Here is a 57671-nt window from a genome sequence, read left to right as displayed (position 1 = left end):
GTCGTCGGACATTCCCGGGTGGGTGTCGCCGGAACTGCCCGGCCATCAGGTCGTGGAACCGCTGCTGACCAATGTGCCGGGCTATTCGTTCGGCAATCTGCTGTTCGTCATACTCGGCTGCGCGGTGATGCGCAGAGCCAAGACCCGCTGGCCCGGTCTGCGCAATGCTCAGTTGATCGGCCTGGTCTTCGTTTTCAATTTCCTCCTCGATTTCGTGCTCGAGGGCCTGATCTATCTGCCGACCGGCTTCTACGTCTATCCCGGCGCCATTCGCGCGCTGTCGATCAGCGCCGGCACCTATCACCAATGGCCCGTCTACGAGGGCGTGATGTGGGGTGGTGTCCTGACGGCGCTGTGCTGCCTGCGCTATTTCACCGACGACCGGGGTCGCAGTATCGCCGAACGCGGCCTGGACCGCCTCCACGGCGGATTCGCCCGGGTGCAGGCGACGCGCTTCCTGGCGGTCTTCGCCGCCGTGAGCGCCTGCTTCTTCTGCTGTTACAACCTGCCCGCGCAATGGTTCGCCATGCATTCCGATCCCTGGCCGGCCGACGTCCGGCACCGGTCCTATCTCACCGGCGGCAACTGCGGCGACGGCACCGATGTACCGTGCCCCGATCCGATTCTGCCGATGCCGACGAAGCGTTCGGGCTATATCGACACCGACGGCCGGCTGATCCTGCCGGACGGCGTGGCACTGCCGAACCAGGGGGAATGACCGCCGCAGTGCTTTCGGCTGCCCGGACTCAGGGCCGTATGCCGCACACGACGGTCGCGCCGAGGTCCTCGGATTCGCGGACGCTCGGCGTAAGTCCATGGGCGGCAAGGATTTTCACTGCCACGGCAGCCTGCTCCGCGCCGGTTTCGACGAAGACGCCGCCACCGGGTGCCAGCCAGTGGCCGGCCGCCGCGGCCACCCGCCGGATCAGGTCGAGCCCGTCGGCGCCGCCGTCCAGCGCGGTGCGGGGTTCGTGATCGCGGGCCTCGGGCGGCATGTGCGCGATCGCCTCGGTCGGTACGTAGGGGGTGTTCGCCAGGAGCAGTTCGACTCGCCCGGCCAACCGCGGCGGCAGCGGCGCGAACAGGTCGCCGCAGTACACACTCGCGCCGAGCGGCGTGAGGTTGGTGCGCGCGCACGCGGCCGCGGCGGGCTCCAGATCGGCGGCGGTGAGCTCGACGCCGATGCCTGCGGCGTGCAGCTCGGTGGCCGCGGCGAGCCCGAGAGCCCCACAGCCGCAACACATGTCGAGCACGACACAGTCGCGCGGCGGCCCCGAGCGGCGACCGGAGCGGGCCTGCTCCACGGCCTGCTCCACCAGATACCCGGTGCGCTGCCGCGGCACGAACACCCCCGGTGTCACCGCGACCCGTAACCCGCGAAATTCCGCCCAGCCCAGCAGATGTTCCAACGGCTGCCCGGAGACCCGTTGCGCCACCATGGATTCCAAATCGGCGGAGGAGGCCGCCGCCGCGATCAGCAGGGCCGCCTCCTCCTCGGCGAAGACGCAGCCCGCCGCGCGCAGCCGCGCGACGAGCGTCTCCGGATCCGTCACTGTCACCCGTCCATTCTCGACAGGTGACCCGGGTGGCCTACCGGCCGGGGGGCAGCATCATGACCCGGCTGGCGTCGATGTACATGCCGCGCTGGGCGGAGCGCGCCGGCGGCATCAGCTGGGCGGCCCACTGATCGGTCGAGGTCATCGCGCCCACCACATGCACACCGGCGGTGATGAAGTCGGCCACCGCGCGGCGAATGTGGTTGGGAGAGGTCACCAGTACCGCGGCCCCGGCCCCGGCGCCGCGCAGCAACTCGGTGCTGAACAGCGCGTTCTGCACGGTCGACCCGGCCCGGTCCTCGACCAATACGCGCTCGGCGGGGATGCCGTGGCCGATCAGCCAGCCGGCCATGGCCGCCGCCTCCGCCACGCCGTTCTGCGGGTTGCCGCCGGTCACCACGATCGGCGCCCAGGGCGCGGCGATCGATTGCAGCCAGGCGGCTTCCAGCCGGTCCACGAGTTCCTCGCGCATGCTGCCGTCGGGCAGCAGTCCGTAGCCGAGCACGACGATTCCGGTGTGCTCGCCGACCAGCGCCGGCAGCGGCATCGGCACGGTGGCGACCGCGGAGGCGACGGCGCCGAGCATGTTGCGGGTCCCACCGGCGGTGCCGGGGTCGACGGCGTCGAGCCGGTGCAGGGCGACCTCCCGGGTGATCACGTCACCGGTGTAGTCGGACCAGATCGCCTGCAGGGCCAGGGCCTGCGCGTCGTCGGGCGATTCGTCGAGCAGCCGCCGGAGATCGTCGAGGCCGGCGGCGTCCTGGCCGTTCATGAAGTGGGATTGCGCGGAGTTGTAGAGGTCCGCGGGGTCGGCGGTGGCGACCGCGGTGCCGAACAGCGCCGGGCCGGTCACCGTGAGGGCGAGCGTGGCGAACGCCACCGCGGCCAGATCCTTGACGCGCATCGAGAGACTCACAGGTCGACCTCTTTCTGACGAATGGGTCACGCCATGTGTTGCTGCCGGTTGTCTGCGGAACCGACCGGACCACGATACGGCCCGGATACCGGGCCGTCCGGCATTCTCCGGCGGAGATTCACTGCAAACTTGCACTCGATGCGCAAACCGGGTGCGCTGCGCGCCGGCCGGACGGCGACGCCCGATAAGGTTTCCGACGTGGACACGACTTCGCTATCGGGTAAGGAACTCGCCGCCGCCGTCAACGCCGACACCAAGGAACGCGCCGCCGCCCTCGCCGCGTCCGGCGCCGCGCCGCGGCTGGCGCTGGTGGTGGCCAACGACGACCCGGCCAGTGGCTGGTACGTGAAATCGCTGGAGCGCGCCGCCGGTCGGCTCGGAATCGACAGCACCACAACAAATCTCAGTGTGACCGCGAGCGCGGAGGAGATCCGCGCGGCCCTGCGCGCGCTCGGCGCCGACACCGCGGTCGACGCGGTGATGCTGCAGACCCCGCTACCGGCCGGGGTCACCCTCGACGAGGTGAGCCCCGAGATTCCCGCCGCGAAGGATGTCGACGGGGTGAGCCCGCTGTCGCTGGGCCTGCTGGCCACCGGCCTGCCCGGTTTCCCGCCGGCGACCGCGCAGGCCGTGGTGGAGCTGGCGAAGTTCCACGACATTCCGCTCACCGGACGGCATGTCGCGGTGGTGGGCCGCTCCAACGTGGTGGGCAAGCCGCTGGCGCAATTGCTGCTGGCCGAGAACGCGACTGTGACCGTGTGTCATTCGCGTACCACCGACCTGCCGGCCGTGACCTCGGCCGCCGATGTCGTGGTGGCCGCTGTCGGCCGGGCCGGCCTGATCACCGGCGCGCACGTGCGCGAGGGCGCGGTCGTCATCGATGTGGGCACCAACGAGGGTCCGGACGGCAGCATCGTCGGCGATGTCGACGCGGATTCGGTGCGCGGCCGGGCCGCGGCGCTGAGCCCGGTGCCCGGTGGTGTCGGCCCGGTCACCACCGCGCTGCTGATGCGTCACGTGCTCGAGGCGGCCGAAAACGCCCGGGGCTGAACGGATCACGGCCCGGACACCGATCGGTGTCCGGGCCGTCTCGCCGGGGGTGGGTCACCAGTGCGAGGTCACCAGATCGCCGATGTTGACGTTCGAGTAGTACCAGGCGGCATCGTCGGGCGCGAGGTTGATGCAGCCGTGGCTGACGTTCTGGTTGCCCTGCTCGTCCACCGACCACGGCGCCGAGTGGACGAAGACGCCGTCCCAGGTCAGCCGCTCGGCGAATTCCCCGGTGATCAGGTAACCGTCCGGATCGCTGAGCGGGATACCGATGGTGCGCGAGTCGAACTCGACGGTGCGGAACTTCTCCAGCACCGGGAAGATGCCGACCGGGGTCTCCCGGCCCGGCCGTCCCATCGAGGCGGGCATCACCCGCGGCGGCTCACCGGGCATGAAGACGGTGAAGGTGTGCGCGGACAGGTCCGCGTCGGCGGCGATACCGCCGTCGGTCTCCAATCGGCTGTGCGTGGTTCCCACGGTGACCGTGACCTGGCTGGCGGCGGGTAATCCGCCGGTCGGACGCCAGACCACCTCGCGGTCGCTGTTCCAGGTGAACTCTCCGGGCAGCACACCGGCGGCCGCCACCGAGACGGATTTCTCCGCCCGGGCCCGATCGCCGACCGCGTCGGTGAAGCGGATCGTCACCGGCGCGGCGACGCCGACCGTACTGCCGTCGGCCGGCGAGATCGACGCGACGGGATAGGCGGCCGCCGGCGTCGTCAGGGACGCTGCCGACAACGACGTCAGCGAGGACGCCGTCTGCGAAGAGATCGGCACGGTCGCTGTCGCGGTGCCGGGAACGATGGTTGCGAACGCTGCGATCACGGTCGCCAGGAACAGATTCCGCATCGTGTTCCGCATGGCTTCCACTCCTCCGAGGGGCTGGATAATCAGACGCTCAGTCTAGAGTCGGATGATCATGCCGCGTGTCTCGTGAAGTGGTCATCGTGACCAAAATGCCGCATTCGCAAGCACTTTCGTCGTCGTCGAGGTCGGGGGGATGTCCTCCGGTTACCGCGTCGTAATCGCGGTGACGACGTCGGTGTGCAGCGCATCGGCGCGAGCCACGATTTCCTCGATTGTCCGCAACGCTCCGGCGAACTCGGCGCCCTCGCCCGCGGCCAGCGAGGCCACGTTGATCGCGATGTTGAGTTGCGAGCTGGTCGCGGCGGCGCGGGCCGCGTCGGCCGCGGCGCCGATATCGGTGATCACGTTCGGGTTGCCGATGGGGAGCAGGTCGGCGGCGAGGCTGAGTACCTCGTCGGCCTCGGCGACGACCGCGGCGGGCACCCGCGCGGCCTCCAGCAACGCGGCGGTCACGGCGGCGGCGCGGGTGGCGGCCTGCTCGTCGGACTCCTTCGGCAGCTTGTAGGCGGCCCCGACCGCGGTGAAGGCGGCGGCGTCGGCGTCGGCCAGCGCCAGCGACCTGGTCCGGGCGGCGTCGGCGGCGGCGATGATGCGGTCGATCGTCTCGCGATGCGCGACGTCCTTGGCCCGGGTGGTGTACCTGGCCACCATCGCGATCAGGGCGGCGCCCTGCGCGGCGTGCAGCGCGGCGACCGCACCGCCGCCGGGTGCGGGGATCTTGGCCGCGAGATCGTCCAGATAACCACCGACCGACACTCCCGCGAATGTCGAAATCGACTGCGGCGAAGCGGTTTCGGCAGACATCGACGGCCCTCCTGAACGAACGGTCGGTGCGCATCGGATGATGCGCGTCCGAGCACTACGGTACCGGGTGCCACGCGGCTGCCCGCGACCGCCCGAACGGCCCGTCCGGCCGTTACTCGAGGTTCACCTCGAGTAAGCGGGGGTAGCCCCGGAGCTGCGGCGCAGCGTGGGTATGGTCGATTCATGCGTATCGGACTGGGCATCAACTATGCGGGCGGTTTCAAGGAAGTGGCCGCCGAGGTCGCCGACCTGGAACGGGCCGGACTGGACATCGTCTTCGTGCCCGAGGCGTACTCGTTCGACGCGGTGAGCGCGCTCGGCTATCTCGCCGCCAGGACCGATCACGTGCAGCTGGCCTCGGGCATCCTGCAGCTGTACACGCGGACCCCCACGCTGACCGCGATGTCGGCGGCCGGCCTGGACTACGTCTCCGACGGCCGCTTCATCCTCGGCCTCGGGGCCTCCGGCCCGCAGGTGATCGAGGGCTTCCACGGCGTGCCCTACGACGCGCCGATCGGCCGCACCCGCGAGGTCGTCGAGATCTGCCGCCGGGTGTGGCGCCGCGAGCGCCTGGAGTTCGAGGGCAAGTACTACCGGGTGCCGCTGCCCGCCGAGCGCGGCACCGGCCTCGGCAAACCGCTGAAGCTGATCAATCATCCGGTGCGCGAACGCATTCCGGTGCTGCTGGCCGCCCTCGGCCCGAAGAACGTGGAGCTGGCCGCGGAGATCGCCGAGGGCTGGCAGCCGATCTTCTTCCTGCCCGAACGCGCGCACGACGTCTGGGGCGACGCACTCGCGGCCGGCCGGGCCCGCCGCGACCCGTCGCTCGGCGAACTCGAGGTGTTCGCCGGCCCCGCCCTCGCCATCGGCGAGGACGTGGAACCGTTGCGCGAGTTCGTGAAACCACATCTGGCGCTGTACATCGGCGGCATGGGCGCCAAGGGCAAGAACTTCTACCACACCCTGGCCACCAAGTACGGCTACGGCGCCGAGGCCGACCGGATCCAGGAGCTGTACCTGGCCGGCAAGAAGGAGGAAGCCGCGAAGGTTGTGCCGGACGACCTGGTCCGCGACATCTCGCTGATCGGCCCGGCCGGATTCGTGAAGGAACGGGTGGCGGCGTTCGCGGCGGCCGGCGTCACCGTGCTGAACGTGGTACCGATGGCCGCCACTCCGGCCGACCGGGTGAAGCTGATCGAGCAACTGCGCGAACTGGTCTGAGCATCCGCCGGTCCGCCGGCGCGGAGATCGCCTGAATCGGCCCCGAGCACGTACCCGGAGTGGTCGGGGCCGGTTGCGAGATCCGGGCCGACGCTTCGGATCCCGGCAAGGTTGTGGTATCCCGGGTTGTGCCGCGGGCCGGTTCCCCGATCCTGGCCTGTGAATCGTTGCGGCACAGCGCCGACGGAATGCTCCCACAGCACTGTCCCGGCGCTGTCCGCGACCTGCCCGGACTGTGGGTCCACGAGTGCGGTCGGCACACCGGCCGGGTCGGTCACGACTGCGAAGAATTGCCTGCCGAGTTCGTTCCGGTCGACATCGTAGGTGATCGGTGCGCACGTGCCGGGCTCGTAATTCCACCGGACACTGCATGATTCGGTGGATTCTTCGATCGGTCGTATGCCGTCCCAGCTGTGATCGATGTGATCGAGGACATCCCCGTCGGACGTTCGGTGCTGTGTGGTGGTGCGGCGCCCGTAGGCGTCGTAGGTGTAGTGCCGGTACCGGCCGTCCGGGGTCCGCACCTCGATCAGCTGGTCGAAGGCGTCGAAACGGTAGCGCACGATGTCGGAGTCGAGCAGTGCGCGGTCCACGACTTTCTCGACCGTGATCCGGCCGAGCGGATCCAGTTGATAATGGCGATGAATCGGCTCGTTGCCGGCCACATGCTGGATATGGGTGACAAGGTAACCGTCAGGACGGTAGCCGTACTCGTCGTGGAACAGCCGCCGCGGGGCGGGACGACCGCTGACGCCGAGGTTCAAGGTCGTGCCGGGAAACGCGGTCACCGTGCGCGCGTCGACTTGCCCAGTGCCGCTCGGCAATCGGGTCAGCTCGAGTTCACCGACCCGCCACCCGGTCGATCGCCCGACGGCGTCGTAGGTGAAATCGACACGGTAGCCGCCGGTTTCGAGCCCGACGACGCGACCGTCGTGGTCGTACATCCATGCGGTGATCGAGCCGCCGGGACTCGTGCGGCGGACGAGTCGCTGATGAATGTCGTACTCGCATCGCACCGGCGGCCGGTCGTCGACCTGTTCGGCAGCCAGGTGGCCGCTCGGCGTGTAGGTGCGGGTGAGGGTATGGGTGCACCCGTCACCGGTGCCGGTGACCGCGTTGACGATCCGACCGGCCCGGTCGTGGCCGAAGCGGCGATATTCGCCGGTGGCGGCGACGATTTCGACGGCGCGGCCGAGCCGGTCGTAGGAGTAGCGCCGGGTCACGCCGGTAGCGGGGGTGACAGTGGCGACCCGGCCGGCTCGATCGTACGTGTAATGAGTTGTAGCACCGATGGAGTCGGTTTCCGACACCATGCGCCGGTGCCGGTCCCACCGGTAGCCGGTGGTGCCACCGTCGGCGTCGACACGGGTGGCCGGCAGGCCGAACGCGCCGTAGGTGTACCGGGTGACACCACCGGCCCGGTTGGTATGCGCCGTCAGGTTTCCCGCGCCGTCGTACACCCAGGATTCGCCGAAACCGTCGGGATCGAGACGGCGAGCGAGCTTTCCGGTCGCCGTCCATTCGTAGCTCGTGCACCCGCCGCGGGAATCGAACAGCGCGATCGGCCGGCCGAACCCGTCGCGATGAACGACTGTGACCGCACCCGACGACTCCGTCACAGCCACCGGCAGCCCGGCCGGATCGACCTCGAAGGCGGTACGAGTGCCCGTCGGACCGGTAACGGTCGCGATGCCACCACCCCGATGACAGCTGTACCCGGTGCGAGCCCCGCCGGCATCGACGATGGCGGCGAGATCGCCGTCCTCGGTCCATTCCTGTTCGTACACAGCGCCATCGGCGTCGATCAGGCGCGTGGCGCGGTGCCGGACATCGTATTCGGCGGTCAGCTTCGCACCGTCGGGCCGGGTGATCTCGGCGATGTCACCATCACGGGTGTAGCGGTACCGGGTGACCCCGCCGTCCGGCGCGATCACCGTCAGCGGCCGCCGGTCCGTGTCGTAGTCGATGTGAGTACGGCCGCCGGTCGGATCGCTGTGGTCGCGCAGCCGATGGTCGAGGTCGAAGCCGTACCGCGTCACGGCCCCATCGGCATCGGTCACAGCGGTGAGACTGCCTGTGCCATCAGCGAATCGGATGTACCGGAAGTCGGCGTCGAGAATCCCGCTGTTGCTCCGCTGCGACACCACACGACCGGCTCCATCGAACCGATTGATCCTCTGATCCCCAGCGGAATTCGTCCAGGACACGATGCGCCCCATATCGTCGTAGACGAAGTTCGTCGCGCTACCGGCAGCGTCGGAATCCATGGTCAATGTCCCTGCGGTGTAAGCGAATTCCCGGACCGGTACGGCAACGCCCCGGTCGTGCACCGACAGCCGGGTGACGCGACCACCGGCAGTGCGCACGGCGACCCGATAGCCGCCGGAATGAACCACTTCCACGGGAATGCCGGTGGAGTCGTAGTGGAAGCGGACGCGGTTGCGATGCCGATCGGTGATCGCGGAGATGGCGTAGTTCCCGACCCGCGATTCGATACCGCCCGATCCGGGCTCCGGCGCGAAATGCCAGATCCTCTCGCACCACGGGTCCCGGACTCGGTAGGCGGTGCCGCTACGGGTCAGGGTCCAGCGCTGCCGACTGCCGATCGGTTCGACCGAGGTGTCCTCGGGCGCATGGGGATAGGCGAGCATGACCCCGCTCTCGCCGAGGAACGTGACCCCAGCGTCCTCGACCACCAGTCGCACGTCCAGCGTCGACGACCACGATCGGCCGAACCAACGGCCGAACCGGTAGCCCGACAGGTGCGATCGCCGCAGCACCAGCGCGAGCATGCCCGGGAGCTCGACATCGATCTCCCGCAGCAGGAACTCGCCGGTCGCGAGGTCGACCAGGTTGTCGGCCACGGTTTTCTGATCGTCGAGTCGGTCGTGCATCGAGCCGGACCGACTGGCATGTTCGTATGCGCCACGGTCGTCGTCAGCGCGTTCCTCCGGCGTGCGATTACCGTTTTCCGGCACCGATTCTCGTTCCCGTCGTGTCGTCGATGCTTGCTCAGGTCGGTGGGTAGCGCCGCAGCCATTCGGTCTGGTCCAGGACATCGCGGAGTTCGGTGGCCAGATCCTGGCCGAGGCGATCTAGGGTGTGCGTATATTCGACCGGATCGCGGAAGGCTGTCGGGATGGCTTGAACTCCGTATTCGGCGCCGATCAGCATTCCCGTGGCGGCGGTGACTGTGGTGCGATGCTCGTCGGGCGCGTAGTTCAACGCGAGTACGAGTGCTTCCCGGATATAGTCGCTGACCATCGCGCAGTAGAGGGCGATGGCGAGTCCTTCGGCTCCGTCGGCGCCTCCTCCCGGGAAATATTTGCGCAGGTTGTCGGTTTGGGTGGGTGTCCATTCGTTGCGGAGCAGATTGACGGCGGTGTCGATCATTGTGCGGGTTCGCTCGTGGCCGGGCCAGGCCGTGAGTTGCTGGTATCCAGCGGTGAGGCAGTCCATGAATTGGTGGCCGCGTATCTGCTGGTGCAAGATCACGGCGAGTACGCCAGCTGGCAGGTAGTCGTCGGGGTGCGGATGGCTGAGCGCAGCAATGGCGACTGCCAGACTGAACGTCTGGGACAGATCCTCTGACCATACTGCCGCCAGTGCGCCGCGGAGCAGTACGTCGGCGCCGCGGGCCGCGCTGCGGGGAACCGCCGGTGTGGACATGACCCCGGAAGCGGCGAATTGGGTCAGTGCATCGATGATCGCGGCGTCTTGGCTGAGAATGCCGATCTGGAATACGGTTTCCTCCGACAGGGTGCCGTCGGGCTCGTCCTTGTCACCGGCGTTGCGCGCGTAGGGGCCACCGTACCTTCGCCACTCACCTGATGCCTCCCAGTCTTCCTGCATGTGATAAAGCCAGCGCTGATAGGCATGTTGAACTGCCGACACGGGATCGATGTGGCGACCGAATCGTCGTCCTCCGACAGCGCGAGTGAGTCCTTCGGCGCAATATGCCATCAATTGACTGACGCTCGATGAAATCATGTTGTCGTCGGGCAGATAGTCGATCAGTTTCTCCTCGACGTTCACTGCGCCGCCAGAATTCCATGGGAATTTGGTCAAGCCATGGAAAGTGGCCGCAAATGCGTCTCCTACGCCTGCGCCGACGAGAGCGCCGCGTAATTTCTCCGACCCGGTGGGAATCAGGAGATGCTTCATCTTGTTGCTGCACCCGCTGATCTCGTCCGAGCGGGCACTGTATTCCAGTTCAGCTTCCAGTGGCGCTTCTACATCCACGTAGTGTTGGTTGTAATCGCTGTTTTCGACGTCCCGGCTGTCGGGTCGGAAATCTACTCTGTTCCGCCACCGAGTCGACCAGTCCGCGTGCCAATTTCCATGCTTCAGGCTTCGCCGGGCACTTTCATCTGCAGGCCACCCCTTGGGTCTGATCCGCGAATCCCTCATCCCGCTTTCTCCCTATTCGGCATTCATCCTCTTAATTCCATGCCACGAGATATTTTCGACCGGATCTAGGAATACGTTCTTGCCGAGCCACGTCATTTTCCGTAACTGCTCGGGGGGTATTCCTACCGGTCGGCCGAGCTCGGTGATTTGCTTGGGTGTGGTGAAGTGGGGGGAGCCCACTTCAAAATTCTTGTGCAGCGTCTTCGCGTCCTTGATTACCTGTTCGACATCTCTGATCTTCTTCTGAAGAGCGATTTTTTCGGGCCCATTGGGAGCGGTCGCGACCTCCAGCCGGAGTTGATCGAGGTTCATCTGTTCGCGACGGATCTCATTGCCCAATCGTGGGCGAATGGTACGGGCAGCTTCCTCTCCGTTCTGAAATTCGAACCCTTGGCGCGCCCAGGCATAGCTGCCGACGTCGATATTCGCCCTGAGCAGGACCTCTTCGACCCCCGAGTCTCGATACCATGCGAACATGGCATTGTTCATTTCCGTGGCGAAACCTTGACCCTGGACAGATTTCTGCAATACCAAATTCGCGTGGTGCGCGCTCAGGTGGCCCGCTCTGTTCTCAAATGTGCGAGTGGCATGCCCCACCCGCATCCCGTCGGCGTCGAAGATCTTCATCTCGACGTGAACAGCCTGGTAATCGCCATAGATATGGTTGACGCGGACATGCAATCCGCCGTACTCGCCACCCATCGCCTGCTGAAATTGCGGGAGCGAGGTTGCCTTGTCTACCTGAAAGCCGTCCGGCGGGAACAGGTCGCGGAGATTCGGTCTGGGTCCGGCTGGGCGGTTCGGCGGTGCACCGTGCCCGGAACTGACTGGTTCTGGATGCTCGGCGTTCATCTGTCCGGTGTCCGGGTGCTCGGTTCGTCTAATCTCCGGCCGATTCTCGACAGGCTCTCGTGGCGCCGGTGCGCGGTCCGGATCGACTGGGCGCATCGGTGGCTCGGGCCGAACCCCGGCTCCCGGCGAGGTGTCACGCAGGGCGTGCTCGCTCCCTGGTCGAGCCGCAGGGTGGTCGCGCGGCGAATTATCCCAGGAGGCACGCGCACTCGACGTGGCGGGTGAACTATCGCCTGGACGATACGGATCCTGCGGGCGTGCGGGGGGTTCAACTGTGCGGGCCGGGTATTCCGGCGGCCGGGCAGTTCGGTCGATCGCGCGTTCCGTGGGTTCGATCGGTCGAGCGCTACGCTCCGCCGGAGGTGTCCTGGGTTCGGCTGGGCGGCTGGCGGATTCGATCGAACCGCCCGGGGGATCGGCCGACCGATACGGATCGGCGGGCTCCGCCCGGTGAGCCGGTTCCGGGCGATCCCACCGGACCGGATCGCGACCGGTCGGCGATACCTGTTCGGGACGAGCCGCAGCAGGGCGTCCGGCATCCGGAACAACCGCATCCGGATGGGGGCTCGGCCTGCCGGTCTCGGGGCGCGAACTGTTCTGCCATACATCGTCGGGGCGCGATGAGGTCACTTCACGGAGTTGCGGTGCCGGACCCGGATGTACCGGCTCGGTGCGGCTGCCGAGTCCGTGTAGGGAGCTACCGGCATCCGGTTGCGGTGCCGTGGCATCGACCGGGTGCAATGCGCTGTGCTCGAGTGTTGTGCCTTGTGCGGCAACCGGATTCGAACTCGGGGCAAATGGGTGTGTTCCGCTGACACCGGAACCTTGATTCGCGGGCGCTTGATCGTGCGGACCTGCCAACCGGGCGTGCGCGGCATCCGGGCCGGATGTGTGCACCGTGGGGTGGGCGGCAGGTGTGTCCGCCGACGAGTGCGGGGCGGGCTGGGCGGGCGGCGAAGGTGCCTCGGCAGTGTGCGCGGCGGGTTGCGCGGGTGCCGGGGAAGCCTCGGCTGTGTGCGCGGCGGGTTGCGCGGGTGCTGGGGAGATGTCGGCTGTGGGTGCCGTGGTTCGGGGTGCGTCGGATATGTGCGCGGTGGGCTGGGCTCGCGATGTCGGCGTGTCGGATACGGGTTGCGGTGATTCTGTGGATGGGCGGGCGGCGGGTTGTGCCGGCGCTGTGCCCGCATCGTGAGTAGAGCGCTGGATCGGCGGATCGGATTTCGGCGTAGGAACCGATTCTCCCGCCGCCGGTTTCGGCAACTCCGCGATGTGGGGTGAGTCGGTGCCCGGGTGCGGGGCGGTGTGCTCGGCGGTGTTTCCGGCAACCTGAGCGGCTTTCGTCGCGTCGGCGGCCTCTTCCACCGCCGTCAGCGCCGGTTTCGCGGCCCCGGCCCCGCCGGTGCCCACGGTCATGAGCGTGTTGCCGGTCAGCGAACCGAGGAATTCGGACGGGTCCTTGCGCGTGTCCTTCAGGAACGAGTCCACCGTGGCGCCGGGGTCGGCGGTGGCGATGACCAGGCCGGTGCCCAGATCGGCCATCCCTTGCAGGTATTGCGCGGGATGGGTCATGTTGTAGGTCTCGTACGGGTCGAGTTGGCGTACGAACTGCTCGATCCCGGTGAAGCTGGTGATGAGGCCCTTGGTGAAATGGGCACCCGCGTCGTTCAGCGCCGAATACGTGTCGTCGACGTCGTCGAGCAGGCGTTGTGACAGCGGCGGCGTGTCGGGGGCGGTAGCGGTGGCGGCCTTCAACCCGGATGCCGCGGTCGACGCGGCGGCGTCCCGGTCGGTCCGTGCGCCGCGCAGGATTTCGCGGGCGTCGTGGCGCATCGCGGTCCAGGTGTCCACCAGCGGTGTGGACTTTCGCTGGTCGGCCGACAGGGCGTTCCACGCGGTTTTCCTCGAAAATTCCTCGGCCGCCGCCTGATTCCACTTCGCGAGCGCGTCGGCGGCCCGGCCCTGCGCGGCGGCGACCGCGTGACCCCAGGTGTCCAGGATGCCGGCGGCCTTGTGCATGGCGTCGGCACCGGTCCACCAGAGCTTCGGCTGCTTCTCGAACTCGGTGTGAAACCCGCGCGCGGCCTCCCCGATCCAGTCCGAGAGGTCGATCTTGCGTAATGCGTCGCCGGTCTTCTCGATCGAGTCACCCATCTGCTGCAACAGATCGTGGACGTGACCGATGGCGGCGGGATCGCCGTGGATCAGCTCTCTGGGGTCGTCGGTGTCGCCGAGTTCGCGCTCGGCGACGTCGGCCCCGTGCGCGTCGGCCACCTGATCCGCGACGTGATCGAGTTGTGCGGCAACACCGTTCGCGCCGAAGGCCCGGGCCACCGAGGCCGCCGCCGTATAGGGGGCACTCTCGGCCTTGCCCTCGAACCGGGTGACCGCGTCGTTCGCTTTGCCGAGCGCATCGCCGATGCTGTCGAACAGGCCCACACCTATTGTCCCCCTTGCCCGTCGACGATCTGTGCCGCGCGCGCCGCATCGCCGGTCCGCCAGTGCGCCGGGAACCCGATGTTCCCGGCCGCGTCCGGGGCGATCGCCGCGATCGCCTGCCCGTCCCGCCCGATGTGCGCGGCCATGTCGTCGAAGGATCGCGTGCTGTAGTCCGGATGCAGGAGGTCGCTGATTCCGTTGTCGGCCAGCGTGTCCGTCATCGAACGGCTGTCGATCCGCTCCTCGGACAGGTGGGGGTCGCCGATCAGATCGGCGATCGATTCCTTCAACGCCGCCGCATTGGTCTGTTCGATGTCGTGGAACTGCCCCGCCGCCAGGCCCAGGATCTGCGCGATCGTGTTCCCGGCCTGTACCAAGGACCGGATGCCCCACGACCATCGGTCGGTGAACGTCGAAAACTGTTGATGCACAGCCTGTTCACCGGCCTGCAGGCCCGACAGGCGGAGCATCGCGAACCCGCGGCCGGTGGTCGCCGCCTCGGTCGTCCCGATGTCCGACAACTCGCCGATGATCGCGTCGATTCCGTCCGCGGCCTGTCGCAGCACCGCCGGATCGACCTTCATCCGATCCGCCACAGCATCCCCTGTACGACGACGAAACCCCTGTAGACCCCGATTACACCATCAACGCAACGCCCACACCGAGTGAACGGACAGCCGGTTCAGTTCGCGCGCAACGCGCCGAGCGCCTCGTCCAGCGTCCGGTGCACGGCGAACACCTGATCCAGATTGGTCATCTTCAGCTGGCGGCCGGTGGCCGGTCCGTCGGCGACCACCACGATGCGGGTCGAGCCGGCGCGCTGGTGCGCGGCGACCAGGGCGGCCATGCCGGCCGAGGCCAGGAAGCTCACCTGGGACAGATCGATGATCAGCGCGGCGGGGGCGCCGCCGAGTGTGGTCTCGATCGCGGTCTCCAGCGTGGGGGCGGTTGCCAGATCGACCTCGCCGGCGACCGTCAGCACGGTCGCCTCGTCCTGCACGGAGACCGAGGTGGTCATCGCATCGGCGAGGGGATACGCGTCTCCGGAAGTATTGGTCACAACAGAACAATCTGCCATGAACCAGCGCTTCCCGCTGCATCGTGCGGTACTTTCTTCGTCGATTTTCCGCCATCCTGGATGTGAAAAGCCCTGGTACAGAGTTTTTTCCGATTGTTACCACCGGATAGCTGGCAAATGGGTGTCGACTGTCACATGTGGGCCAGGACCGAGGTCAGCGTGGTTTGCCGGGACTATACCCGGCCTGCGGCGGTCACCGCGACGGCCGGCAGTTTCGCTATCAGCCGAACGCGAGTGCCGATTCCGGCGTTGTCGATGATCAGTTCGTCGGTCAGCGCCCGCATCATCGCGATGCCCCGGCCGCGGTGGCCCGGATCCTCCGGTTGCGGCCGCCAGATCCCGGCGTCGGTGACCTCGATCACCACCTGCGCCATGGTGCAGTCCGCGTCGATCACCATCCGCCCGAGCGCGCCGTCGAGGTAGGCGTGCTCGATGCTGTTGCTGCATGCCTCGTTGGCGGCCGCGACCAGGTCCAGCGCCAGTTCGTGCGGTACCGCGGCGGCGGCGAGCCAGCCGGCCAGCGACCGCCGGATCGCCGACAGCCGGTTCGCCTCGGCAGGCAGGTCCAGGTGCAGCGCCCGCGGCGGCTGCCGGTAGACCACCATGGCCACGTCGTCGTCGTAGCCGACCGTGGGGCGCAGTCGGGACAGCACCGCGTCGGCCACCTCACGCGGCAACAGCGTTGCGGCGCCGGACAATTCGGCGGCCAGTAGATCGAAACGGTCGTCGATGTCGGTACCGCGTTCCTCCACCAGGCCGTCGGTGAACAGCACCAGCGTGGACCCCGGTCCGAGTTCGGTGGTGGCCTCCGGGCGGTGCGGAGGGTCGAAGGTGGCCAGCGGCACCGCGCGGCCGTCCTCGAGCAGGCGTCCCTTGCTGCCCGGTGCGGCCAGGACCGGGGGCATGTGCCCGGCGCTGGAGTACCGGACCACACCGCGCGCGGGATCCAGGATCGCCGCGCACGCCGTGGTGCACATGGCGCCCGGGATGCGGGCGGCCACCGTGTCCAGCTCCGTCAGCAACTGGGCCGGCCCGGCCCCGCGCAACAGCAGAGCCCTTGCGGCGGTGCGCAATTGACCCATCACGACGGCGGCCGACAGGCCTCGGCCGACGCAGTCGCCGACCACGATGCCGATGGTGCCGTCGCGCAGCGGCACCAGGTCGTACCAATCGCCGCCGATCTCGAGCGGCGGCAGCGCGGGCTCGTAGTGCACCGAGAACCGCGGCGGCAGCTCGATCGGGCCCAGCATCGCCCGCTGCAAGGTCAGCGAGGTGGATCGGGCCTGGTCGAAGTTGCGGGCCCGCTGTACCGCCAGCCGGAGCTGGCCGACCAGCAGCGAGAACAGCGCCCAGTCGCCCGGGGTGATCGCGCGCGGCGCGCCGAACCGCAGCCACAGCGCGGCGTCGGCGGGCTCGGCCAGCGGCGCGACGACGCCCTCCGAGCTGGCGGCGCCCTCCGGGATCGCGAACATGGTGCGGCCGGGCCACACCCGGGCCCGGTCCAGCAGCACCCGGGCCTGCGCGTCGAGCACCTGGCGCGCGGGGGCGCCCTCGCCGCTGGACATGTACAGCTCGGGCCCGGTGTGCCGGTTCGGCCACACCGACACCACCGCGGCCTCGGCGCCGATGATGCGCCGCAGCTCCTCCAGCCCGACGGCCAGCACCTCGATCACGCTGGTGGCCGCCCCCACGGCGGTGGCCAGCTGGGAGACGGCCTGGTCCCGGGCCTGCGCGTCCTGTTCGGCGGTGACGTCACGGATCGTGCCGACGTAGATCTGCTCGTGGTCCTCCGGCCGCACCAGCGTCGAGGTGCTGACCGCGAGCCACAGCCGCCGCCCGTCGCGGTGCCGCACCGGCAGCATGAACCGGGCGGTGTCGCTGGTCGTCAGCGTCGCGCCGAGATCGGGGTAGCCGGGCTCGTGCAGCGACCACGGATGCGGTTGCGGATACGGGACCCCGTCCGGGCCGTAGCCGGTGAGCGCGCCGAAGGCGGAATTCACCTCGGTGATGGCGCCGTGCGAGTCGGCGACGAAGAATCCGTCCTGCAGCGATTCCACCAGCGCGGTGCGGAAGGCGTCGCGGCCCTCCAGATCCTCCACCCGCAGCCGCTGTTGCTCGTAACTGCGTGTGCTGTCCAGGAATCCGCGGGTGGCGACGTCCAGCGCGGCCAGGGTCTGCAACAGGAATTCCAGTGCCGCTTCGGATTTCAGGCCCTCGCGGTCGAGCAGCCGGAAGTGGTGCTCGGTGAGGTCGAGGATGCTGACACCCTCCACCAGAGCTCGCCGGCCCAGCTCGTAGCCCTCCGCGAGCGTGGTCTGGCTCGGCGAATCCAGATGCAGCCCTAAGGCATTCGCGTAATCGGTGCGGAAGGCCGCCAGCATCGTGCTCACGACGCCGCCACCGTGTGCCCGCGGTGCCGGGCGGCCAGCGCCAGCGCGTCGTCGGTGTCCTTGGCGTGCACGGAGACGATGGCCTCGGTGATGTCGGCGGTCGAGGAGGCCATGTCGATGGCCTCGACGTACTCGTCGACGATGCCGTCGGTGCACATCAGCAGCAGATCGCCCGGCCGGACGGCGACGGTCTGGGTCTGCAGATTCGGCGGCAGCAGATAGCCGACGATGCCGCCGGTCAGCAGTGCCGTGGCGCGTACCACCGGTTTGCCGGGCCCGGCCGCCACCACCCGGGATTCGACATTGCCGACGCCCAGCCATTGCAGCCGGTCGCCGGCGGTGAACATCGCCAGTGAGACCGCCGCGCCCCGGGTCTCGGACATGGCGCGGTGACACATCAACATCAGGACGTCCAGCGGTTCACCCCGATTCTCGGCCAGTACCTGGACGGCGCGTGCCGCCGCGTCGGCGGCGGCGCTACCGTGCCCGAGCCCGTCGAGCACCGCGAACAGGACCGAGCCACCGCCCGCATCGAGTACGACGGCGCGGTCACCGGAGTCGCGCTGCCCCGGCAGCGCCCGGCCGGTCACCGCCCACTCGACGGTGCCGACGAATCCACCCTCATGCACCGGCGGGCACCCACTTCCACATCTCCACCAGCGTCCCCTGCCCGGGGGCGGAGTCGATGTTCAGGTGGTCCATCAGCCGCTTGGCCCCGGGCAGTCCGAGCCCCAGGCCACGGCCGGTCGAATAGCCGTCCTCGAGGGCCCGCGTGATGTCGGGAATGCCCGGACCACGGTCCTCGGCCTGAATGATCAACGCACGTCGCCCGTCCCGATCCGCCACGACGATCCGGATCTCGCCGGTGCCCGCATAACTGGTGATGTTGCGGGCCACCTCCGAGATGGCCGTCGAGATCATGGTGATGTCGGTGAGCGAGAAACCGAGTTTTGCTGCCAGTTCTCGCCCGGCCTGACGTGCGGTCACGATGTCGTTGGACACCTTCACCGCGATCACCACGTTGTCAGCGGCCACGGTCACGACCATCTCGATCGCGGCGGCGCAGCTGTCTGTTCAGCCAGGCCAGACCCTCCTCGAGGTCCAGGGCGGTGTGCATGTCCTCGAAGGTGAGGCCGAGCTGGACCATGGCGAAGGCGACCTCGGGTTGCAGCCCGACGATGACCGTCTCGGCGCCGCGCAGCTTCGTCATGTGCGCGATGGTTCGAATCGAGCGCGCGGCGAACGAGTCCATGACGTCGATCGCGGTCACGTCGACGATGATCCCCTGCGCGCGGTACTTGCTGACGTACTTCATCAGGTCGTCCTGCAACCGCTCGGTATCGGCATCCGTCAGCGCCGACTGGACGGACGCGATGAGGAATGTGCCCTGTTTCAGAATGGGTACCGGCATCGGCTCGTCCGCCGTTACCGTCCGTCGCGCTCGGTGACGCGGGTGACGTCGTATCCGAGGAGCCGCTCCGCTTCTTCGATGCCTCCCTGCAGGTCGCCGACGGCGTTCATCTTGGACAGGTCGAGGCCGATGGTCACCAGGGTCAGCGCGATCTCCGAGGAGAGCCCGGTGATGATGACGCTCGCGCCCATCAGGCCCGACGCGTCGACGGTCTGGACCAGGTGGTTCGCGACCGTGGAGTCTATCGCCGGCACACCGGTGATATCGATCACGACGACCTTGGCGCGGTTGGCCCGGATGGCGCGCAGCAACTGCTCGGTGAGCTGGCGGGCGCGCTGGCTGTCGAGCACGCCGATGATCGGGAGGATCAGCAGCTGCTCGCGCACCTGCAACACCGGCGTGGACAGCTCGCGGATGGCCTCCTGCTGCTGGCGGATGACGCGCTCGCGCTCCTGCACGAACGACACCGCGACCGTGTTGGCGATCCGGTTGGCCGCCGGCTCGTAGGCGTCGAGCACGCGCTTGAGCAGATCGAAGCTGGACTGGTACTTCTCGAACAGACTGCGCGCCAGCACATCTCGCAGGAGGAGCACGATGCCGATGACCTCGTCGGTCTCGACGCCGCGGGGAATGATGCGCTCGGAGAGGTCCCGGGCGTAGGCCTGCAGGGCCTCGACGCTACCGGTCTCGAGCACCTCGACGTAGTTGTCGTAGATCGAGGTCGCCTCGGAGAAGATCTCCTCCGGCGTCATGGCGGTCAGCAGTTGGACGTCGGTGATGCGGCGGGCCCATTCCTCGCGCAGCTCGGTACGATTCTGACGCAGGTGCTCGACCAATTGCGGAAGCAGATTCTCGACCGGCACGGTCGACAACGAATCCGCCGAGAGGCCGATGGACACGTCGGACATGGAAACTCCTGCCCCTTTCGTAAGGGTAGGTCTGGTGGTGCTCGTCAAGTTTGCTCGAACGGGCGTCTGCTGTCACCGACAGCAGCGAGCCTAGTCTTACTCGGTACCCGATGGGGCACAAACCAAACGTGTAACCGACGGAGATCACGCCGCACCGGCCGGAGATCACTCCGGTCTCAGCCGATGCTGCCGTTGTGCTGGCCGCGTAGATCGATGCGGGGAGTGTGCCGATCGGCGGTGCGCCGATGGTGCGCCAGCAGCGAATCGTAGATCGCGGCCAGCTCGGTGAGCTGCTCCCGGTCGAGGACGTCGATCATGTGCCGGCGGACGCTCGCCACGTGCGCGGGGGCGGCCGCGGCCAGTACCTCCGCGCCCTTGGCGGTCAGTACCGCGGCCGTGCGCCGGGCATCGTCGGGAATCGCTTCGCGCGCAACGAGTCCGCGCTTCTCCATCCGGGTGATCTGGTGCGACAGCCGGCTCTGCGACCACTCCAGCACCGCCGCCAGATCGGCGAAACTGCGCCGGTGGTCGGGCGCGTCGGCGAGGCGGGCCAGCACGGTGTACTCGACGTAGGTCAGGTTCGAGCGGCGCGAGGTGTCGCGGCCGACGGCGGCGGCGATGAGGTCGCGGGTGAACACGAACCCGAGCCAGGCGCGCTCCTCGACCTCGTCGAGCCAACGGGGTTCGGTCACAGGTCGACAGTTACACATTTCGCGTTGAAGGTGCAACCTTTTAGCTTGCCGCGCACGAAGATTAGGCTTGCCTGACCTCCGGGCGGCGCCGGGAGCTGGTTAGAGTCGCACTGCTTGGATTCACCCGGCTGATGTGAGCCCGACGCCGTATTGCCGCGAGCCGCTCCCCAGCCCACAGTGCAAGGAGTGCGAAACGTGTCAGCGCCCGACTTCCTGTATTCGGACCTGTTGCCGATCGGGGCGGACGACACCCCCTACCGGCTCGTCACGACCGAGGGCGTCAGCACCTTCACCACCGGTGGGCGGACCTTCCTGCAGGTCGAGCCGGAGGCGTTGCGGCTGCTCACCGCCGAGGCCATGCACGACATCAGCCACTACCTGCGCCCGGCCCATCTGGCCCAGCTGCGCCGGATCATCGACGACCCGGAATCCTCGGGCAACGACCGCTTCGTGGCGCTGGATCTGCTGAAGAACGTCAACATCTCCGCCGGCGGCATCCTGCCGATGTGCCAGGACACCGGCACCGCGATCGTCATGGGCAAGAAGTCCGAGGGCGTGCTCACCGGCGCCGACGACGCCGAATGGATCTCCCGCGGCGTCTTCGACGCGTACACGAAGCTGAACCTGCGCTACTCGCAGCTCGCCCCGATCACCATGTGGGACGAGAAGAACACCGGCAACAACCTACCCGCGCAGGTCGAATTGTACTCGGCCCCCGGCGATCCCGCGCATCCGGCGTACAAGTTCCTGTTCATGGCGAAGGGCGGCGGCTCGGCCAACAAGTCCTTCCTGTACCAGGAGACCAAGGCCGTCCTGAACCCCGTGCGGATGCTCGAGTTCCTCGACGAGAAGATCCGCTCGCTGGGCACCGCGGCCTGCCCGCCGTACCACCTCGCGGTCGTGATCGGCGGCACCAGCGCCGAATTCGCGCTCAAGACCGCGAAATACGCCTCCGCGCACTACCTCGACAACCTGCCCACCGAGGGTTCCATGGCCGCGCACGGGTTCCGGGATCTGGAGCTGGAGGAGGAGGTCTTCAAGCTGACCCAATCCTTCGGTATCGGAGCGCAATTCGGCGGCAAGTACTTCTGCCACGACGTGCGGGTCATCCGGCTGCCGCGGCACGGCGCCAGTTGCCCGGTGGCCCTGGCGGTCTCGTGCTCGGCCGACCGGCAGGCGCTGGCGAAGATCACCGCCGAGGGCGTCTTCCTGGAGCAGCTGGAACGTGAACCGGCGCAGTACCTTCCGGAGCAGACCGACGAAATCCTCGGCGGCGACGTGGTCCGGGTCGACCTGAACCGGCCGATGTCGGAGATCCGCGCGGAGCTGTCGAAGTACCCGGTGAAGACGCGGCTCGCACTGACCGGCCCGCTGGTCGTGGCCCGCGACATCGCGCACGCCAAGATCAAGGAGCGGCTCGACGCGGGCGAGCCGATGCCGGAGTACCTGCGCGACATGGCCGTCTACTACGCCGGTCCGGCGAAGACCCCGGAGGGTTACGCCTCCGGCTCCTTCGGGCCGACCACGGCGGGCCGGATGGACTCCTACGTCGACCAGTTCCAGGCCGCGGGCGGCTCGTTCGTCATGCTGGCGAAGGGCAACCGGTCCGCGCAGGTGACCCGGGCGTGCAAGGAACACGGCGGGTTCTATCTCGGCTCGATCGGTGGGCCGGCCGCGCGGCTCGCACTGGACTGCATCAAGAGCGTCGAGGTGCTCGAGTACCAGGAACTCGGCATGGAGGCGGTCTGGAAGATCGAGGTCGAGGACTTCCCGGCCTTCATCGTCGTCGACGACAAGGGCAACGATTTCTTCGCGGAGACCCAGAAGCCGATCGCACTGACCGTGCGCACCAGAAGCTGAATCTTTGGCCTTCGCTTCGCGCTGTATTCTTGGCCTTCGCTTCGCTTCGGCGGGTTCGCGGCCCCTGAGTCTCGGTCCTTCCCTCCTCCGCTCAGTCGCTGCGCTCCCTCCCTCCGTCAGTCCAGGACCGAGACGGGCCGCGAACGGGGGGCGGGGCGGCGTAGGTGAGCAGAATCAGGGCGGCTGGGCCCAGTACTCCTGCCAGGGACAGAACGACGTTCGCTGTCATCGGGATCGCCATGACGACCTCCTCGGTTGCCGGGCAAGCGGACGCCGTGTCCGGCTTCACGGTAGCTCGCGGAGCGGGGGAGATCGCCGGGAAACGCGTGATCCGGCCCGAATTGTCGCTTTGCCGATACCATCGCCGCATGTTGCGATGGCGGGTTGGTGCGGTGGCGGCGGTGGTCGCGGGGATAACGGTGTTATTGCTGGAACCGGCGGTCGGGCCCGCCGCCGGGGCCGACGGGATCGGGGGGCTGGATCCGGTGCTGGCCGGCGCGTACACGCTCGCCGAGCAGCAGGCGCATGCGGAGGGGGTGCCGTTGTGGATCAACTCCGGTTACCGCACCCCTGCGGAGCAGGAACAACTGTGGGAGGACGGGATCGCCACCTACGGCAGCCCGGGGGCGGCGCGGCGCTGGGTGCTGCCGCCGGAGGAGTCCACGCACGTCCAGGGGCGCGCCGTGGACGTCGCCCCGCAGGAGGGCGCGAACTGGTTGGAGGCCAACGGGAATCGCTGGGGGCTGTGCCGGACCTACGAGAACGAGTGGTGGCATTTCGAGGTCGCCACCGCGCCGGGCGCGCCGTGCCCGGCGATGCTCCCCGACGCGGGAGATCGCTGAGCTACTGCCGGTTTCGGCTGATTCGTCCCACGACGGTGGGACTGTTCTGCGGGGAACAGCTGCGGTGGACGTGGGGGATTCGGCATCCTGGTGAGTCGGTGGAGGTGCCGGCATCCGGCCGGGCGGTGACGGGATGGAGGGTTCGAGTGGCGGAGGCTGTGGGATCCGAGCGCGGCAGGGCGGGTGGCATACAGTGCCCGCGCGGCTGGCTGCTGGTGGAACTGCCGAGTGCGCTGCTGCTGGCGGTCTTCGTCGGCACCGGCTGGCTCGGTTACGCGCGCCAGGACCGGCCGTCGGATCCCGCTCCCGCCGTGACCAGTCCCGCCGACGGACCCGACGCGTGGTCGCGAATCATCGGGCCGCCCTAGCGAATTCGCGGCGACGGCGCGGCCGGCCGGCTGGGCGCGTGAGTTGCTCACCGGCTCGGCGCTTTTCGGGCCCGTCGCGGTTCAGACCGTCAGGCCCAGTGCGCCGGCCACCGCGCGGGTCAGCCGATCGGTGACCTCGTCGACGGACCAGCGCCGATGCTCGCTGAGGTCGTACACCACGCGCTCGTCGAAGATCGTGATCCACAGCAGCACCGCGTAACCGATGTCGGGCTCGCCTGATCGGCCGTCGCGGGCCAGCGCGTCCAGGACGCCGGCGAGGGTGTCGTGGAGGGCGACGATGGATTCGTCACCGGCGGCGAGCCGTTCCACGAACCCCTGGCTGCTACGGATGTACCGGATGGCCGCGCCCCACTGCGTGGCCTGTTCGACCCACGTGCGGCAGACCCGCCGGAAACGCTCGGCGGGCGCCAAGCCGTCGCCGATCGCGCCGAAGGCCTCCAGGAGTTGTTCGATCGCCCGCCGGTGGAACGCCTGCATGGCGTCCTGCGGGGTGGGGAAGTGGCGGTAGGCCGTTGCGACGCCGACCCCGGCCTCGGCGGCGAGTTCGGGGACGGAGAAACCTACCCGGCCGGCGGTCAGCAGGCTGCCGACCGCGCCGACCAGCAGTACTCGGCTGCGCTGCGCGTCGCTGCGGGTGTTCACGGGCACCCCACCATCCTGCGGGAACCAGTGCCCGCCGCGCCACGAGGGTGGGTGTGGCGCGCATAGGAGCGTTGACGATGGCGGTTCGGCCGCGCCATGGTGTGACGGGCGACACAGGGTCGGCCGCCGTGCTGATGTAGAGAAGTTCTTCTCACTTCTCTATTCTCGAAACGAGAAGATCTCCTCGATTCGGAGGCTCGATGAGGCTGGCGGCTCCAGGGACATTGTTGGTGCTGATCATGGCACAGCCCAACCTGGCGACCGGGATGATGCCGTACTACCGGCACGCCTGGGCGCTCGCGCCGCTGCTGATCACCGTCATCTTCGCCGCGTACCTGATCGCGCTCACGCCCACCCTCTCGCTGCTCGGCACCCCGGCCTCGCGGGCCGACTGGTGGTGGCGCATCGCCGTCGGCAGTGCCTGCGGGGTCGGCGCGGATTGCGCGATGGCACTGGCACATTCGGCCGTGGTGGCCTGCGTGGCGCGGATCCTCGCCGGGCTGTCGGTGGGTCTGGTCACCGGATCGCTGGCCGGTCTGATCCTGGAGCGCCGCGGCGAACGCGGGCGCACCGCGATGGCCAGCGCCACCGTGATCGGTTCGGCCCTGGGCACGTTCGCCGCGGCAGTGGTCGCGCAGTATCTGCCCGCACCGGGGGTCGCGGTGTACGCGGGGCATGCCGTGTTGCTGGCCGGCGCCGCGGCGGCGGTGGTGTCGGACCGCGCGGTCCGGCCCGCGGCCGCCGGAAGTCGTTCCGGTGCGGCGTCTCTCGTCGCCGAACCGGCCGCGGCGGGCTACCTCACCGGTATCTCGGCCTGGGTCTCGGCCGGTCTCGTGGTGGCGCTGCTGCCGAGTTACGGCGCGGAACTGCTGGGCACCGGCAATCTCGTCCTGCTCGCGCTGCCGGTGGTCCTGTATCTGGTGACGGCCTGGCTCGCGCAACGCGCGCTGCCCCCCAATCGTCTTCCCGCCGAACCGATCACGGCGCAGCTGATCATCATCGCCGGGGTGCTGATCGCCGCGGCGGTCGCCTGGCTGCCGAGCCTGCCCCTGTTGCTGTGCGGCGGCGCCGTCGCCGGATGCGGGCAGGGCCTGGCGTATCGCGCCGGGCTGCGGATCGTGAGCGTCGCGGCGCCGCCGGAACACCATGCCCGCCTGTCGTCCCGCTTCGCCGCTGTCGCGTACCTGTGCGCGGCGGTGGGCACGATCGCCCTCGGCGCCGTGGCCTCGCTCGCCGCCATGCGCGACGCGGTGCCGGCCGGGGCGCTCACCCTGATCGTGATCGTCGCGGCCACGGCCGCCGTCCGGCGGCGCGCGGCGTCGCGCGCCGCGAATGTCCCGCTCGTCTCGTCCACAACCGCATGATCCACTCCCACTGAATTCCGGGCCGGTTTCGGTCCGGAACGAAATTCCGGCGTGTCCGGAATCGCGCGCGGAATCCACTGCCGTGCGCATTTGTCGTGCCCGAAAACGGTTGTGCCGCAATGCATTTCACGAAAATATGGAAACCGGTTCGTTACACTGGTTCACCGGCCGAAAAAAACGGCTTGGTTCACTGAAATGCGTACTCGGAAATACATTTCGTGAACGGATTTCCTCATGACGACATCAACCCGGGTCGGTACCGCAGCGCTGCGCCGGACCACCTCCTTCCGCGTGCGCAGCACCGACGCCTCGAATGCCGCGGCAGTCCCCGACAGCGGGTTGAAACGCACCCTCGGGCGCGTGGATCTGATCGCGATGGGGGTCGGCACGATCGTCGGCGCCGGCATCTTCGTGACCACCGGAATCGCCGCCGCGACGAAAGCCGGTCCGGCGATCATGCTGTCGTTCGTCCTCGCCGGGGTGATCTGTGTCCTGGTCGCGCTGTGCTACAGCGAATTGGCCTCGATGACACCGGTTTCCGGCAGTGCCTATACCTACACCTATTCCACGATGGGGGAGGTGCCGGCCTTCCTGGTCGGCTGGAATCTGCTCCTGGAATACGCGGTGGCGGCCGCGGCCATCGCCATCGGCTGGTCCGGATTGTTCGGCGCGACACTGTCGTCGCTGTTCGGCGTCACGCTGCCCAAGGCGATCTCCGGCGGCCCCAGCGACGGCGGCGTGGTCAACCTGCCCGCCGTCGTCATCGTCGGGGTATTGGTCGCGGTGCTGGTGTTCGAGGTGAAAGTGGCCGCGGCCGTGGTGAAGACACTCGTGGCACTCACCATCGGCGTGCTCGTGCTGGTGGTCGCCATCGGCGTACCGCATCTGCACGGCGGCAACTGGACCCCGTTCATGCCCTTCGGCGTGCACGGCATCGCCGCGGGCGCGGCGCTCGCGTTCTTCGCCTACCTGGGCTTCGACGTCGTCGCCACCTCCGCCGAGGAGACCCGCGACCCGCGCCGCAACCTGCCGTGGGGGATCATCGGCTCGGTCGTGATCGCCACCGTCCTCTACGTCGCGGTGTGCGCGGTGCTGACCGGCGTCGCGCCGTATCCGAGCCTGAACAACTCCGCCCCGGTCGCGACCGCGCTGGCCGCCATCGGCGCCGGCTGGATCGGCAAGGTGATCCTGGTCGCCTCGGTGATCGCGCTGACCAAGGGCCTGCTGATGGTGTTCTACGGCCAGACCCGGCTGGTGTTCGCCATGAGCCGCGACGGCCTGGTGCCGAAGTCGCTGTGCCGCATCAGCGCTCGCGGCGTCCCGGTCCGGCTGTCCTTGGCGCTCGGCGTCGTCGTCGCGCTGGTGGCGGGGCTGCTGCCCATCGGCACCGTCGCCGAACTGGTGAACATCGGCGCGCTGTTCGCCTTCGTCATCGTCGCGCTCGGCGTGCTGATCCTGCGCCGCACCGACCCCGAACGGCCCCGGCCGTTCCGGACCCCGCTGATGCCGATCGTCCCGCTGGTCGCGATCGCCGGATGCATCTGGCTGGCAACCACTTTCGAGGCGCTGACCTGGCTGCGCTTCGTGATCTGGAGCGCGGTCGGCCTCGCCCTGTACCTCGGGTACGGCCGGCGGCACTCGCTGGTCGGCCGCGCCGGAACCGAGGCCGTCGCATGACCGGTCAGGCGCGGAGGAGGCAGCGCAGCGTCACCACGCAGCGCCCCGGTCAGGCGAGAAAGGGACACGGCATGACCGGTCAGGCGCGGAGGAGGCAGCGCAGCGTCACCACGCAGCGCCCCGGTCAGGCGAGAAAGGACACGGCATGACCGCTCAGCTCGACAGCTTCTATCCCACCGGCGTCACCTTCGGGACGCTCGACGAGATCCACCGGGCCGCGGCCGCCGCCCTGCCCGCCGACGTCTTCGACTTCGTGGAAGGCGGTGCGGGCCAGGAGATCACGCTGCGCGCCAACCGAGCGGCGTTCGAGCGCTGGCGAATCCTGCCCGAGCCGATGAGCGGGGTCGGCGCGCCGTCCACCGCGACCGAACTGCTCGGCATGCCGCTGGCCACCCCGATCCTCACCGCGCCGTTCGGCGGTGACGGATTGTTCCATCCCGACGGTCATCTCGCGGTCGCGCGGGCCGCCGCCGGCCGCGGCGCGCTGGCGATCGTGCCGGAGGCGGGCAGCTACTCCTACCGCCGGGTCCGGGAGGCGGGGCCGGCGGCGGCCCGCATCGCCCAGGTGCATCCGTTCGCGCACGCGGGAGCCGTCGCGGCGCAGGTGCGGCGACTGGGCTACCAGGCGCTGTGCGTCACCGTCGACTGCCCGGTCGGCGGGTTCCGCACCCGGAACATGGGCAACCGGTTCGACCCGGATCAGCGCTTCTTCGCCGGCAATCTGACCGGCGCCGACGGCGCTCCCGGCGTGGCCGAGGTCTTCGGTCAGCTGCTGAAACGCGGTGCCACCGTGTGGAACTGGGACCAACTGGCCGAGGCCGCGAGCCGGTTCGGGATGCCCTGGATCGCCAAGGGCGTACTCACCCCGGCCGCCGCCGAGAAGGCCCTGGAGATCGGTGCCACCGGTCTGGTGGTATCGAATCACGGTGGGCGGCAAGTGGATCCGGCGCCTGCCAGTCTGGACATGTTGCCGCGCATCCGGGCCGCCGCGGGACCGGACGTACCCATCCTGCTGGACAGCGGGATCCGCACCGGCGCGGACATCTTCGTCGCCCTCGCGCTCGGCGCCGACGCGGTGATCATCGGCCGATCCGCCCTGTACGGGCTGGCCGCGGCCGGCGCCGCCGGCGTGGACCGGGTGCTGGAGCTGCTCACCGAGGAACTGCGCACGCTGATGATCCTCGCCGGGGCCGCGACGGTGTCCGACATCGGCCGCGCCCGCGTGCTGAAGGCGGACTCGTGAGGTCCGGCGCGGCTATCCGGCCGCGGCAGTGGGTCGTGAGGGGATCCGTTGCCGTGGAGGAGATCCGGTGAGCGCGCCACGATTCCCGGCGGCCCGCCACGGTGGCGGACTGCTGTTCACGTCCGGGCTGGCGGCCATCGATCCGGTGACGATGACGCCGTCGGTCACCGATTTCGACGAGCAGGCCGCCGAGGTGTTCCGGCAACTCGACACCGCGCTCGGCGAGGCGGGCAGCACCCGCGAACAGGTCCTCAAACTCGACTGCTATCTGGCGGATCGGCAGTGGTTCCCCGCGTGGAACGCCGCCTTCGCCGCCTACTTCCCGACGGCCGCACCGGCGCGGACCACCACCGTCACCACCCTGCCCATCGACGGGCTGCTCATCGAAATCCAGGCGATCGCCGTCGCCGCATCCTAGGAAGTTCGATCATGACCGCAGTGACCCCACTGATCCACCAGTCCGCCTCCACCACCGCCGAATTCACCATCAGGGACGTCATCGAGGGCCAGACCGCCGGCCATCTGATCGTCGCCGCCGACGATTGGGGCTGGTGGACCGCGCTGCTGAGCGGCGAATCCATCGTGCCCACCACCGGTATTCAGCAGACCGTCGCCGACGGCCTGATCCGCGCCGGATTCCTGGCCCGCCGCGGCCACCGCTACCAGCTCACCCACACCGGGCACGACGTGGGCAAGAACCGTGGCTTCGTGCGGGTGGCGGTGCGTGGCTGGGAACCCACCTTCCGGCAGGTGTCCGACAGCGCGCACCGCGAACACATCTCGGCCGCAACGGATCCCGGCGCGGTGGCGCTGGGCTGCTCGGATATCGCGCGGCGGAAACCGGAATTCTTCGCCGGCATCGGCCATGCCATCGCCACGGGCACCCCGGGCTGCACCATCGACCTCGGCTGCGCCGACGCGGGCCGGGTCACCGCGCTGGCGGGCCTGGCGCCCCGCGAGCGATTCCTCGGCGTCGACATCGAGGCGGGCGTGATCGCCGACGCCACAACGGAACTCGCCGCGAAGGGCTTGTCCGACCGGATCACCCTGCTGGCCGGATCGGTGCAGCCGGAAGCCGAACCCCCGGCCTGGCTGGACCGGGTGGACCGCGACGCCGTCACCACCGCCATGTCCTTCTTCCTGCTGCATCAACTCGCCAGCGACGGCGGCGGGATCACGCCGGTGCTGCGCGGCTGGATGGACTGGTTCCCGAACCTGCGCCGCCTGGTCATCGGCGACGGCTACCTGGTCGAGGCCACGTCGTGGACCCAGCAACCGTGGTTCTCACCCACCTACGAGATCTACCATTCACTGACCGGGGTCCGGCTGTGGACCCGGCAGCAGTACGAGTCCGCGTTCGCGGATCTCGGCTGGTCCATCGCACGCCGCATGGAGGACCACACGATGCTGGTGACCACGATCCTGGAGCGCGAATGACGACCGCCCCCGCGCTGCCGCCGTTCGAGGTCGACACCCGCGCCGGGGTGCTCGACCAGTTCACCGCCGACGAGACCGGGCGCCCCGGGCGGCGCCCCCTCGGGGTGGTGTACGCGAAGTCCGCCGCTGAGGTACTCGCCGTGGTGGAGTGGGCCCGGGACACCCGGACCCCGATCATCGCGCACGGCGCCGGAACCAGCCTGGAGGGCCACCTGCTGGCCGGCGGCACGGAACTGATCCTCGATCTGTCCCGAGCGGATTCGATAGTGCGGATCGATCCGGCGGACTTCACCGCGACGGTACAGCCGGGTGTCACCCGCACCCGGCTCAACGCCGCCACCGCCGAATACGGCCTGCAGTTCACCGTCGACCCCGGCGCGGACGCCTCGCTGGGCGGCATGGCCGCCACGAATGCCAGCGGCACCACCAGCGTCCGCTACGGCGGCATGCGCGCCAATGTCCTTGCCCTGGAAGTGGTCTTCGCCGACGGCACCCGCACCCGGCTGGGCCGCGCGGTCCGCAAGTCCGCCAGCGGCTACGGCCTGAAGGATCTGCTGATCGGCTCGGCGGGCACTCTGGGCATCATCACCGAACTCACCGTCCGCCTGCACCCGATCCCGGAATGGCTACGGTCACTGCGCATCTCGTTCCCGACGATCGAGACCGCCGTGGCCGCCGCGGTGGACATGCTGGGCCTGGCCCTCCCCGTGAGCCGCCTGGAGTTGGTGGACGGCCCCAGCGTCTCCGCGATCAACGCGTACCGCGGCACCACCCACCCCGAAACCCCGGCCCTGTTCATCGATCTGGAGGCGGCGTCGGCCCCCGCCGCGGCCGCGGACGAGGCGGAGATCCGCCGAGTCTGCGAGACGAACGAGGCCCTCGAAATCGCGGTGGCCCACACCCACACCGACCGCCAAGCCCTCTGGGAGGACCGCCACACCCTGTTCTTCGGCATCAAGGCCCAGCACCCCGGCCACCGCTTCCTGGTGACCGACACCGCCGTCCCGTTCTCGAAGATCGCCGCCGCCGTGGCCACCGCCACCCGCCTCGCCGCCGAACTGAACCTCCCGGTCAGCGTCGCCGGCCACATCGGCGACGGCAACGTCCACGCCGTCGTCCCCTACACCGACGAAACCCACTCCGCCGCAATAACATTCTCCGATCAAGTCGTCCGCCACGCCCTCGCCGCCGGCGGCACCGCCACCGGCGAACACGGCATCGGCCTCGCCAAGAAGCACTACCTGCGCGAGGAACACGGCCCAGCCACCGACATCATGACCACCGTCAAACGCGCCCTCGACCCCCTCGGAATCCTCAACCCGGGCAAGATCCTCGACGTGTGAGCAGGTACGTGTGCCCCGAATCCGGCCGGGCGCAGGTCAGCCGAGTCCGGATTCGGTGGTGGGGTGGACTCCGAGATCTCGCGGCAGGCCGCGTGGTGCCGAGGCGGACGAGGGCCATGTCCCACCGGTCGTTCGCTCACAACGTGTACGTCTGTCCAGATCCTATGGTGAGGCGGCGAAACTGGTTGTGCCCAAGCCATCTTCGGCTTTCCCAGTGTGGGGTGGTTGTCGGTGCGCGGGTACGGTCCTGCGCCGACCGATGAGTTTCGGGCGGATCCGCCGTCATGCCTGCGGGTGTATCGACCGACAGGAGTACAGGCATGGCGAGACCGGTTCACGAGGGCACGAACTCGGTGCGGGCGAACGGTGTGGATCTGGGGATCGAGAGTTTCGGCCGGGTGGGTGATCCGCTGGTGCTGTTGATCGGTGGCACTACGATGTTGTCCTGGCCCGACCCGCTGTGCGAGCGGCTCGCGGCCGGCGGGCGGTGGGTGGTTCGCTATGACCTGCGCGACTGCGGCGCATCGACGACGCTCGATCCGGAGGATCCCGGCTACGATCTGCGGGATCTCGTCGGCGATGCGAGCGCGCTGGTGGGGGCGCTCGGTGCCTGGAGTGCCCAGCTCGGGGGTATCGGCGTCGGTGGGATGGTTGCCCAGGTCGCGGCACTGGACCACCCGGACGTCTTCCGCGCGCTGACTCTCGTGGGCACTCGGCCGGTGGCGCCGGGGCCGGTCGACGAGGATCTGCCGGACCATGATTTCGCGGTCCTGGGGGCGTTGTTCTCGAGTCCGTTTCCGGACTGGGCTGATCGGGACGCTGTCGCGGCGTTCGCAGCCGCGGGGGCCGGGCGGATGGGCAACGATCCGGAGGAGGCGCGGGCGACGGCGGTGCGGATCTGGGATCGGACACCGTCGAATGATCCTGTGCTGCACCGGGCGAACCAACTCGGGACGGTGTTCTCGCGGATCGACTGTGCGCCGCGCTGGCGGGAGCGGCTCGGCGAGCTCGACGTGCCCGCGCTCGTGGTGCACGGGCGCGCCGACCCGTTCTTCCCGGTCGGCAACGGTGAGGCGCTCGCCGCCGAGATCCCGGGTGCGCGGCTGCTCGTCCTGGACGACATGGGGACCGCGTTGCGGGCTGCCGCGGCCGATCGGGTCGCGGCCGCGATGCTCGAGTTGTGATCGGCTGTCGCGGAACGACTTTCGCCGATTGAGGGCATCGGCTCACCGGTGCGCTCACCGCCGCCGGGATGTCCCCGGAGGCGGAGGCCGATCTGGCGCGACTGCTGATCGCGCTGCTCGAGGGTGCGCAGGTCCTGTGCCGGGCCGCCGGCGACCGCGAACCTTTCGAACGGGCCGCGCGGGCGGTGCTGGCCGCCGTGCCCGTATAGTCGGGATCAGGCTCGTCGAGCCCGCTTCTGCCGCGGGCTGTCGATCGTCCGATTGCGATACGTGATGGGACGGATCTCTGTTGTCTCCGGCGAACCGAATCCGAACTCCCAGAACATCGGTCTGTCCGGTCTGTGCCGGCCCGGCCGAGGAAGGACGCTTTCCGATGATTCCTCCGACCCATACCGCCGGCGCCGAACGAGAATTGCTGGAGACGATGCTCGACTGGGCGCGTGCCGAACTCGTCGACTCCGTGCGCGGACTGTCCGAATCCGACGCGCGGCGTCGGCTCGTCCCGTCGCTGACCACCCCGATAGCCTTGATCAAACATGCCACGTTCTCTCAGCGAATGTGGTTCCAGCGCATACTCGGACAGCTCGCCGATACCGACTGCGACGGCCCGCTGTGGGCGCACGGAGGTTTCCAGGTCGAGGATTCGGAGACCGTGGCGGAGATGATCGCCGAGTTCGAACGCGCAAGTGCCCGAGCCAGATCCATCGCGGCGGGAATTCCCCTGGAGGAAACTCGCGTGCATCCGCGCCTGGGAGTCGTCAGTCTGCGCTGGATCTACCTGTTCATGATCGCCGAACTCGCCCGGCACAACGGCCATAGTGACATTCTGCGTGAACAGATCGAGGCATGATCGGTTCTCGGGACCGGCTACGACCGAAGGTGCGAGGCGGTCGAGGCTCGAATCCCGGGCGCGCTGTCGAACGCGGCGCGTAAGTCGTTGTCGGACAACGAACTCGGCGGGCGGCCCGCGCGCACGAACTCGTTCGCGATCCGCCGTGCGAATTCGTTGACCGGCGCGGGCGTGCCGTGCAGGCGGCCCAGCAGCACGATTTCGCCGTTGAGATAGTCCGATTCGATCCGGCCGGTGCCACGGGCAACGCTCTGCCACGACGAACTACCCGAGATCCCGGCTCCTTCGACCGGGGCCGTCTGTCGCAGGGAGTCGCCGAGCCGCCGATCCTCCTCCTCGGCTCCGGTGAATTCGATTCCGGCCGCGGCGAGTACCCGCTGCCCCTCCGCCTTCAGTTCGGCGATGATCTCCATCGCCGTCGGGCCGGGCTCGGCGATCGCGTCCACGGCGTTGACGAGATTCTTCAGCAGCTTGGCGTATTTCCAGCGCATGATGTCCGGACGCGGGGTGGAGCGGCAGCCGGTCGATTCTATTGCGGCAGCGATGGTTTTGGCGTTCTCATCGACTCCGCCGGGGTACCGGCCGATGTCGAGTACCGCCGGCGTCGGCCAGCACCGCGGTTGCACCACACCCGGCCGGAGGTGGACGACGGGGAACATCGTCCACATGCCGTACACGTTCGGGAACCGGCGCAGCGCGGCACGTTCGTTGGCCACGCCGTTCTGGGCGCAGACCACCGGTACACCCGGATCGGCGGCGGCTTCCAGGTCGCGCAGCGCCTGCTCGGTGTCGTTGCTCTTGACCGTCAGGAACACGACATCATCGGCGGAGATGGACAGTTCGTTCGGGGATGCCACTGCCGCAACGGGAATCGTGTCGGCGCCGACCGGGGTGATCAGCCGCAGTCCGTCCGAACGCAGCGCGTCCAGGTGCGGTCCGCGGGCGATCAGGACCACCTCGTGACCGGCTCGCGTCAGCAGCGCGCCGAGCCCGCCGCCGACCGCGCCCGCACCGTAGATGACGAATCGCCGATTACCCATGAGGAATTCCTGCCTTCGGTGCCGGACGGACTGACCGCGACATTACGCGCCGACGCTCATTCGCTCGGTCAGGCATGGTCGCGCCGCCGACCCGGACCGGCGAAGCCGGTTCCCGGGCGGGCCGGCCGACCTAGGATCTCGGTGTGGCGGTGCGGAATCGGGACCGTCGCAGGACTTGACGAAACGGAGCACGTCAGTGACAACCCCCGGACTCACGAAGCTCGCGCTGCTCGCCGCGCCGGCCGCGGCGGTCATCGCCTTCCCGGGCATCGCCCACGCCGACAGCGACTCGTTCCAGTCTCCGTCGGGAAACATCTTCTGCGCCATGAGTGTTCGTGACGACGGCACGGGCAGCGTCGTCTGCGAGGGTGACGGTCACTACGCCGTACCGAAACCGGCGGACTGCCATTTCGCCTGGGGTGACCGGTTCAGCCTGGACCAGGGTGGCGAAGCGGTCTCGCACTGTCACGGGGACACGATCGTTCCGTCGTATTCGTCGCCGGGTAAGAATCCGAATGTGCCGACCCTCGACTACGGCCGGACCCGGTCCGCGGGCAGCATCACGTGCGACAGCGAACGCACGGGCATGACCTGCGTCGACGCCGGAACCGGGCACTACATCCACCTGTCCCGGGAATCGAACGACATCGGCTGAGGGCCACTACAGCTCGCGGCGCGGACCGGATTCGGCGGCACCGATGAATTCGGGCCGGATCGGCCGTCGGTACCCCATGAGCACACCGGTGGCGGTGGGGCCGGAGCAGCGGACGATCCGGGCGATGATCCGGGGAGTAGTGACCAGGAGGCGCAGTGAGTGATATCAGGGTTTTGGTGGCGGGGGCGAGCATCGCGGGGCCCGCGCTGGCGCACTGGCTGCGCCGGCGCGGGGCCGAGGTGACCGTGGTGGAGCGGGCTCCGGAGCTGCGGCCCGGTGGCCAGGCGGTGGACGCGCGCGGGGTCACCAAGGAGGTCATCCGGCGGATGGGGCTCGACGCGTCGGTGCGCGCCGCGCGCACCGAGACCGCCGGCGCGCACACCGTGGACGCGGACGGGAAGATACTGGAGACCTACCGCGCGGACGACGACGGCGGTGACGGGTATATCTCGGAGATCGAGATCCTGCGCGGCGACCTGTCCCGGGTGCTCCACGACGACACCCGCGACGGCGTCGAGTACATCTTCGGCGACCGGATCGCCGAGCTCACCCAGGACGCGGACGGGGTCGACGTCACCTTCGCCGGCGGCGACCGGCGGCGTTTCGAGCTGGTGATCGGGGCCGACGGTCTGCATTCGGCGTTGCGCGCCATGGTCTTCGGGCCGCAGGAGCGGTTCATCCGCCATCTCGGGCACGCGCTGGCCTTCTACACGGTGCCCAACGAGTTCGGACTCGAGCGCTGGATGCTCGACTACCAGGCGTCCGGGCGCTCCGCCGGCCTGCGGCCCGTCCCGGACCCGACCCGGGCGATGGCCATGTTCTTCTTCACCGCCGCCGACCTCGACGTCGACTACCGCGACGTCGAGGCCCAGAAGCGGCTACTGCGCGAGCGCATGAGCGGCATGGGCTGGCTGGCCCCGCGCATCCTCGCGCACCTGGACGACACCCCGGACTTCTACCTCGACCAGGTCGCCCAGGTGGTGATGGACCGCTGGTCGGACGGCCGCGTGGGACTGATCGGGGACGCGGCGTTCAGCTCGTCACCGCTGTCCGGGCAGGGCACCGGGCTGGCCCTGGTCGGCGCTTACGTGCTGGCCGGGGAGCTGGCCGCCGCCGGGTGGGATCCGGCGGCCGGATTCGCCGCCTACGAGGCGCGGATGCGCTCGTTCGTCGAGGCCAACCAGGAGATGGGCCGGTTGCACGCGCGCAGCCTCGAAGCGGGACCGGATGCCGAGCCGGATACGGGGCTGGACGAGGCCGCGTTCCACGCGCTGATCGAGCGGGCGCTCAACGGTGTGGAGCTGTCCGACTACGCGGGGGTACCGGACTCCGGGGCCCGGGTCACCTCCTCGGCCCAGGCGTAGAGGCCCCGACGTGAGCGCGCCGCCACCCTGGGCGCCCGGACCGCCACCCCCGAGGGTGGGCAGGTCCGCCACCCGGGGTGGGTAGTGGCCGGGGCGCGGTCCGGTGACGATTGAGTTGCTCCGAATTTCGCACGGGGCTTCGGGTTCCGTAGCGAACCGATCGAGAAAGACCGGACCATGCGTACTTTCGTCACCATCGTCGCCGCCACCGCGCTCCTCGCCATCGGCACCGCGGCAGCCGTCTTCATCGCCGTCTCTTCGATGTAGTCGTGGCCGTGCGAGCTCTGTGCGGTACCGTCTTGCGGCTGTGACCGGGGCCGCAGCGTGCCTACCAGCGGACCATGGGTAGCGGGCGGGTGGGATGGGTCAGTGCGTAGGCGACCCCTCGGCGGATGAGGAAGGTGTGGAAACCCTCGTAAGGTAGTTGCGCGGCAACGGCTTCGATGTCGGCGCGGGTCGCCGGACGGCGAAGCAGGCCGCGGGTGGCGTCGATGCGGTCCGCGAGCCGGAAGGTTTCGGACAACCGGTCGTCGGTCGCATGGAGGCGGTGATGGTCGAGAACCATTCGCCGCGTTCCCTCGATGTCGTCGATTCCGAATTCCGCGGCGTGTTTCGAGACCAGATCCGCCGAGGGGTCCAGGTAGTCCCAGGTTCCCGCGGTCCAGATGCCGAGGTCGTGGACGGCCCACGCCAGTGCGGCGGTACCCGGCACCGGCTCGCCCAGCAGCAACTGGTGATAGTTCAGGCTGCGCAGCACGTGATTTCGGTATGCGGGCAGCGCGGTACCGACCTCACGGCGGTATCGATCGAGAATGGCGTCCACGATCGGATGGGATGTTCGCACCTGCATGTTCCGCTCCCGAGGTGCCGGTGGATCCGATGCGGTTCGGACGTTACCCGAGAAGTTCGGCGTTGTGTTGTCGACGACCTTGCGACAAGTTGCCGCTGTGGCGGCCTGACACGCCCACGCGATCTACCGGTTCAGTCCGCGAACACCGTGAGTTCGATTCCGCCGCCGCGTAATACGGTGTTGTAGATCGGGCAGGTCGCGCGGTAGTGCTCGGCGAGTTTCTCGGCGGTGGGGCGGTCGACGCCGCTGATGTGCACCGTCATCCGGGTGTGGTCGTAGCGGGTCGGGTCCTCGATGTCGCGGGCGTGGGTGGCGCTCGCTCGTACGCCGGTGACCGGCAGACCCGTTGTGGCGGCGTTGTTCTCGATGTTCGCCAGGGCGCAGGACACCAGGGCTCCGAGCAGCAGTTCGCCCGCCCGGATGGATTCGCCCGTGCCGAAACGGGAGTCGGTGACGAGGTGGTTGGTGCGGGCGTCGAGGACGAATCGGCCCGCGACACCGGTGATCGTGTGGCCGGTCACCCGGGCCGAGTTCTCCGCCGACGCCGGGGCGGGGGCGTCGGTGACCCGGGGTCCGTCCGGGATGTCGTTCATGACAGCACCTTTCGCGCGGTGGGGACGCGGTGGGTCCATTCGCCGGATTCCGGGCGGGACAGGCCGAGGTGGTCGCGGAGGGTGTTGCCGGTGTATTCGGTGCGGAACAGGCCGCGGCGCTGTAGTTCCGGGACCACCTGGCGGGTGAAGTCCTCGAATCCGCCGGGCTGGTAGGGGGCCTGGACGGTGAAGCCGTCGCAGGCCTTGCCGGTGAACCATTGCTCTAGGCCGTCGGCGACCTCGGCGGCCGTGCCGACGAAGCCGCCCTCGACGCGGCCGCCGTACTGTTTGCCGAGCTGGCGCAGGGTCAGGCCGTCGCGTTCGGTGATCTCCCGGACCTCGCGGTAGTGGCCCTCGACACCGGGCACCTCCACATCCGGAAGCCGCTCGTCCAGCGGGAACGTCGACAGGTCCACGTCCAGGTGGTAGGCGAGGGTGGACAGGCCGCCCAAGGGCGGCACCAGCTCGAACAGCTCGTCGTGCAGCTGACGCGCGACGGCGGTGGTGGGGCCGATGATCGGGGTGATCGAGGGCAGGATCTTGATCTGCCGCGGGTCGCGGCCGTGGGTTGCCGCCCGCTCCTTGATCTCGGCGTAGAACGCCTGCGCCGACTCCAGTGACGCGTGGCTGCAGAAGATCACATCGGACCAGCGCGCCGCGAAATCCTTGCCCTTCGCCGAGGCGCCGGCCTGGATCAGCACCGGATAGCCCTGCGGGGGGCGCGGAACGTTCAACGGTCCACGGACGGTGAAGAATTCGCCGGCGTGGTCCACGGCGTGGACCCGCCGCGGGTCGGCGAACAGCGGCTCCTCGGCGTCCAGGACCAGCGCGTCGTCGTCCCAGCTGTCCCAGAGCTTTCCGGCCACCTCGAGGAATTCGTCGGCCCGCTCGTACCGCAGTTCGCGAGGGAACTGACTGTCCCGGTTGAAGTTCCGGGCCTCGGCCGCCTGGAACGAGGTGACGATGTTCCAGGCCGCCCGGCCGCCGGTGAGATGGTCCAGCGTGGCGAAGGAGCGGGCCACGGTGTACGGCTGCGCGTAGGTGGTCGACACGGTGGCGGCCAGCCCCAGCCGGTCGGTGACCGCGCCCATGGTGGCGAGCACGTGCAGGGGGTCCAGGCGCAGGGAGCCGAGTGCCCCGTTGCGCAGCTGGGTGTCGGTGCTGCCGCCGAAACGGTCGGGTACGGAAAGGATGTCGGCGAAGAACGCCAGATCGAAGCGGCCGGCCTCCAGGGTGCGGGCGATGTTCTGGTAGTAGCTCTGGTTCAGCCAGCCGGGCACCGAACCCGGATAACGCCAGCCGCCCGGCCGGCCCGGCCCCGCGGTGACGAACGCGGCGAGATGCATCTGTGAATCGGACATGATGGGACGCAACCTATTTCGCTAGTTCCGCGTCGACGACGCGCTTGATCGAATCGAATCGGGAATCCCGTAGCCAGGTGGTCACGTCCACCTTCTCCGGATAGACGCCGAGCCGGTGGAAGTTGTCGGCCAGGTCCTGGGTACCGGCGATGGCGTCGTGACCGACCGAGGTGAACTGTCCCGCACCGGAATACGACAGCCGCTTGGATTTCACCAGATCCCGGTACACGTCGGCCTCGAGTTGGTTGTCGCCGAACCCGCCGAGTTTCGTGAACGCCGCGACCGAGGCGTCCGGATCGGATTCGATCCAGCGCTGCGCGTCCCGGACGTTGCGGACCAGGGTGGCGGCCTGCTGCGGATGGTTGTTCGCGAACGACTCGCTCGCGACGAAGAAGGCGTAATCGTAGGTGCGGACACCGGGCAGGGTCGCCGCGTTGTGGCGGCGGCGGGCCAGTTCGGCGGTGGGCTGCCAGGTGATCCAGGCGTCCACCTTGCCCTGCGCGAACGCGGACTCGGCGTCGGCGGCGGTGAGGTTCGCGTACTGAATGTCGCCGATGGTCAGGCCCACGGAATCGAGATATTTGATGAGGCTGTACGTTCCGGTGGTGCCGCGCTGATCGGCGACGCGGCGGCCCTTCAGATCGGCGGCCGACCTGATCGGCGAACCCTGCGGCACCAGGATCTCGACCTCGTCGGCGGGCAACGGGTATGCCACCAGCGGCACGATCGGCACCCCGCCGCCGATGGCGTAGATGACGGCGGTCGCGGTGGCGAACGAGAAGTCGACACTGCGCGCCTTGATCGCCTCCATCACCGGCAGCGAGGCGGGGAAGCCCGTCGGCCATTCCAGTTGCACGCCACCGAGTTCCGCGCCGAGGTCGACGCCGTTCAGCTTGTTCCGCAGCACCGTGCCGGGCTCGGCGCGGCCGTCGCCGATCAGGGCGTACCGCACCCGGGTCAGCGGCCCGCTGTCCTTCGAGCCGGATCCGGACCCGGAACCGTTGCCGCAGCCCGCGAGCGCGAGGGCGGACAGCCCCAGCAGTCCGGCGCCGGCGGCGACGAATCCGCGCCGGCTGAGCGGGCGGGGAGTTGGTGACATCGTGGGTACCTTTCGATCGGGGACACCCGCGCGATGCGCGGATGCCGAGTTGCCCGTGGCCGGGCGTCCTCGAAGTACGTTGGTGGGCAACAGTGTTCGAATTCGGTGTGCGCCGGCGGACTCAGCCGCGCAGGGCGCGATCCGCGGCGAGCAGGCCGTCGAGGAGCTCGGCCTTGTGGGCGGCGAGTTCGGGATCGCCGTGCGACCGCGGCCGCGGCCGGTCGATGCGCAGGTCGCGGGTGATGCCCTCGCTGGTCAGCAGCAGGACCCGGTCGGAGAGGATCAGCGCCTCCTCGACGTCGTGGGTGACGAGCACGACGGTGCGCGGCTGTTCGGCGAGCAGGCGTTCGAGCAACTGCTGCATGGTGACCCGGGTGACGGCGTCCAGCGCGCCGAACGGCTCGTCGAGCAGCAGCACGTCGGGCCGGTGCAGCAGCGCGCGGGCCAGCGCCACCCGCTGCCGTTGTCCGCCGGACAGTTCCAGCGGCCAATCCCGTTCCCGCCCGGCCAATCCCACCGCCTCGAGCAGTTCCGTCGCGCGATCGCGGCGGCCGCGCACACCGAGCTGGACGTTCTGCAGGACGGTCCGCCACGGCAGCAGCCGATCTTCCTGGAACATCATGCGGCACAGCGGGTCCCGGTCGCCGGTCGCGCGCACCCGGCCGGTGGTGGGGCGTTCCAGCCCGGCCAGCAGTCGCAACAGGGTCGACTTGCCGACGCCGCTGGGACCGAGCACGGTGACGAATTCGCCCGGCGCGATGGTGAGATCGAGCCCGTGCAGGATCGTGGTGTCGCGGTAGCGGTGGCCGACCCCGGCCAGCTCCAGGCCCACCGGTGTGCCGGTCATCGTCCGATGTCCTTCCGGTAGTTGACATTCCAGCGCAGCACCCGGCGTTCCAGCAGCCGGACCAGCTGGTCGGCGATCAGTCCGGCCAGGGCGTACAGCAGGATGGCGAGCACGATGCGGTCGTTGCGCAGCAGATCGCGGCCGTTCTGGGCGAGGTAGCCGATGCCGTCGCTGGTGGCGATGGTCTCGCCGACGACGAGCGTCAGCCAGGCCACGCCGAGCGCGTAGCGGATGCCGGTGAGGATCATAGGCATCGCGCCGGGCACCACGATCTCGCGGATCAGCCCCGGGGTCCGCAGGCCGTAGGATCGGCCGAGCTGCACCAGTTTCGGGTCGACGGCCCGGATTCCCGCGACGGTGTTGAGGTACACCGGGAACAGCACGCCGACGGCCACCAGCACGATCTTGGGCAGTTCCCCGATGCCGAACGCGGCGATCAGCAACGGCACCACCGCCAGATGCGGGACGGCGCGCAACATCTGGACGCTCCGGTCCACCAGCGCCTCGGCGATCCGGGACAACCCGACCGCGAAGCCCAGCACCAGCCCGATCGCGGCGCCGATCCCGAAACCGATCGCGACCCGCCGGACGCTGGCCAGCAGATAGCGGGGGAGTTCCCCGTCGCTCCACAGCGAGCGCGCGGTGGCGAGCACCTTGCTCGGCGGCGGCAGGATCGTCGCGTCGACGGCGCCGGTGGTGGCCGCCCACTGCCAGGCGAGCACCAGCACGACCGGCACCACCCAGGGCAGCAGCGCGGTGACGGGCCCCGCGACGATCGGAAGCCGGCGCCCGGCCCGGATGCCACCGGATCGCGGGGTGGCCGTGGTGCGGGTCTCAGACACGGCGTCGCGCCCTCGTCCGACCAGGTGGTGTTCGCATGATTCTCCTCGCTCGCCGATGTGCGAGAGGAATGCTGGCACCACTGCACGCAGATGTCGCCATTTGTATACAGCGAGATTCGAACCCTTGGCGCCGGTCCGCACGGACTGGTAATCGTTGCCGGGTGCCCGGACACGAAGAAGGGGAAGATGGGTCGATGCACCAGGAATCGTCGCCGTACAAGCAGTTGCGCGACCGGATCACCGGCCGGGCGTATCCGCCTGGCGCCCTGCTTATTCCGGCGACCGTCGGCGTCGAGCTCGGTGTCTCGCGCACTCCGGTGCGGGAGGCGCTGCACCGGCTCGAATACGAGGGGCTGGTGGTCCAGGCGTCGCGCGGCTATCGCGTCCGGGAACGGACCGGCGAGGAACTGCTGGAGATCTACGACGCGCGCATCGCGCTGGAATCCGCGGTGGCGTTCTCCGCCGCGACCCGCCGCTCCGAGATCGACCTGGCCCGGCTGTCGCGGATGTTCGACGACGCCCTTGCCACCACGGACCCGGAAACCGCGCTCGGCCTGCATCGTACCTGGCACCACGCCCTGCGCGAGGCCGCGCACAACGGCACCATCGGGGAGCTGATGGACCGCCTCGACGCGCAGATGGCGCCCTTCGAGGCCGACCGGGTCCGCGCCCCCGACAACCTCGCGCTGATCGAGATCGAGCACCGCGAGATCCTGGCGGCGGTGGTCGCCGGCGAGGCCGAGCGGGCCCGCACCGCGATGATCGCCCACCAGGTCCGCACCCGCGACCTCCGCATCGCCGCCATGGCGGCGCGGTAGGACCGACACGCCGCGATCGAGTGTCATTCTCGGACTTGCCGGGGCGGGGTCGCCGAAATCGCGATCGAACAGGGTAGAACTTACCGCCGTGCTTCACCGGATCCACACAGTCGTCTGCTGTCACCGAAGGGAGCAATACATGTTCGCAAAGAGGGCGATTCGCCTCCTCACCCTGGTCGCGGCGAGTGCCGCGCTGACCTCCGTCGGCGTCGCGTCGGCCGACGCCGACTGGGCCACGGACGCGCGGGTCTCGTGCGTCCAGCAGAACTGGCCCACCGTCAAGGCCAAGTACGACCCGCTGCTGAACCAGGCCTCGCCGGCCGACCGGCAGATGCTCCAGAGCTTCATCGGGCCGGACGGGATGCTGATCGACGAGCCCAGTGCCGATCAGATCCGCGACGCCGCCGCTCGTATTCCGTCGAACGCGTTGGACACGGTTTTCGCCGGTATCTGCTAGCGCTCATCGTGGTCGGGGCCGGGCCGGATCATCCGGCCCGGCCCCGGCCGCGTTTCGGCTACGGTGCGAGCTCCAGCGCCTCGTCGAAGGTGATGCCGCCCTCGACGGCGTGCGCGACGCGGCGGCGGTTGGGGGAGCCGAGCGCCGTGGTGAGGTCGGAGCCGTCGTGTTCGGCCAGTAGGTCCCGCGAATCCCACACCAGCAGAGTCGCACTGACCGTGTTCTCGGCGGCGGAGTGGGCCAGGTCGTAGTGCGCGCAGGCGGGCACGTGATCGTAGGTGATCCACAGGTCGTAGCCGGTCATGAACAGGTCCAGGTCGAAATCCACCGACAGGCCCAGCAATTCGCTGCGACCGTTGTCGTCGACGCCCGCGAACGCCTCGTCCAGCGCCAGCAGGCGGGGGGCCTGCGGGTCGGCGGAGTCCAGCATCACGTGCGCGGCCGCGAACAGCGGAAGATGCAGCGACACCGACTGTTCGCCACCGGACAGCGCGCTGTGCCGGGCCACGGTGAGCCGGTCCTCGGTGCCGTCGGCGGTGATCAGGGTGAAGGCGAACACCCGCCAGGCGCGGTAATCCAGTGTGGTGGCGAGGATCTCGGGATACGACCGCTCGGGGTGGGCGGCGCGCGCGGTCCGGATCTCCGCCGCGAAATGGGCTCGGACGGTGGCCAGATCGTCGGGGGAGAGGTCCGCGGTGTCGCGGTCCAGCAGTTTGCACACCGCCCGCGCGGACTCCGACAGGGTATCCGCCAGCACCCAGTGCACGCCGATGGTGTTGCCGGACGACATCCGGCGCTGCTTCATCTCCGCGCCCATCCGGGCGATGAGTTGCCTTGCGTCGCCGGTGCGTTCGTGGATCTGCTGCGCCAGTCCGGACAGCAGGGCGTCCTCGAGGATGCGGCGCTCGGCATCGGTGAGCAGCAGTTCCTGATCGGAGCGGGCGGCGGCGATCCGCTCGGCGAAATCGGCGAGCGCGGCCGCGCCCTGATCGTCGTGCACCTGTACCACGGTCAGCCCGTCCGCGGCGTCCCACTGCAACCGGTAGTCCTGTCCCGCGGCGGCGAGCGCCGCGTCGAACTCCTGCAGCGCGGCGGTCACCGCGCTGCGGGTGGATTTGCGGATCGCCTCCCCGGCCCGCACCGAAGACGTTGCGGCGGAAAGGCTGTCGAACAGCTGCTGCACCTCCTCGGGCAGCACCCGTGCTTGCGCGTGCGGACCGCCGGTCTCGATCCGGTACAGCAACTGCTCCGGCGTGGACCAGGCGCCCTCGGCGGCCGGCCAGCGCCCGGCCCCGGCGCCCAGCAGCGACAACAGATCCGGGCGCGCGTACGGGGCCAGCGCCTTCACATCGGCGAGCAACTCGGTGAGCGCGGTGCGCAGCGCGTCGTGCGCCGCCCGGTAGGCGCCCTCCGCGGTGCCGACGCCCTCGATCGCGTCGGAGGCCGCCTTGCGAGCCGACTTCTGTTCCGCGCGTGCGGCATCGATACGTTCGCGGGCCAGCTCCAGTTCGCGGTCGATATCGGCGGCCCCGGCGCCGAGCGCGTCCCGCAGCATTTCCAGCTTGCGCAGCTGTTCCTGATAACCGCTCCGCGCGGCCTCGGCCTCCTCAGCGAACGCCTCGGCCAGATCCCGGGATTCGGCGAGGCGGTCGTCGGCCTCGCGGCGTCGTTCGGCCTCGCGCTGCTGATCACCACGCAACCGCAGCAGGGTGGTGCCGGTGTTCTCGAAATGCCGGATCGCGGCGGCGAGGGCGTCGAGCGCGGCCGGATCGCGCGGCGCGCGATGGGTGGCCGCCACCGTCCGCGCCTTCTTCTCGGCGGCCGTGTGCTCGGCGACGGCGTGGTCGAGGTCGCGCTCGGCCTGCGCTGCGGTCTCGGTCCGCGACCGCAGCACACCCGCGGCCTCGGCGACGGCCCGCTGCGCGGCGAATACGGCGGTGGCGCGTGGTAATGCCTTGGCGGCGGCGGAGATTCGCGCCAGCTCGGCGGTCGCGGCCTGCTCGGCGGCGCGCGCCTGCCGCTCGGCGGCGGCTGCCGTCTCGACGGCCGTGGCGAGTTCGTCGAGCCGTGCCGCGCGGCGTCGCGCTCGCGCGGTGGCGCCGATGAATTCGGCCTGCGCCTTGGTGTGCCGGCCGAGCTGCACACCCTGCCGGTAGCGGCCGTCAGTGCCGATCACCACCGGATCCGTGTTGCCACCGGTGTTCTCGGCGTCGAACGGATCCTTCGCCGATCCGGCGGTGGGACCTTTCGCTCCGCCGGATGCGCTGTCGCTGCGCGGGCCGTGACCCGTCACCGCAGGCGACGCGCTTACCGAGGCCGTGCCGGTGCCGTCGGCCGACGGGGTCGGGCCGCCGGCCGCCACGGATTCGGCCGCGGGGACGGCGGACATGCCGAGCGCGGCGCGGCCTCGGTCCGACGTGGCGGATCCGCCGGTGCGCCGATCATCCGAGGCGGACTCGTCCAGCGCGATGGACGACAGCACAGCGGCGATGAAACCCTTTGACACGGAACGGATATCGGCACCGATAGATCCGTACTGGGCGCAGGTTCCGGAGCCCGTCTCGGCGGTGCCGGCCGGGTGAATACCGCCGACTGCGGTCCCGGTCCCGTTGCCGCTCCCGGCACCGGTCTCGGTCCCGTTGCCGTTGCCGGTCTCGGTCCCGTTGCCGGTCCCGGTCCCGTTGCCGTTGCCTGTGCCGAGATTGCCGGCATCCCCGCCGCTCGCGGCGGAAACCGTTTGCGGGGTGCGCGGCCCGGCTGTCGTGGCGCGGACGTCATGGCCACCCGCGGCGGTCGCGCTACCGGCACGATCGCGATCGTTACGGTCGCTGACGTCGTCGTCCACGACCAGAACGTCGGCGAGAGTGCGGCCGGTCGGGCGCAGGTGCGGGGGGAGCGGCCGGAGGAACTGATCGGATTCGTGTGCGGGCAATAGAGTGTGGTCGCACAGCCAGGCGTCGAGCAGGTTGGCGGCCTGCAACGCCGCCTCGATGCCGGTCGACTGTTCGGCGGTGACGTGGTCGGCGAAGCGCACCAGCTGCCACAGCGGGGCACCGGGACGGCCGCTGCGGTCGTCGGTCCTTGCCACGAAAGGTGTTGGCGCGTCGTCCTTCTCGGCCGCCACGCGCTGCTGCTCGGCGCGCAGTTCGGCAAGGTGACCGGCAGCCTGCACGGCGGCGGTGCGGGCCTGTTCGCGGCGGCCGCGGATGGCGTCGGTCAGCGGTTCGGTGTGATCGGCCAGCACCTCGGCGGGGGTTGGGCCGTCGTGTCCCTCGGCCTGGGCGGCATCGAGGGCGGGGAGCAGGTCGGTGGCGTCGGGCCCGAACACCTCTCGATGCGTGTTCCACCACTCGCGCAGTGCCGCAGCGGTATTCGCGCGAGCGAGGGTGACGCCCGCCTCGGCCTCGGCGAGGGCCGCGGACGCGGTGTCGCGCTGGTCGGCGGCGCGCTGGGCGGCGCGTTCGGCGCGGGAACGATCGGTCTCGGCGGCATCGACCAGCACGAGAGCCTGCCGCACGGCGCGCACATCCGCGTCGCGCTCCTCGGCGTGGCTGCGCACGGTGACCGTGAGTTGTTCCGCGCGTGCGGTTTCCGGGACCGCGGACCAGTCGATGCCGGCCTCCTCGGCGGTGGCCCGCAACTCGTCCTCGCCGCGGTTGCGGGCCGCGGCCGCGGCCTCCAGGGCGGTGCGGGCGTGATCCGCCTCGCCCGCACGCTGTTCCACGACCTGCCGGGCCTTGGTGGCCTTGTCCCGGTGCACCGCGGCCGAGGTCTCCAACCGGCGCACCGCGTCGGCCAGGTCGTCGAGCTGCTGTTTCCCTTCGTAGGCGCTGGATCGCTGTAGCGTCTCGCGATCGGACAGGGCCTGCTCGTATCCGCGGTCGGCCTCCTCGGCCCGGGTCTCCGCGGCCGTGCGCTCGGTCTCGCGGCGCTCCCGCAGTGCCGTCGCCGCGAACAGCGCGGTACCGGCCTGGGTGACCGCCTCCAGCCGGGTCCCGACCTGATCCACATCGGACTTCGCCTGCACCGCAAGGTATTTACGGTAGACGCCGACGAAGGCGCGGGTGGCGGTGTCGGCCTGGACCAGTCCCTCGAGGGTGCGCCCGACCTCCTCCATATCGCTGAACGAGCGCGCCGCGTCGAGGATCAGCTGATCGTCGAGCGGCCGCAGTCCGTCGGTGAGCGCCTGCGACAGGCCGCGCGGGTCGAGATTCTTCGCCAGCTGCGGACGGCGCAGCGTGAGAATGAGATTGATGAGCTGGTCGTAGCGTTGCAGCCCCAGCCCGAACATCCGAGCGTCGATGGCGGCACGGTAATCCAGCGGCCGGTCCACGATGGCGTCCGTGCCGACCTGCTCGGCGAGCTGTTTGCGGGTCAGTGGCCGGTCGTCGGCGCCGATCAGCGAGAAGTCCACGCCCACCCGGCCGTCGGCGACGAAGTACCAGCGCGTCACCTTGTCCGAGGACTTCGTCGCGCGCATGCCGATGCCGACGGTCACCACCTCGGGGTCGTCCCAGTCGCCGCGCGCGAACTCCATCCACACGTACGAGTACGCCGAATCCTGCTTGCGATACAGCAGATTCGACTTCATCGTGCGTTCCTCGCCGGCGAACGGATTGAGCCGGCGCGGTTCGATGCGGCCGTCGAACACGAAGGGGAACAACACCTCGAGCCCCTTGGTCTTGCCGGACCCGTTGGGCCCCCGCAACACCAGCCGCCCGTCGGCGAAACAGAACTCCTGGTCCCGATAGTCCCAGAGATTGACGATGCCCGCCCGGGTCGGGACGAACCGCACACCACCGTGGATGAGGCTCACCGGCCACCTGTCCCTTCCGTGTTCTGTCGGTACGTCGAGCCGATCGGTATTCGCCGGTCGCGGAATGCCGCACGCGGTCGGGCGCGGTGACGCTGGGTGCTCCGTGACCGGAGCCGGTGCCCGGACCCGCCCGCGTCGCCGATCACGACCGGCCTCCCGCGTCGGCGTGCTCACCGAGTTTCGTCGCGGAGGCGAACAATTCGGACTGTGCGCGAGTGCGCACCGTCACGATCGCCCCCCGGTAGCGGGCGAGCGCGGGCAGGATCAGCAATCCGGCCTCATCGGCCGGGGGCCGCGCGGTGTCTCCGGAATGTGGTCCGCCGCCGGAGGTGTCGGCATCTCCGGCGGCCCGCGTCTCGGCGGTCGCGGTGTCCGCCGCCGCTCCGGTCTGCGGTGTGCCTCCTGTGCTGGCCGCTGCTTCGGTCCGAGGTGTGTCTGCTGTGCTGGCCGCTGCTCCGGTCGGTGGTGTGTCTGCTGTGCTGCCCGCTGCTCCGGTCGGTGGTGTGTCTGCTGTGCTGCCCGCCGCTCCGGCCGGTGGTGTGCCTCCTGTGCTGGCCGCTGCTCCGGCGGACGGTTGGCTGTTCTGGTCCAGGACCGACTTCCCGGTTTTGGCGGTCGGCGGTCCGGACGTGCCCTCTGCGGGTCCGACCGCCCGGACCAGGCGGAGTCGTTGCAGCAGCCCGACGGCCTCGGTGGTCAGCGCCGGCACGTCGGCCTGCCATTGCGCCGCGAAGGTGGAACCGTAGCGGTCGGTCAGCGCCTGGACGGTCTCGCGGATCCAGGTCCAGGTGAGGAACGGATGCTCCGGAACCTGCGGCTGTGGTCCGTCGCCGAGCGAATCATCGTCGTCCGCAACGGTTTCGACCGCCATTGCCAAGGGTTCGAAGACCGTGGCGGCCGGGATCGCGGCGTCGAGCCGGTCGGCCAACTCGGTGGGCGCCGCGGGCAGTGGTCGTCGCGGCACCGGATTGTCGATGTCGAGCACGCGATCCGCGATCTCGCCCACCAGCAGCAGGGCCACCTGGGCGAGCGTCCCGGTGCCGGGGAAACGGACGTCCGACAATCGTCCCGAGGTGTCGATCAGCGCGACGCCCTCGGCGCGGCGTTCCGCCCGCAGCCCGGTGAGCAGTTCGACCTCCGCGACCAGCTTCTCCGAGCCGAGGAGGATCTGCTCGTCGGCGGCGAGTTCCTCGGCGTACACGACGGGCAGCTCCACCAGTGCCCGCCGCACCCTGCGCGCGGCCGCCGCCCGCGTCTGGGCGACGGAAACCGTTGCGCCACTGTCGCTCCCACCGTCGGCGAGCAGCCCGTGCACACTCTGCAAGTGTTGCAACGCCCGTGGCGGCCGGAAGATCGCGAACACCACCGAACGGTCGATGTCGTACAACGCCTCCCCGGCCTCCGGGTCCGCCGCCCAGCCACCGGCGTCGCCGTCGGCGAGGGTCAGCGCGCCCCGGGTGGACAGCCAGGCGACCGCGTCGACGAAGGCGTCCCGGTCGGCGGCGCGCTCGGTGGACAACTCCAGACCGTCCACCCGCGTCGCGTAGGCGGCGACCTGATCGGCCAACTCCGACAACGTGATCTGATCCCCGGCGCGACCCAGCGAGGCGAGTGCCAAGGCCAGGTACGCGTAGCGCCGCCGATCGAAGACCCGCTCGGCGGGTGTGCGCGCGGGCCGCCCGGCGTCGAGCCGATCGATCACCGGGAACAGTCGCGCGGTGGTCTCGGTGACCTCCAGCCGATACCCGAACAGTTCGGCGAGATCCTCCCGCAATTCGGTGGCCCACCGCCGAATCAGCGGCAGCGCAATACGATCCGGGAACGTCCGGGTCACCAGATGGTTGGCCAGGACCACCCGCGCGGCGCGCTGATACGAGTCCAGCGCCAGCGGCGCGATACTCCGGGCATGCATCACGGCCGCCCCACCGCCGGGCTCGATCCGGACGACCCCACCGCCGGGCTCGATCCGGACGACCCCGCCGACCCGTCCGGGGCCGAGCGTGCTGCCGCATCCGGCCCCGGCCTATCCGATGCGCGCGCGCCGGTGCCCGCTGCCGAACCACGCTTCGGATCGTCGACCGCACCGGGAGCAGCGTGTTCGGCCGCGCGCGGCACAGGCTGTGCTACGGCGGGCGACCCGGGTTGTACGGCCGCGTGTGGGTCGGGTTGTACGGCCGTGCGTGGGTCGGGTTGTACGGCCGTGCGTGGGTCGGGTTGTACGGCCGTGCGTGGGTCGGGCTGTACCGCCGCGTGTGGCTCGGACTGTACTGCCGTGCGTGGGTCGGGTTGTGTGGCTGGGTGCTGCTGGGGCTGTGCCGCCGCCGTGCGTGGCTCGGGCCTGGCTGTGCCGGTCCGTCCGGGGTGTGTTGTGGTGGACGGATGGGAATGTTTTGCCGCCCTGAGTGACCCGGCACGGTTCGGGGTGGCGGACGCGGGATGTTTCGATGCGCGCGCATCCGGACTTGTGGCGGTGCGCGGGCGAGGGGATCCGGGTGGGGCGGAATCCTTTGCGGCGCGCGAATTCTCGCGCACCTCCAGGCGTCGGTTGTTGAGGTACAGGAGGCCGCGCGACGTCCGCACCACTGTCGAACCGGGATGCTCGGAGACCGTCAGCGTGACCCCACTCTCGGAGCCGGTGGTGCCGACCCGGCCACTGACGGGCACCCAGGCCGTCGAGGCCGCGTCCAGCAGGCGCAGTAGCACTTCGGTCTCGCGCTCGTCGAGCGCGCGCTCGTGCACGTCGGCGGAGGCCAGCGAGCGGGCGGCGGCGGCGCGGTCCCGCTGAGCCTCGAGCTGGGCCTGCCGCAGTCGGCGAATTCCGGCGTCGTTGCGCTGGATTCGGGACGGTGCGCCCGGCGAGGGCGGTCGCCCGGTCTCCGCCAGGGTGCGGGCGATCTCCAACGGTGGTGCGTCCCACCAGGATCGGATGGGCGGGATCACGTCGGCGTCGGGATGTTCCATCGCGAGGTGCCGCGGGCGGCCCAGTCCGAACACCGCGTCGAACAGGGCGTGCGCGCTGTCGACCGTGGGTGCGGCGGTGAACCAGCCCGCGAGGTGCCGCAGCGCGGATTCCCGGCTGACGCCGCCCTTGCGGGTCTCGGTGACCCTCCGCAGCAGCGACAGCACGGCAGCGATCGCGCTCATCGTCGCCTCCCGCAGCCGTTCGGCCTCGGTGCCGCCGTGCGCGTCGGCACCGGTCTCGGCGGCCGCGACGAACCAGGCGCGCAGGCCCTGCCAGCGGGCGCGCCAATCCTGTTCCCGCTCGGCCACACTCAGCAGGACCCGTTCGTCGGTGGCGCCGGCGCGGGCGATCATCTCCGCGACCCCGGTCTGCTCCACCTCGGCGATGGCGGCGGCCAGCCGCGGCGCGTACCGGGCCAGATCCATGCTGAACTCGCGCATGTGCGCCAGCAGCGCATCCTTGTGCGCGAGAAAGGATTCCGGGGTCGCCTCGGTGGTGCGGACCAGATCGCCGAGGGTGAGGTAGAAGTGCGCGGCGCGGTCGGCCAGTTCCGACAGCGCGGTGTCGAGCCGGGCCAGGATCCGGTAAACCCGTTCGGCGTCACCGGTCCGGTTGGCCTCGGCCAGCGCCCGCAGATCGGCGAGCAGTTCGGGCAGCACGAGCCGCGACAGCGCCGCCTCGTCCGCCCGCGCGCCGAGCACGTCGGCCACTGCCCGGTAGGCCTGATAACCGGTCTGTGAGAACTGATAGACGTAGTGCCGGTTGCGATATTCGGCCAGCGTCGCGGCGCGGGTGCCGTCGTAACTGCGTTCCAGCACACCCCACTGGTGCAACTGTTCCAGCAGCGGCCCCACCTCGGTCGCGGTGAGCCGTGGCGCATCCGGGAACCCGGTCAGGGTCTCCGCGACGTCGCTGGCGTGCAGCAGCACCACATACGCGGCCCGCGCGTGATCGAACGCCCGCAGCACCCACAGGTATTCGCCACGCTTCTCCGCCACCGCGAAGGAGAACAGCCGCAGCCGATCCCCGCCATCGATCGCTGCCGCGACGCCACGACCCGCGACACCGGTGGCGTCGAACAGGCCGGGCGCCCCGGGCAGCAATCCTCCAGCGGACTCGGTCACCGGGTCGAGAGTAGTACCGCCGCCGCGGGTGCCGTCGCCGTACCCGGGCTCGGCGTGCCGTCGGTGATCCTGTCCGGCGATGCCGGGTGATCACGTCCGGCCACACTGGGTGATCGCGTCCGGCGACGCTGGGTGATCGCGTCCGGCGACGCTGGGTGATCGCGTCCGGCCACGCCGAGTGATCATGTCCGGCCACGCTGGGTGATCACGTCCGGCCAGGCTGGGTGATCATGTCCGGCCTCGCCGGGCAGCCCGGTCCGGCCTCGCCGCGGTGAGCGGCTGCGCCCCGCCGGGCGGTCAGGCCCCGTCCTCGCCGGGAGCGGCCAGTGCGGCGCGCTCGACGGTGAGCAGGCTCTCCTCGCTGTGTTCGGCGTGATAGGCCCGCCCGCCGCCGTTGATGCCGAACAGTCGCTTGGACCACAACAACCACACCACCGCGGCCACGTTGATCAGCAGCGCGCCGGCCCGCACCACGGTGATCCGCTCGGTCAGCTCGTAGATCTCGAAGGGCAGGAACAGCGCGGTCGCGACCACCGCGAAGTACTCGCCCCAGCGTTGCACCAGCCACAGTCCGACGGCCTCGATCAGTTCGATCGCCGCGTATGCGAGCAACCCCACCGCGATCAGCGTGAGGGTGGTCGGCGACAGCTGCCAGCCCTTCTCGATGAAGTGCACGATCTTCGAATTGTCCGGGTTCCAGCCGATCTGGTCGGCCAGCGGGCGGATCAGCGGCATCTCCCGATCGAACGCCGCGCGCAACTGCGATTGTGAGTTACGGACCTTGTACACGCCGAAAGCGAGTGCGACGAAGACCAATCCGCGCAGCACCCGTTCGACGGCGAGCAGCCGCATGATGAACCGGTCCCGCAGCAGCCGCCCGCGCGGCACCTCCGGGGCGGCGTCGGCCGGGCCGCGGTGCCGCGGTTCGCCGACCACGAAGTCGCCACAGCGCAGGCAGCGCCAGGCCTCGCCGGCGGGTGTCGAAACGTGCAGGCGCGCGGCCAGTTCCGTCTCGTCGGGCGCGTACGTGGCGTGCCCCCGCCACGAGCAGGTACGCAGACTGAAATCCATTCGTCGCACCTTAATGGTCGACGGGTCAGGACGGGGACAGTGACCGCAGCCGATCCAGATAGGAACGGGTGCGGGGGTCGCCGGGATACCGGCCGATCATCTCGCGGGCCGTCTCGCCGGCGATCCACAGCAGCGAGGGCAGCGAGCGGCGGTGACCGGCGAAGGCCCGCAACGCCTCGTGCAGCGCCCGTTCCAGATCGCCGTCGCGCACCGCCACGGTCGCGAGCGTCAGCTGGGCCTCCGCGACCCGCATCGGGCTGCGGACCGTGCCGTCGGGTGTGGTGGCGGACCGGATCACCCGGCGCGCATACGCTTCCGCGCGCCGGTCGTCGCCCGCCACCCGGAAACAGTCCATCGCATAGAAATCCAGCTTGTGCGGATCGACCACGAAGTGATTGTCCAGATTTGCCGGATGGTCCAATTGCTGTAGGATTGCCCGACTTTCGGACAGCGCCGCCTCCATCCGGCCGTGGTCGCCGAGCCGCGCCCACGCCTTCGCCTGCTGGGCGGACAGCTGGACGGCGACACCGAGTCGCTGGGTACTTGCCGCGACGCCGTCGACGGCCTCGATCGCGCCCCGGTAATTGCCTTGGGTGAGTGCGAACCACGCGGCCATCTCCGCACCCCAGCCGACGATTTCGACGTGCTCCGCCTCGTGTCCGAGCGACATCGCGGCGCGGCGGGTGGCCTCCGCGGCGGCCCGGCGGCCCAGGTCGTAGTCGAGGCAGCCGACCAGCAGCGCCACCCAGCCCGCGAGCACCAGCACCTCGCGATGCTGCGCCAGCGTGAGCCGGCCGTCCAGCAGCGAGGTGATGCGGCGCAGCCAGGCCGTGCCCTCCGCGTGCAGTGCGGCCGCGTCGCCGCAGGGATATTCGCAGCACAACCGTTCGGCGGTGATCCGCAGCGCGTCCAGGGTGGCGCCGCACACGTCCGACATCCGCAGGCGCCCCACGAATTCCAGCGTGTCCATCCCCGTGGACGCGAGCAGTTCGTCGTCCCGGTTGGGCCGCGCCTTCGGGAAGAACGCGGTGGTCACGGTGTCGAAGCTGGCGGCGATGATCGGTGCGTAGAACTCGTCCGGCCGGGACTCGCCGGACTCCCAGCGTCGCCAATTCCGCAGCAGCGTACTGTCTGTCGGCAGATTGTGGGTGGACTTGGCGCGCATCGCCCGGACGGCGTCGGCCTGCGACCAGCCGCGGGCCTCGCGTTCGGAGCGCATTCGCACCGCCCAGACGGGGCGTTCGTCACCAGCGGCCATATCTTCTAGTATCCCATCAGCAAACGCCGCATGGTCCGGGATAGGGCAATCCGATGTCACCGACATGACATCTGCACGGGCATTCCGGAGCGGTGGATCCTCGAAGTGAACGGTTTGCTGTGTCCGATGCTGTCTCCCAAATCGCATGGAGGTTCGGGTGGAAGCGTTGATCTACGGGTACCTGCGTGACGACCTGGCCGAGGGCCGGCTCGGTGAGCTCGAGGACGCCATGTGCGATCTCGCCCGGGCCGCCGGTCTGTGCTTCGCCGTCACGTTCCACGAATCCGAGCCCGGTGACGGCACCGCCTTCGCGGAGCTGACCGCAGAGCTGAAACGCGCCGAGGCGCACCACGTGGTGGTGCCGTCACTGGAACACCTTGCGGGACAGACCATCCCACGGGATCTGCTGATCGCCAAACTGGCTCAGGAGGCCGCCGCGCAGGTCTGGACGGTGCAGTGCTGAGACCGGATCAGAGTGCGAAACCTCCCGGGCCGCCGCGGCGGCGCAGGTACTTCTCGAATTCGGCGGCGATCGCGTCGCCGTCGATCTTCGCCATCGCCTCGTTGAGGTCGACCTGGTCGCCGCGCTCCTCGAGGGAGCGCACGTACTCGGTGACCTCCTCGTCGCCGGCGGTCATCTCGTCGACCGCCTTCTCCCACTCCTCGGCCTGGGTGGGCAGCTCGCCGAGCGGGACCTCGATGTCGAGCACGTCCTCCACCTTGTGCAGCAGCGCGATGGTGGCCTTCGGATTCGGCGGCTGCGAGACGTAGTGCGGCACCGCCGCCCAGAACGAGATGGACGGCACGCCCCCGCGCACGCACGCGTCCTGCAGGACCCCGGTGATCCCGGTCGGGCCCTCGTAGCGGGTCTGCTCGATGCTGAACTGCTCGGCCGCCTCCTTGTTGTAGGCGGTGCCGGTGACCGGGACGGGCCGGGTGTGCGGGGTGTCGGCGAGCAGTGCGCCGAGGATGACGACGGTGGTGACGCCGAGCTGATCGACCAGTTCCAGGATGTCGTTGCAGAAGCTGCGCCACCGCATGTTCGGCTCGATGCCGTGCAGCAGCACCACGTCCCGGTTGCTGCCCGGTGGCGAGCAGACCGACAAGGTCGTGGACGGCCACTGGATCTCACGTGTGACGCCGTCGACCTGACGAACCGTCGGGCGGTTCACCTGGTAGTCGTAGTAGTCCTCGGAGTCCAGCTCGGCGAGCGGTTCCGCGTCCCAGATCAGCTCCAGATGCTCGACGGCACCGCTGGCGGCGTCGGCGGCATCGTTCCAGCCCTCGAAGGCAGCGACCAGGACGGGATCACGCAACGTCGGCAGATCCGGATCGGGTGATGCACTGGCGTTCACCCGGTCAGCCTACGGTGTGGTGGCAGTTCCTTTCACCGCATATCGCCGATGCAGGCCGTGTGCTGGTCCGATTGCGTCGTTCCGGTCGGCGTGTCAGTGATTGCCGGACGGCGGTGGTTCCGCGACCGGGTTGTGGCGCAGCTCACGACCGGCCCCGGGAGTGTGTGCGAGACGGCGGATTGTCGGCGGTCCCCTCTACTCTTTAAGCATGCCTGTGCCCTCCCACGCCGCGTCCGGGACGCCGCCGACGTTCGATACCACGTTGTTCGACACGCTCGCCCGGCGTGTGCTGATCGGTGACGGCGCCATGGGCACCATGCTGCAGGCGGCGGACCTGTCCCTGGACGATTTCCTGGGGCTGGAGGGCTGCAACGAGATCCTCAACGAGACCCGGCCGGACGTGTTGCGCGGCATCCACCGCGCGTATTTCGAGGCCGGCGCCGACGCGGTCGAGACCAACACCTTCGGCTGCAACCTGCCGAATCTGGCCGACTACGGCATCTCCGACCGCATTCGGGATCTGTCCGAGCGCGGCACCCGGCTGGCCCGCGAGGTGGCCGACGAGATGGGCCCGTCCGCCGACGGCACCCCGCGCTACGTGCTGGGCTCGATGGGTCCGGGCACCAAGCTGCCGACCCTCGGCCACGCGCCCTTCGCCGCGCTGCGCGACGCCTACGCCGAGGCGGCGCTCGGCATGCTGGAAGGGGGCGCCGACGCCGTCCTCATCGAAACCTGCCAGGACCTGCTGCAGCTGAAGGCGGCGGTGATCGGCAGCCGCCGGGCCATGGCACGCGCGGGCCGGCGCATCCCGATCATCACCCATGTCACCGTCGAGACCACCGGCACCATGCTGGTCGGCAGCGAGATCGGCGCGGCGCTCACCGCGGTCGAGCCGCTCGGTGTCGACATGATCGGCCTGAACTGCGCCACCGGCCCCGAGGAGATGAGCGAGCACCTGCGGCACCTGTCCAAGCACGCGCAGCTGCCGGTGTCGGTCATGCCGAACGCGGGCCTGCCGGTGCTCGGCCCGAACGGCGCGGAGTACCCGCTGGGCCCGGCGGAGCTGGCGGCGGCGCTGCGCGGCTTCGTCACCGAATTCGGGCTGGCGCTGGTCGGCGGGTGCTGCGGCACCACCCCCGAGCACATCCGGCAGGTGGCCGAGGCGGTCGCCGAGGTGCAGCCGGCGCGGCGCGCCCCGCGGCACGAGCCGAGCGTGTCCTCGATGTACACCGCGGTGCCGTTCGAGCAGGATGCGTCGATCATGATGATCGGCGAGCGCACGAATGCCAACGGCTCCAAGGCCTTCCGCGACGCGATGCTCGCGGGCGACTGGCAGAAGTGCCTCGACATCGCCAAGGACCAGACCCGCGACGGCGCGCACATGCTCGATCTGTGCGTCGACTACGTCGGCCGCGACGGCGCCGCCGACATGTCCGAGCTCGCCTCCCGGCTGGCCACGGCCTCCACACTGCCGATCATGCTCGACTCCACCGAGGCGCCGGTGCTGCGCGCCGGGCTCGAGCATCTGGGCGGGCGGTGCGCGGTCAACTCGGTCAACTACGAGGACGGCGACGGCCCGGAGTCCCGCTTCCAGCAGACCATGCGGCTGGTCGCCGAGCACGGCGCCGCGGTGGTCGCGCTGACCATCGACGAGGAGGGTCAGGCCCGCACCGCCGAGAAGAAGGTCGAGATCGCCGAGCGGCTGATCGCCGACATCACCGGCAACTGGGGGCTGGC

General features: G+C 69.5%; 46 protein-coding genes and 4 pseudogenes (2 of these 50 running past the window's edge). 21 read left to right on the top strand and 29 right to left on the bottom strand.

Features of this window, described 5'->3' with window-relative positions:
• On the top strand, positions 1–718 hold the 3' portion of the coding sequence (locus NRB56_RS35315) for a spirocyclase AveC family protein (protein WP_153348700.1). The gene continues 446 nt to the left of window position 1, outside the view; the window shows 718 of its 1164 coding nt (coding positions 447–1164); its start codon lies beyond the left edge, outside the window; it ends in the stop codon at positions 716–718.
• 28 nt (positions 719–746) lie between these two features.
• On the opposite strand, the gene NRB56_RS35310 is transcribed toward NRB56_RS35315, so the two are convergent.
• Both NRB56_RS35310 and NRB56_RS35305 read right to left on the bottom strand, forming a co-directional pair.
• Entirely contained in the window at positions 747–1559 is an 813-nt protein-coding gene (locus NRB56_RS35310) for a putative protein N(5)-glutamine methyltransferase (RefSeq protein WP_319943993.1), read from the bottom strand.
• 31 nt (positions 1560–1590) lie between these two features.
• A complete protein-coding gene (locus tag NRB56_RS35305; RefSeq protein ID WP_319943992.1) occupies positions 1591–2472 on the bottom strand; it encodes a YdcF family protein in 882 nt (293 codons plus the stop codon).
• A 198-nt stretch (positions 2473–2670) separates the two neighbouring features.
• Here NRB56_RS35305 and NRB56_RS35300 point away from each other — a divergent pair, with 198 nt between their 5' ends.
• Positions 2671–3522, top strand: a complete 852-nt coding sequence (locus NRB56_RS35300; RefSeq protein WP_319943991.1) for a bifunctional 5,10-methylenetetrahydrofolate dehydrogenase/5,10-methenyltetrahydrofolate cyclohydrolase — start codon at positions 2671–2673, stop codon at positions 3520–3522.
• Positions 3523–3576: 54 nt separating this feature from the next.
• On the opposite strand, the gene NRB56_RS35295 is transcribed toward NRB56_RS35300, so the two are convergent.
• Together NRB56_RS35295 and NRB56_RS35290 are read right to left on the bottom strand one after the other, a co-directional pair.
• A complete protein-coding gene (locus NRB56_RS35295) occupies positions 3577–4383 on the bottom strand; it encodes a L,D-transpeptidase (protein WP_153348698.1) in 807 nt (268 codons plus the stop codon).
• A 150-nt stretch (positions 4384–4533) separates the two neighbouring features.
• Positions 4534–5193 (bottom strand): cyclodeaminase/cyclohydrolase family protein, encoded by a 660-nt coding sequence (locus NRB56_RS35290; protein WP_153348697.1) that lies wholly within the window; start codon positions 5191–5193, stop codon positions 4534–4536.
• Between the two features lie 183 nt (positions 5194–5376).
• Between NRB56_RS35290 and NRB56_RS39510 the strand changes: the two genes are divergently transcribed.
• Positions 5377–6414 (top strand): LLM class F420-dependent oxidoreductase, encoded by a 1038-nt coding sequence (locus NRB56_RS39510; protein WP_153348696.1) that lies wholly within the window; start codon positions 5377–5379, stop codon positions 6412–6414.
• 2654 nt (positions 6415–9068) lie between these two features.
• On the opposite strand, the pseudogene NRB56_RS40595 reads toward NRB56_RS39510, so the two are convergent.
• The 11 genes and pseudogenes from NRB56_RS40595 to NRB56_RS35230 all read right to left on the bottom strand — a co-directional run.
• A pseudogene (locus NRB56_RS40595) lies at positions 9069–9308 on the bottom strand (DUF6531 domain-containing protein); the annotation flags it as partial.
• A gap of 118 nt (positions 9309–9426) precedes the next feature.
• Entirely contained in the window at positions 9427–10656 is a 1230-nt protein-coding gene (locus NRB56_RS35275) for an ADP-ribosylglycohydrolase family protein (RefSeq protein ID WP_194291109.1), read from the bottom strand.
• A 180-nt stretch (positions 10657–10836) separates the two neighbouring features.
• A complete protein-coding gene (locus NRB56_RS35270; RefSeq protein WP_153348693.1) occupies positions 10837–14112 on the bottom strand; it encodes a putative T7SS-secreted protein in 3276 nt (1091 codons plus the stop codon).
• 2 nt (positions 14113–14114) lie between these two features.
• The gene (locus NRB56_RS35265; RefSeq protein WP_319943990.1) at positions 14115–14708 is read right to left on the bottom strand and encodes a type VII secretion target; all 594 of its coding nucleotides are present in this window, start codon (positions 14706–14708) and stop codon (positions 14115–14117) included.
• An 86-nt stretch (positions 14709–14794) separates the two neighbouring features.
• On the bottom strand, positions 14795–15172 hold the full coding sequence (locus tag NRB56_RS35260; protein WP_406603575.1) for an STAS domain-containing protein: 378 nt from the start codon (positions 15170–15172) through the stop codon (positions 14795–14797).
• A 191-nt stretch (positions 15173–15363) separates the two neighbouring features.
• Positions 15364–17571 carry a SpoIIE family protein phosphatase gene (locus tag NRB56_RS35255; protein WP_153348722.1) on the bottom strand — a complete coding sequence of 736 codons (2208 nt, stop codon included), beginning with the start codon at positions 17569–17571 and terminating at the stop codon, positions 15364–15366.
• A gap of 5 nt (positions 17572–17576) precedes the next feature.
• The gene (locus tag NRB56_RS35250; protein WP_319943989.1) at positions 17577–18209 is read right to left on the bottom strand and encodes a SpoIIE family protein phosphatase; all 633 of its coding nucleotides are present in this window, start codon (positions 18207–18209) and stop codon (positions 17577–17579) included.
• Positions 18202–18627, bottom strand: coding sequence for an anti-sigma regulatory factor (locus NRB56_RS35245; RefSeq protein ID WP_153348692.1), 426 nt, complete (start codon positions 18625–18627; stop codon positions 18202–18204). The genes NRB56_RS35250 and NRB56_RS35245 overlap by 8 nt, the downstream gene beginning before the upstream one ends.
• Entirely contained in the window at positions 18605–18991 is a 387-nt protein-coding gene (locus NRB56_RS35240; protein ID WP_019925798.1) for an STAS domain-containing protein, read from the bottom strand. Before NRB56_RS35240 ends, NRB56_RS35245 begins: the two co-directional genes overlap by 23 nt.
• A gap of 14 nt (positions 18992–19005) precedes the next feature.
• Positions 19006–19899: an STAS domain-containing protein gene (locus NRB56_RS35235; protein ID WP_019925799.1), complete on the bottom strand. Its 894-nt coding sequence runs from the start codon at positions 19897–19899 to the stop codon at positions 19006–19008.
• 176 nt (positions 19900–20075) lie between these two features.
• Positions 20076–20591 carry a MarR family winged helix-turn-helix transcriptional regulator gene (locus NRB56_RS35230; RefSeq protein ID WP_319943988.1) on the bottom strand — a complete coding sequence of 172 codons (516 nt, stop codon included), beginning with the start codon at positions 20589–20591 and terminating at the stop codon, positions 20076–20078.
• Between the two features lie 195 nt (positions 20592–20786).
• Between NRB56_RS35230 and NRB56_RS35225 the strand changes: the two genes are divergently transcribed.
• The 3 genes from NRB56_RS35225 (at position 20787) to NRB56_RS35215 (ending at position 23661) form a co-directional block, all read left to right on the top strand.
• Complete coding sequence (locus NRB56_RS35225; RefSeq protein ID WP_406603574.1) at positions 20787–22451, top strand: fumarate hydratase; 1665 nt, start codon at positions 20787–20789, stop codon at positions 22449–22451.
• 368 nt (positions 22452–22819) lie between these two features.
• Positions 22820–23293, top strand: a complete 474-nt coding sequence (locus NRB56_RS35220; RefSeq protein WP_153348689.1) for a M15 family metallopeptidase — start codon at positions 22820–22822, stop codon at positions 23291–23293.
• 146 nt (positions 23294–23439) lie between these two features.
• Positions 23440–23661, top strand: a complete 222-nt coding sequence (locus NRB56_RS35215) for a hypothetical protein (RefSeq protein ID WP_153348688.1) — start codon at positions 23440–23442, stop codon at positions 23659–23661.
• A gap of 81 nt (positions 23662–23742) precedes the next feature.
• Here the strand turns inward: NRB56_RS35215 and NRB56_RS35210 are convergent, their stop codons facing one another.
• Complete coding sequence (locus NRB56_RS35210) at positions 23743–24330, bottom strand: TetR/AcrR family transcriptional regulator (RefSeq protein WP_194291108.1); 588 nt, start codon at positions 24328–24330, stop codon at positions 23743–23745.
• A gap of 233 nt (positions 24331–24563) precedes the next feature.
• Between NRB56_RS35210 and NRB56_RS35205 the strand changes: the two genes are divergently transcribed.
• The 9 genes and pseudogenes from NRB56_RS35205 (at position 24564) to NRB56_RS35165 (ending at position 33422) form a co-directional block, all read left to right on the top strand.
• Positions 24564–25688, top strand: a complete 1125-nt coding sequence (locus tag NRB56_RS35205) for an MFS transporter (protein WP_153348686.1) — start codon at positions 24564–24566, stop codon at positions 25686–25688.
• Positions 25689–25922: 234 nt separating this feature from the next.
• Positions 25923–27365, top strand: a complete 1443-nt coding sequence (locus tag NRB56_RS35200) for an amino acid permease (RefSeq protein WP_153348685.1) — start codon at positions 25923–25925, stop codon at positions 27363–27365.
• Positions 27366–27510: 145 nt separating this feature from the next.
• A complete protein-coding gene (locus NRB56_RS35195) occupies positions 27511–28608 on the top strand; it encodes an alpha-hydroxy acid oxidase (RefSeq protein WP_153348684.1) in 1098 nt (365 codons plus the stop codon).
• A 67-nt stretch (positions 28609–28675) separates the two neighbouring features.
• Positions 28676–29026, top strand: coding sequence for a RidA family protein (locus tag NRB56_RS35190; protein WP_153348683.1), 351 nt, complete (start codon positions 28676–28678; stop codon positions 29024–29026).
• Positions 29027–29037: 11 nt separating this feature from the next.
• The gene (locus NRB56_RS35185) at positions 29038–30045 is read left to right on the top strand and encodes a class I SAM-dependent methyltransferase (protein WP_153348682.1); all 1008 of its coding nucleotides are present in this window, start codon (positions 29038–29040) and stop codon (positions 30043–30045) included.
• A complete protein-coding gene (locus tag NRB56_RS35180; protein WP_153348681.1) occupies positions 30042–31388 on the top strand; it encodes an FAD-binding oxidoreductase in 1347 nt (448 codons plus the stop codon). Before NRB56_RS35185 ends, NRB56_RS35180 begins: the two co-directional genes overlap by 4 nt.
• A 320-nt stretch (positions 31389–31708) precedes the next feature.
• Entirely contained in the window at positions 31709–32572 is an 864-nt protein-coding gene (locus NRB56_RS35175; RefSeq protein ID WP_153348680.1) for an alpha/beta fold hydrolase, read from the top strand.
• Between the two features lie 53 nt (positions 32573–32625).
• Positions 32626–32781 (top strand): annotated as a pseudogene (locus NRB56_RS35170) (LmrA/YxaF family transcription factor); the annotation flags it as partial.
• Between the two features lie 164 nt (positions 32782–32945).
• Positions 32946–33422 carry a DinB family protein gene (locus tag NRB56_RS35165; RefSeq protein ID WP_153348678.1) on the top strand — a complete coding sequence of 159 codons (477 nt, stop codon included), beginning with the start codon at positions 32946–32948 and terminating at the stop codon, positions 33420–33422.
• A gap of 17 nt (positions 33423–33439) precedes the next feature.
• Here the strand turns inward: NRB56_RS35165 and NRB56_RS35160 are convergent, their stop codons facing one another.
• Positions 33440–34462 (bottom strand): ketopantoate reductase family protein, encoded by a 1023-nt coding sequence (locus tag NRB56_RS35160; protein WP_153348677.1) that lies wholly within the window; start codon positions 34460–34462, stop codon positions 33440–33442.
• A gap of 196 nt (positions 34463–34658) precedes the next feature.
• Between NRB56_RS35160 and NRB56_RS35155 the strand changes: the two genes are divergently transcribed.
• Together NRB56_RS35155 and NRB56_RS35150 are read left to right on the top strand one after the other, a co-directional pair.
• Positions 34659–35117, top strand: a complete 459-nt coding sequence (locus tag NRB56_RS35155; protein ID WP_153348676.1) for a DUF6636 domain-containing protein — start codon at positions 34659–34661, stop codon at positions 35115–35117.
• 155 nt (positions 35118–35272) lie between these two features.
• Positions 35273–36481, top strand: a complete 1209-nt coding sequence (locus tag NRB56_RS35150; protein ID WP_319943986.1) for an FAD-dependent monooxygenase — start codon at positions 35273–35275, stop codon at positions 36479–36481.
• A 328-nt stretch (positions 36482–36809) separates the two neighbouring features.
• Here NRB56_RS35150 and NRB56_RS35145 read toward each other — a convergent pair whose 3' ends face one another.
• From NRB56_RS35145 to NRB56_RS40350, 6 genes are all read right to left on the bottom strand, one after another.
• Positions 36810–37331, bottom strand: a complete 522-nt coding sequence (locus NRB56_RS35145) for a hypothetical protein (protein ID WP_153348675.1) — start codon at positions 37329–37331, stop codon at positions 36810–36812.
• 131 nt (positions 37332–37462) lie between these two features.
• Positions 37463–37924 (bottom strand): OsmC family protein, encoded by a 462-nt coding sequence (locus NRB56_RS35140; RefSeq protein WP_153348674.1) that lies wholly within the window; start codon positions 37922–37924, stop codon positions 37463–37465.
• Positions 37921–39285: an LLM class flavin-dependent oxidoreductase gene (locus NRB56_RS35135; protein ID WP_153348673.1), complete on the bottom strand. Its 1365-nt coding sequence runs from the start codon at positions 39283–39285 to the stop codon at positions 37921–37923. The genes NRB56_RS35140 and NRB56_RS35135 overlap by 4 nt, the downstream gene beginning before the upstream one ends.
• Positions 39286–39298: 13 nt before the next feature.
• A complete protein-coding gene (locus tag NRB56_RS35130) occupies positions 39299–40384 on the bottom strand; it encodes an ABC transporter substrate-binding protein (protein WP_153348672.1) in 1086 nt (361 codons plus the stop codon).
• Between the two features lie 121 nt (positions 40385–40505).
• Positions 40506–41231 carry an ABC transporter ATP-binding protein gene (locus NRB56_RS35125; protein WP_153348671.1) on the bottom strand — a complete coding sequence of 242 codons (726 nt, stop codon included), beginning with the start codon at positions 41229–41231 and terminating at the stop codon, positions 40506–40508.
• Positions 41228–42073 (bottom strand): ABC transporter permease subunit, encoded by an 846-nt coding sequence (locus tag NRB56_RS40350; protein ID WP_319943985.1) that lies wholly within the window; start codon positions 42071–42073, stop codon positions 41228–41230. Before NRB56_RS40350 ends, NRB56_RS35125 begins: the two co-directional genes overlap by 4 nt.
• A 194-nt stretch (positions 42074–42267) precedes the next feature.
• On the opposite strand from NRB56_RS40350, the gene NRB56_RS35115 reads away from it, so the two are divergent.
• Positions 42268–42891, top strand: coding sequence for a GntR family transcriptional regulator (locus NRB56_RS35115; RefSeq protein ID WP_153348670.1), 624 nt, complete (start codon positions 42268–42270; stop codon positions 42889–42891).
• A gap of 139 nt (positions 42892–43030) precedes the next feature.
• Positions 43031–43348 carry a hypothetical protein gene (locus NRB56_RS35110; RefSeq protein ID WP_153348669.1) on the top strand — a complete coding sequence of 106 codons (318 nt, stop codon included), beginning with the start codon at positions 43031–43033 and terminating at the stop codon, positions 43346–43348.
• A gap of 58 nt (positions 43349–43406) precedes the next feature.
• Here NRB56_RS35110 and NRB56_RS35105 read toward each other — a convergent pair whose 3' ends face one another.
• The 5 genes and pseudogenes from NRB56_RS35105 to NRB56_RS35080 form a co-directional block, all read right to left on the bottom strand.
• A complete protein-coding gene (locus NRB56_RS35105) occupies positions 43407–48164 on the bottom strand; it encodes an SbcC/MukB-like Walker B domain-containing protein (RefSeq protein ID WP_319943984.1) in 4758 nt (1585 codons plus the stop codon).
• Positions 48165–48810: 646 nt separating this feature from the next.
• Positions 48811–50076: pseudogene (locus NRB56_RS35095) on the bottom strand (TIGR02678 family protein); the annotation flags it as partial.
• Between the two features lie 614 nt (positions 50077–50690).
• Positions 50691–52208 (bottom strand): annotated as a pseudogene (locus tag NRB56_RS35090) (TIGR02677 family protein); the annotation flags it as partial.
• Between the two features lie 339 nt (positions 52209–52547).
• On the bottom strand, positions 52548–53321 hold the full coding sequence (locus NRB56_RS35085; RefSeq protein ID WP_153348668.1) for a DUF2127 domain-containing protein: 774 nt from the start codon (positions 53319–53321) through the stop codon (positions 52548–52550).
• 25 nt (positions 53322–53346) lie between these two features.
• On the bottom strand, positions 53347–54579 hold the full coding sequence (locus tag NRB56_RS35080; protein WP_319943983.1) for a helix-turn-helix domain-containing protein: 1233 nt from the start codon (positions 54577–54579) through the stop codon (positions 53347–53349).
• Between the two features lie 157 nt (positions 54580–54736).
• Here NRB56_RS35080 and NRB56_RS35075 point away from each other — a divergent pair, with 157 nt between their 5' ends.
• Entirely contained in the window at positions 54737–55042 is a 306-nt protein-coding gene (locus tag NRB56_RS35075) for a hypothetical protein (protein ID WP_319943982.1), read from the top strand.
• Between the two features lie 7 nt (positions 55043–55049).
• On the opposite strand, the gene NRB56_RS35070 is transcribed toward NRB56_RS35075, so the two are convergent.
• Entirely contained in the window at positions 55050–55934 is an 885-nt protein-coding gene (locus NRB56_RS35070) for a PAC2 family protein (protein ID WP_319943981.1), read from the bottom strand.
• 208 nt (positions 55935–56142) lie between these two features.
• Here NRB56_RS35070 and metH point away from each other — a divergent pair, with 208 nt between their 5' ends.
• Positions 56143–57671, top strand: the start of a protein-coding gene (gene metH, locus NRB56_RS35065; protein WP_153348666.1) for a methionine synthase. The gene runs 2068 nt beyond the window's last position; the window shows 1529 of its 3597 coding nt (coding positions 1–1529); its start codon is at positions 56143–56145; the stop codon falls past the right edge of the window.

Source organism: Nocardia aurantia (assembly GCF_009604425.1).
GTDB lineage: Bacteria > Actinomycetota > Actinomycetes > Mycobacteriales > Mycobacteriaceae > Nocardia > Nocardia aurantia.
The sequence above is the reverse complement of the archived record's forward strand: the minus strand, read 5'-3'. Positions and strand labels throughout refer to the sequence as shown.

Bases quoted from the DNA above. Each gene is read 5' to 3' on its own strand.
- NRB56_RS35185 (WP_153348682.1), top strand. From the start codon at position 29,038: ATGACCGCAGTGACCCCACTGATCCACCAGTCCGCCTCCACCACCGCC.
- NRB56_RS35200 (WP_153348685.1), top strand. From the start codon at position 25,923: ATGACGACATCAACCCGGGTCGGTACCGCAGCGCTGCGCCGGACCACC.
- NRB56_RS35180 (WP_153348681.1), top strand. From the start codon at position 30,042: ATGACGACCGCCCCCGCGCTGCCGCCGTTCGAGGTCGACACCCGCGCC.
- NRB56_RS35295 (WP_153348698.1), bottom strand. From the start codon at position 4,383: ATGCGGAACACGATGCGGAATCTGTTCCTGGCGACCGTGATCGCAGCG.
- NRB56_RS35220 (WP_153348689.1), top strand. From the start codon at position 22,820: ATGTTGCGATGGCGGGTTGGTGCGGTGGCGGCGGTGGTCGCGGGGATA.
- NRB56_RS35205 (WP_153348686.1), top strand. From the start codon at position 24,564: ATGGCACAGCCCAACCTGGCGACCGGGATGATGCCGTACTACCGGCAC.
- NRB56_RS35140 (WP_153348674.1), bottom strand. From the start codon at position 37,924: ATGAACGACATCCCGGACGGACCCCGGGTCACCGACGCCCCCGCCCCG.
- NRB56_RS39510 (WP_153348696.1), top strand. From the start codon at position 5,377: ATGCGTATCGGACTGGGCATCAACTATGCGGGCGGTTTCAAGGAAGTG.
- NRB56_RS35240 (WP_019925798.1), bottom strand. From the start codon at position 18,991: ATGCCGGTACCCATTCTGAAACAGGGCACATTCCTCATCGCGTCCGTC.
- NRB56_RS35125 (WP_153348671.1), bottom strand. From the start codon at position 41,231: ATGACCGGCACACCGGTGGGCCTGGAGCTGGCCGGGGTCGGCCACCGC.
- NRB56_RS35160 (WP_153348677.1), bottom strand. From the start codon at position 34,462: ATGGGTAATCGGCGATTCGTCATCTACGGTGCGGGCGCGGTCGGCGGC.
- NRB56_RS35165 (WP_153348678.1), top strand. From the start codon at position 32,946: ATGATTCCTCCGACCCATACCGCCGGCGCCGAACGAGAATTGCTGGAG.
- NRB56_RS35145 (WP_153348675.1), bottom strand. From the start codon at position 37,331: ATGCAGGTGCGAACATCCCATCCGATCGTGGACGCCATTCTCGATCGA.
- NRB56_RS35110 (WP_153348669.1), top strand. From the start codon at position 43,031: ATGTTCGCAAAGAGGGCGATTCGCCTCCTCACCCTGGTCGCGGCGAGT.
- NRB56_RS35085 (WP_153348668.1), bottom strand. From the start codon at position 53,321: ATGGATTTCAGTCTGCGTACCTGCTCGTGGCGGGGGCACGCCACGTAC.
- NRB56_RS35080 (WP_319943983.1), bottom strand. From the start codon at position 54,579: ATGGCCGCTGGTGACGAACGCCCCGTCTGGGCGGTGCGAATGCGCTCC.
- NRB56_RS35255 (WP_153348722.1), bottom strand. From the start codon at position 17,571: ATGCTGGCGGCCTTCCGCACCGATTACGCGAATGCCTTAGGGCTGCAT.
- NRB56_RS35290 (WP_153348697.1), bottom strand. From the start codon at position 5,193: ATGTCTGCCGAAACCGCTTCGCCGCAGTCGATTTCGACATTCGCGGGA.
- NRB56_RS35175 (WP_153348680.1), top strand. From the start codon at position 31,709: ATGGCGAGACCGGTTCACGAGGGCACGAACTCGGTGCGGGCGAACGGT.
- NRB56_RS35135 (WP_153348673.1), bottom strand. From the start codon at position 39,285: ATGTCCGATTCACAGATGCATCTCGCCGCGTTCGTCACCGCGGGGCCG.
- NRB56_RS35245 (WP_153348692.1), bottom strand. From the start codon at position 18,627: ATGGTCGTGACCGTGGCCGCTGACAACGTGGTGATCGCGGTGAAGGTG.
- NRB56_RS35235 (WP_019925799.1), bottom strand. From the start codon at position 19,899: ATGTCCGACGTGTCCATCGGCCTCTCGGCGGATTCGTTGTCGACCGTG.
- NRB56_RS35130 (WP_153348672.1), bottom strand. From the start codon at position 40,384: ATGTCACCAACTCCCCGCCCGCTCAGCCGGCGCGGATTCGTCGCCGCC.
- NRB56_RS35115 (WP_153348670.1), top strand. From the start codon at position 42,268: ATGCACCAGGAATCGTCGCCGTACAAGCAGTTGCGCGACCGGATCACC.
- NRB56_RS35195 (WP_153348684.1), top strand. From the start codon at position 27,511: ATGACCGCTCAGCTCGACAGCTTCTATCCCACCGGCGTCACCTTCGGG.